This window comes from Sphingomonas sp. 77B (genome assembly GCF_056497825.1).
Window position 1 is genome coordinate 2,397,501 of the sequence record NZ_JBWMBY010000001.1, and the last position, 57,671, is coordinate 2,455,171.

At 67.4% G+C, this 57,671-nt stretch carries 46 protein-coding genes, 3 tRNA genes, 2 rRNA genes, 1 riboswitch and 1 other annotated feature (2 of these 53 cut by a window edge); of the genes, 35 read left to right on the forward strand and 16 right to left on the reverse strand.

Going from position 1 to position 57,671, the window contains the following annotated elements:
* The 3 genes from AC1GI4_RS11320 to AC1GI4_RS11330 all read left to right on the forward strand — a co-directional run.
* A 23S ribosomal RNA gene (locus AC1GI4_RS11320) occupies positions 1-879 on the forward strand; it begins 1,912 nt to the left of the window's first position.
* Between the two features lie 132 nt (positions 880-1,011).
* Positions 1,012-1,126: ribosomal RNA gene (rrf, locus tag AC1GI4_RS11325) — 5S ribosomal RNA — on the forward strand.
* A gap of 47 nt (positions 1,127-1,173) precedes the next feature.
* Positions 1,174-1,250: transfer RNA gene (locus AC1GI4_RS11330), tRNA-Met, on the forward strand.
* A gap of 259 nt (positions 1,251-1,509) precedes the next feature.
* Here the strand turns inward: AC1GI4_RS11330 and AC1GI4_RS11335 are convergent.
* Entirely contained in the window at positions 1,510-2,094 is a 585-nt protein-coding gene (locus AC1GI4_RS11335; RefSeq protein ID WP_479629562.1) for a DUF4142 domain-containing protein, read from the reverse strand.
* A gap of 159 nt (positions 2,095-2,253) precedes the next feature.
* On the opposite strand from AC1GI4_RS11335, the gene AC1GI4_RS11340 reads away from it, so the two are divergent.
* Entirely contained in the window at positions 2,254-2,676 is a 423-nt protein-coding gene (locus tag AC1GI4_RS11340) for a DUF3597 family protein (protein ID WP_479629563.1), read from the forward strand.
* Between the two features lie 50 nt (positions 2,677-2,726).
* On the opposite strand, the gene AC1GI4_RS11345 is transcribed toward AC1GI4_RS11340, so the two are convergent.
* Positions 2,727-2,912: a hypothetical protein gene (locus tag AC1GI4_RS11345; RefSeq protein WP_479629564.1), complete on the reverse strand. Its 186-nt coding sequence runs from the start codon at positions 2,910-2,912 to the stop codon at positions 2,727-2,729.
* A 562-nt stretch (positions 2,913-3,474) separates the two neighbouring features.
* Here AC1GI4_RS11345 and AC1GI4_RS11350 point away from each other — a divergent pair.
* From AC1GI4_RS11350 to AC1GI4_RS11380, 7 genes are all read left to right on the forward strand, one after another.
* Complete coding sequence (locus AC1GI4_RS11350) at positions 3,475-3,795, forward strand: hypothetical protein (protein ID WP_433909265.1); 321 nt, start codon at positions 3,475-3,477, stop codon at positions 3,793-3,795.
* A 37-nt stretch (positions 3,796-3,832) separates the two neighbouring features.
* A complete protein-coding gene (locus AC1GI4_RS11355; RefSeq protein WP_294273275.1) occupies positions 3,833-4,210 on the forward strand; it encodes a CsbD family protein in 378 nt (125 codons plus the stop codon).
* Between the two features lie 32 nt (positions 4,211-4,242).
* The gene (locus AC1GI4_RS11360; protein ID WP_294273278.1) at positions 4,243-5,730 is read left to right on the forward strand and encodes a PAS domain S-box protein; all 1,488 of its coding nucleotides are present in this window, start codon (positions 4,243-4,245) and stop codon (positions 5,728-5,730) included.
* The gene (locus AC1GI4_RS11365; RefSeq protein ID WP_294273281.1) at positions 5,727-5,909 is read left to right on the forward strand and encodes a hypothetical protein; all 183 of its coding nucleotides are present in this window, start codon (positions 5,727-5,729) and stop codon (positions 5,907-5,909) included. The genes AC1GI4_RS11360 and AC1GI4_RS11365 overlap by 4 nt, the downstream gene beginning before the upstream one ends.
* A gap of 2 nt (positions 5,910-5,911) precedes the next feature.
* Positions 5,912-6,793, forward strand: coding sequence for a hypothetical protein (locus tag AC1GI4_RS11370; RefSeq protein WP_294273285.1), 882 nt, complete (start codon positions 5,912-5,914; stop codon positions 6,791-6,793).
* A gap of 59 nt (positions 6,794-6,852) precedes the next feature.
* Positions 6,853-6,999, forward strand: coding sequence for an entericidin A/B family lipoprotein (locus AC1GI4_RS11375; protein ID WP_433909264.1), 147 nt, complete (start codon positions 6,853-6,855; stop codon positions 6,997-6,999).
* 260 nt (positions 7,000-7,259) lie between these two features.
* Positions 7,260-8,186, forward strand: a complete 927-nt coding sequence (locus AC1GI4_RS11380) for an IS110 family transposase (RefSeq protein ID WP_479628293.1) — start codon at positions 7,260-7,262, stop codon at positions 8,184-8,186.
* 3 nt (positions 8,187-8,189) lie between these two features.
* Here AC1GI4_RS11380 and AC1GI4_RS11385 read toward each other — a convergent pair whose 3' ends face one another.
* Entirely contained in the window at positions 8,190-8,516 is a 327-nt protein-coding gene (locus tag AC1GI4_RS11385; protein WP_479629565.1) for a hypothetical protein, read from the reverse strand.
* An 88-nt stretch (positions 8,517-8,604) separates the two neighbouring features.
* Positions 8,605-8,825: riboswitch (cobalamin riboswitch) on the forward strand.
* A 213-nt stretch (positions 8,826-9,038) separates the two neighbouring features.
* On the opposite strand from AC1GI4_RS11385, the gene AC1GI4_RS11390 reads away from it, so the two are divergent.
* The 5 genes from AC1GI4_RS11390 to AC1GI4_RS11410 all read left to right on the forward strand — a co-directional run bounded on the left by AC1GI4_RS11390 (position 9,039) and on the right by AC1GI4_RS11410 (position 14,806).
* Entirely contained in the window at positions 9,039-11,168 is a 2,130-nt protein-coding gene (locus tag AC1GI4_RS11390; protein ID WP_479629566.1) for a TonB-dependent receptor, read from the forward strand.
* A complete protein-coding gene (locus tag AC1GI4_RS11395; protein ID WP_479629567.1) occupies positions 11,104-12,582 on the forward strand; it encodes a PepSY domain-containing protein in 1,479 nt (492 codons plus the stop codon). Before AC1GI4_RS11390 ends, AC1GI4_RS11395 begins: the two co-directional genes overlap by 65 nt.
* A 53-nt stretch (positions 12,583-12,635) precedes the next feature.
* A complete protein-coding gene (locus tag AC1GI4_RS11400; protein WP_479629568.1) occupies positions 12,636-13,307 on the forward strand; it encodes a glutathione S-transferase family protein in 672 nt (223 codons plus the stop codon).
* Positions 13,294-13,653, forward strand: a complete 360-nt coding sequence (locus AC1GI4_RS11405) for a tRNA-binding protein (RefSeq protein WP_294268841.1) — start codon at positions 13,294-13,296, stop codon at positions 13,651-13,653. Before AC1GI4_RS11400 ends, AC1GI4_RS11405 begins: the two co-directional genes overlap by 14 nt.
* A 220-nt stretch (positions 13,654-13,873) precedes the next feature.
* The gene (locus AC1GI4_RS11410) at positions 13,874-14,806 is read left to right on the forward strand and encodes an alpha/beta hydrolase (RefSeq protein ID WP_479629569.1); all 933 of its coding nucleotides are present in this window, start codon (positions 13,874-13,876) and stop codon (positions 14,804-14,806) included.
* A 135-nt stretch (positions 14,807-14,941) separates the two neighbouring features.
* On the opposite strand, the gene pepN is transcribed toward AC1GI4_RS11410, so the two are convergent.
* A complete protein-coding gene (gene pepN, locus AC1GI4_RS11415; protein ID WP_479630394.1) occupies positions 14,942-17,545 on the reverse strand; it encodes an aminopeptidase N in 2,604 nt (867 codons plus the stop codon).
* A gap of 137 nt (positions 17,546-17,682) precedes the next feature.
* On the opposite strand from pepN, the gene AC1GI4_RS11420 reads away from it, so the two are divergent.
* Both AC1GI4_RS11420 and AC1GI4_RS11425 read left to right on the forward strand, forming a co-directional pair.
* Positions 17,683-19,389 carry a M28 family metallopeptidase gene (locus AC1GI4_RS11420; RefSeq protein WP_479629570.1) on the forward strand — a complete coding sequence of 569 codons (1,707 nt, stop codon included), beginning with the start codon at positions 17,683-17,685 and terminating at the stop codon, positions 19,387-19,389.
* A gap of 291 nt (positions 19,390-19,680) precedes the next feature.
* On the forward strand, positions 19,681-20,520 hold the full coding sequence (locus AC1GI4_RS11425) for a Rossmann-fold NAD(P)-binding domain-containing protein (protein ID WP_479629571.1): 840 nt from the start codon (positions 19,681-19,683) through the stop codon (positions 20,518-20,520).
* Here AC1GI4_RS11425 and AC1GI4_RS11430 read toward each other — a convergent pair.
* The 6 genes from AC1GI4_RS11430 to AC1GI4_RS11455 all read right to left on the reverse strand — a co-directional run bounded on the left by AC1GI4_RS11430 (position 20,430) and on the right by AC1GI4_RS11455 (position 27,862).
* Positions 20,430-21,350 (reverse strand): DMT family transporter, encoded by a 921-nt coding sequence (locus AC1GI4_RS11430; RefSeq protein ID WP_479629572.1) that lies wholly within the window; start codon positions 21,348-21,350, stop codon positions 20,430-20,432. The two genes, AC1GI4_RS11425 and AC1GI4_RS11430, sit on opposite strands and share 91 nt — an antisense overlap.
* Positions 21,347-22,363 (reverse strand): threonine aldolase family protein, encoded by a 1,017-nt coding sequence (locus tag AC1GI4_RS11435; RefSeq protein ID WP_479629573.1) that lies wholly within the window; start codon positions 22,361-22,363, stop codon positions 21,347-21,349. Before AC1GI4_RS11435 ends, AC1GI4_RS11430 begins: the two co-directional genes overlap by 4 nt.
* A gap of 59 nt (positions 22,364-22,422) precedes the next feature.
* On the reverse strand, positions 22,423-23,904 hold the full coding sequence (locus AC1GI4_RS11440) for a SulP family inorganic anion transporter (protein WP_479629574.1): 1,482 nt from the start codon (positions 23,902-23,904) through the stop codon (positions 22,423-22,425).
* 69 nt (positions 23,905-23,973) lie between these two features.
* Positions 23,974-24,029 (reverse strand) — a sequence feature (sul1 is cis-regulatory element that is thought to sense ions involved in sulfur or methionine metabolism; They are found in Alphaproteobacteria).
* A gap of 192 nt (positions 24,030-24,221) precedes the next feature.
* A complete protein-coding gene (locus AC1GI4_RS11445; protein ID WP_479629575.1) occupies positions 24,222-26,327 on the reverse strand; it encodes a transglycosylase domain-containing protein in 2,106 nt (701 codons plus the stop codon).
* 70 nt (positions 26,328-26,397) lie between these two features.
* Complete coding sequence (locus tag AC1GI4_RS11450; protein ID WP_294268858.1) at positions 26,398-27,690, reverse strand: dicarboxylate/amino acid:cation symporter; 1,293 nt, start codon at positions 27,688-27,690, stop codon at positions 26,398-26,400.
* 97 nt (positions 27,691-27,787) lie between these two features.
* A tRNA-Thr gene (locus tag AC1GI4_RS11455) sits at positions 27,788-27,862 on the reverse strand.
* A gap of 85 nt (positions 27,863-27,947) precedes the next feature.
* Here AC1GI4_RS11455 and AC1GI4_RS11460 point away from each other — a divergent pair.
* Entirely contained in the window at positions 27,948-28,079 is a 132-nt protein-coding gene (locus AC1GI4_RS11460; RefSeq protein ID WP_433909251.1) for a hypothetical protein, read from the forward strand.
* A 4-nt stretch (positions 28,080-28,083) separates the two neighbouring features.
* On the opposite strand, the gene AC1GI4_RS11465 is transcribed toward AC1GI4_RS11460, so the two are convergent.
* Together AC1GI4_RS11465 and AC1GI4_RS11470 are read right to left on the reverse strand one after the other, a co-directional pair.
* Positions 28,084-28,524, reverse strand: a complete 441-nt coding sequence (locus AC1GI4_RS11465; protein WP_479629576.1) for a DUF3429 domain-containing protein — start codon at positions 28,522-28,524, stop codon at positions 28,084-28,086.
* A 218-nt stretch (positions 28,525-28,742) separates the two neighbouring features.
* The gene (locus AC1GI4_RS11470; RefSeq protein WP_479629577.1) at positions 28,743-30,779 is read right to left on the reverse strand and encodes a TonB-dependent receptor; all 2,037 of its coding nucleotides are present in this window, start codon (positions 30,777-30,779) and stop codon (positions 28,743-28,745) included.
* Between the two features lie 211 nt (positions 30,780-30,990).
* Between AC1GI4_RS11470 and AC1GI4_RS11475 the strand changes: the two genes are divergently transcribed.
* The 7 genes from AC1GI4_RS11475 (at position 30,991) to cobA (ending at position 40,744) form a co-directional block, all read left to right on the forward strand.
* A complete protein-coding gene (locus AC1GI4_RS11475) occupies positions 30,991-31,572 on the forward strand; it encodes an ANTAR domain-containing response regulator (RefSeq protein WP_294271847.1) in 582 nt (193 codons plus the stop codon).
* Entirely contained in the window at positions 31,569-32,765 is a 1,197-nt protein-coding gene (locus AC1GI4_RS11480; RefSeq protein WP_479629578.1) for an ABC transporter substrate-binding protein, read from the forward strand. Before AC1GI4_RS11475 ends, AC1GI4_RS11480 begins: the two co-directional genes overlap by 4 nt.
* A gap of 381 nt (positions 32,766-33,146) precedes the next feature.
* A complete protein-coding gene (locus AC1GI4_RS11485; RefSeq protein ID WP_479629579.1) occupies positions 33,147-34,394 on the forward strand; it encodes a nitrate/nitrite transporter in 1,248 nt (415 codons plus the stop codon).
* A gap of 28 nt (positions 34,395-34,422) precedes the next feature.
* Positions 34,423-36,903: a nitrite reductase large subunit NirB gene (nirB, locus tag AC1GI4_RS11490; protein WP_479629580.1), complete on the forward strand. Its 2,481-nt coding sequence runs from the start codon at positions 34,423-34,425 to the stop codon at positions 36,901-36,903.
* Entirely contained in the window at positions 36,900-37,253 is a 354-nt protein-coding gene (nirD, locus tag AC1GI4_RS11495; RefSeq protein WP_479629581.1) for a nitrite reductase small subunit NirD, read from the forward strand. The genes nirB and nirD overlap by 4 nt, the downstream gene beginning before the upstream one ends.
* A gap of 118 nt (positions 37,254-37,371) precedes the next feature.
* Positions 37,372-39,963 (forward strand): molybdopterin-dependent oxidoreductase, encoded by a 2,592-nt coding sequence (locus AC1GI4_RS11500; RefSeq protein WP_479629582.1) that lies wholly within the window; start codon positions 37,372-37,374, stop codon positions 39,961-39,963.
* A complete protein-coding gene (gene cobA / locus AC1GI4_RS11505) occupies positions 39,953-40,744 on the forward strand; it encodes a uroporphyrinogen-III C-methyltransferase (RefSeq protein ID WP_479629583.1) in 792 nt (263 codons plus the stop codon). The genes AC1GI4_RS11500 and cobA overlap by 11 nt, the downstream gene beginning before the upstream one ends.
* Before the next feature lie 141 nt (positions 40,745-40,885).
* Here cobA and AC1GI4_RS11510 read toward each other — a convergent pair.
* Positions 40,886-40,961 (reverse strand) — tRNA-Thr (locus AC1GI4_RS11510).
* A gap of 148 nt (positions 40,962-41,109) precedes the next feature.
* Between AC1GI4_RS11510 and AC1GI4_RS11515 the strand changes: the two genes are divergently transcribed.
* Both AC1GI4_RS11515 and AC1GI4_RS11520 read left to right on the forward strand, forming a co-directional pair.
* Positions 41,110-41,925: a hypothetical protein gene (locus AC1GI4_RS11515; protein ID WP_433909182.1), complete on the forward strand. Its 816-nt coding sequence runs from the start codon at positions 41,110-41,112 to the stop codon at positions 41,923-41,925.
* Between the two features lie 80 nt (positions 41,926-42,005).
* Complete coding sequence (locus tag AC1GI4_RS11520; RefSeq protein ID WP_479629584.1) at positions 42,006-46,619, forward strand: NAD-glutamate dehydrogenase; 4,614 nt, start codon at positions 42,006-42,008, stop codon at positions 46,617-46,619.
* Positions 46,620-46,965: 346 nt separating this feature from the next.
* On the opposite strand, the gene AC1GI4_RS11525 is transcribed toward AC1GI4_RS11520, so the two are convergent.
* Entirely contained in the window at positions 46,966-48,756 is a 1,791-nt protein-coding gene (locus tag AC1GI4_RS11525) for an aminopeptidase P family protein (protein WP_479629585.1), read from the reverse strand.
* Positions 48,757-48,890: 134 nt separating this feature from the next.
* Between AC1GI4_RS11525 and AC1GI4_RS11530 the strand changes: the two genes are divergently transcribed.
* The 7 genes from AC1GI4_RS11530 to AC1GI4_RS11560 all read left to right on the forward strand — a co-directional run bounded on the left by AC1GI4_RS11530 (position 48,891) and on the right by AC1GI4_RS11560 (position 55,042).
* Entirely contained in the window at positions 48,891-49,997 is a 1,107-nt protein-coding gene (locus AC1GI4_RS11530) for a glycoside hydrolase family 43 protein (RefSeq protein ID WP_479629586.1), read from the forward strand.
* Positions 49,998-50,222: 225 nt separating this feature from the next.
* A complete protein-coding gene (locus AC1GI4_RS11535) occupies positions 50,223-52,292 on the forward strand; it encodes a S9 family peptidase (protein ID WP_479629587.1) in 2,070 nt (689 codons plus the stop codon).
* Positions 52,268-52,873 carry a DedA family protein gene (locus AC1GI4_RS11540; RefSeq protein ID WP_479629588.1) on the forward strand — a complete coding sequence of 202 codons (606 nt, stop codon included), beginning with the start codon at positions 52,268-52,270 and terminating at the stop codon, positions 52,871-52,873. The genes AC1GI4_RS11535 and AC1GI4_RS11540 overlap by 25 nt, the downstream gene beginning before the upstream one ends.
* Positions 52,870-53,265, forward strand: coding sequence for an acyl-CoA thioesterase (locus AC1GI4_RS11545; protein WP_479629589.1), 396 nt, complete (start codon positions 52,870-52,872; stop codon positions 53,263-53,265). The genes AC1GI4_RS11540 and AC1GI4_RS11545 overlap by 4 nt, the downstream gene beginning before the upstream one ends.
* Before the next feature lie 49 nt (positions 53,266-53,314).
* Positions 53,315-53,812, forward strand: a complete 498-nt coding sequence (locus tag AC1GI4_RS11550; protein ID WP_479629590.1) for a methylated-DNA--[protein]-cysteine S-methyltransferase — start codon at positions 53,315-53,317, stop codon at positions 53,810-53,812.
* A complete protein-coding gene (locus tag AC1GI4_RS11555; protein WP_479629591.1) occupies positions 53,809-54,456 on the forward strand; it encodes an FMN-binding negative transcriptional regulator in 648 nt (215 codons plus the stop codon). Before AC1GI4_RS11550 ends, AC1GI4_RS11555 begins: the two co-directional genes overlap by 4 nt.
* A gap of 232 nt (positions 54,457-54,688) precedes the next feature.
* Positions 54,689-55,042, forward strand: coding sequence for a chorismate mutase (locus tag AC1GI4_RS11560; protein ID WP_479629592.1), 354 nt, complete (start codon positions 54,689-54,691; stop codon positions 55,040-55,042).
* Between the two features lie 132 nt (positions 55,043-55,174).
* Here the strand turns inward: AC1GI4_RS11560 and AC1GI4_RS11565 are convergent, their stop codons facing one another.
* Both AC1GI4_RS11565 and ppc read right to left on the reverse strand, forming a co-directional pair.
* Positions 55,175-55,579, reverse strand: coding sequence for an OsmC family protein (locus AC1GI4_RS11565; RefSeq protein ID WP_479629593.1), 405 nt, complete (start codon positions 55,577-55,579; stop codon positions 55,175-55,177).
* Position 55,580: 1 nt separating this feature from the next.
* Positions 55,581-57,671 carry the 3' portion of a phosphoenolpyruvate carboxylase gene (gene ppc, locus AC1GI4_RS11570; protein WP_479629594.1) on the reverse strand. 585 nt of this gene lie beyond the right edge of the window, so only the last 2,091 of its 2,676 coding nucleotides appear in the window; the start codon falls outside the window, past its right edge — the gene reads right to left on this strand; it ends in the stop codon at positions 55,581-55,583.

A 57,671-nucleotide genomic window follows, 5' to 3' on the forward strand; every position in this document is an offset into this window, starting at 1 on the left:
CTCAGCGAAATTGAATTCTCCGTGAAGATGCGGAGTACCCGCGGTTAGACGGAAAGACCCCGTGCACCTTTACTGCAGCTTCAGAGTGGCATTGGACAAGAACTGTGTAGCATAGGTGGGAGGCTTTGAAGCATTGGCGCCAGCCGATGTGGAGCCATAGGTGAAATACCACCCTGTTGTTGTTTAATGTCTAACCTCGTACCGTGAAACCGGTACAGGGACCCTCTGTGGCGGGTAGTTTGACTGGGGCGGTCGCCTCCTAAAGAGTAACGGAGGCGCGCGAAGGTTGGCTCAGGACGGTTGGAAACCGTCTGTTAGAGTGCAATGGCATAAGCCAGCCTGACTGCGAGACTGACAAGTCGAGCAGAGACGAAAGTCGGTCATAGTGATCCGGTGGTCCCTCGTGGAAGGGCCATCGCTCAACGGATAAAAGGTACGCCGGGGATAACAGGCTGATAACCCCCAAGAGCTCATATCGACGGGGTTGTTTGGCACCTCGATGTCGGCTCATCACATCCTGGGGCTGGAGCAGGTCCCAAGGGTTTGGCTGTTCGCCAATTAAAGTGGTACGTGAGCTGGGTTCAGAACGTCGCGAGACAGTTTGGTCCCTATCTGCCGTGGGCGTCGAAATTTGAGAGGAGTTGACCCTAGTACGAGAGGACCGGGTTGAACGTACCTCTGGTGTACCTGTCGTCGTGCCAACGGCGCAGCAGGGTAGCTATGTACGGACGGGATAACCGCTGAAAGCATCTAAGCGGGAAGCCTCCCTCAAGATAAGATTTCTCAGGACGGTCGAAGACCACGACCTCGATAGATCGGATGTGGAAGTGCGGTAACGCATGGAGCTAACCGATACTAATTGTCCTATTCGCGCTTGAGAGCTCCACACCCCCACCATCAGCCCTGGGCTAGATGGCAGGGTGCGGTCATCAACACAGCCAGTGCACGCATCGATTTTATACCCAAACGCCCCATCCCAACAGATGGGGCCTGTATTCGCGGACTCTATTGCCTGGTGGCCATAGCGTCGGTGTCCCACCCGATCCCATCCCGAACTCGGCCGTGAAACCCGACTGCGCCAATGGTACTACTGCTCAAGCAGTGGAAGAGTAGGGCGTCGCCAGGCATTACAGCCCGCGAATACACAAAACCCATTCACAATTTCCCCCTTCTCGCGGGGTGGAGCAGCCCGGTAGCTCGTCAGGCTCATAACCTGAAGGCCGCAGGTTCAAATCCTGCCCCCGCAACCATACCTACTTTCAACCCCGTAGCCACCTGCTGCGGGGTTTTCTGCGTCCTTTTATACATAGCTTCGTAAGGGCGGCGCTGCTGAAGGGCCGCAAGCATCGACGATCGTGGATGGGGATAGCGACCCTGCAATCCAATGACGGATCGCTCACAGGCGTCACGACGTTCGAAATACAGGGAAAACGAAAAGGGCAGGCATGGCACATGCCATGTCCGCCCTTTTCCCGATAAGCGACCCGATGTGGCCGCAGGCGATCGGCTTTACGCCTTGAGACCTTTGGCCATGTTGAGATGCGCCGTCACGGTCGGGATGAGGTCGGTGGCGAAGCTCTTGAGCTGCGGCACGTCACCTGTCACAGAATAAGCCTTGAGCGCATCGAGCGTCTGCTGATGGCCAGAGGCCTGCGCGGCGATATAGGCTTCGTCAAACGCCTCGCCCTTTAGCGACTTCAACTGGTCCAGCGTCGCCTGCTGCTGCGCACTCAGCGTCGCATCGGGCGTCAAAGCCGGGTTCATTTCGGCGGTGAGCATCTTCAGCTTTGCGGTCGAGCCGCTATGCGCGTCGATCATCTTGCGGGCAAAGGACTTCACCGAAGCCGAGGCTCCGTTGGTCAGCGCGAGCTTCGAGGTCTCGATCTCGAAGGCATCGCTGGCCGCGGCCGTGTTGACGAAGCTCTGTGCGGCGCTCACGGCTGGCGTCTGCGTGGCATTGGGCATGGACGCATCGGTCTGATTGAACGTGTCGGCGCTGTTCGTCGCGACGGCCGAGGAACTATCCTGCTTCTGGCCGCATCCGGCCAGCGCGAGAAGCGCCGTGGTGGCGATGAGGGTCGAACGGATGGTCATGGCAAACCCCTGATAAGACGATACAGATAGGGTCTAAGCGCCTGTCGCGCCGTGACGTTCCCATGGACAGTGGCGCGGACGTTTCGGGAGCCACGGATCGGCCACGCGCTTGCGTCGTTGAAGCGGGCATCGCCATCCGATCAGCGAAGGAACCACCCGATGAGCATTTTCGGCAATATCCTGAACAAGATATTCCACCATGGCAGCAAGGACCAGGACGCCCCCGCTCCGTCTGCCGCACCCGCCCCGGCACCGTCGGCGCCCTCGGCGCCGGTTGCCACGCCTACGCCCGTTCCCGCCGCTGCGCCCGCGCCTGCGCCGCAGAATGTCGATGTCGGGGCGGTACTGTCGGAGATGGCGTCGATGAAGGGCGGCGGGGGCAATTATCAGAGCTCGATCGTCGACCTGCTGAAGCTACTCGACCTGGATTCGAGCCTCTCGGCCCGCAAGGAACTGGCGAACGAACTGGGCGTCCACGCCGCCGAAGACGGTTCCGCCGAGCAGAATATCGCCCTTCACAAGGCGGTGATGGCCAAGCTCGCCGAAAATGGCGGGATCGTGCCCGACAGCTTGCGCAACTGAATCTATACAAAGGGGGCGGTGGTCCGCACGACCGCCGCCCCCTTTTTTTGTCACTCTCGGAATAGCCAAGGCGCCATCGCCTGTGGGTTGCGCCGCCAGGTTTGAAATTCCTGCCCGGTATCCGTCGAGATATAGAAGGCATTCCTGATCCCCGCCGCGATCAGAACGGTCGCATTGGTGCGAGGATCGCTGCGAGGGGCACCGGGGCAAATATCGTTGGTCATACCATAGGTCATGACGATCAGAAGCGGCCGCAATCAGATTGTCTACGATGAGGTTGGCGTGGCTCTGGTTCGACCAGGCCGTCTCATCATCCCCAGACCGACCTTCACACCTTGGCATCGGGGGCGGTGACACGGAAACGGGCATAACCTTTGGGAAGGGGCCTGCGGATAGGACTGGCCCGGCTGGTTGAGTGCGGAGGGTGGGGATCCTCGACCACCGTCGCTTGGTAGGTCTGGGGCCCTGCGATGGGCGCGATCGTCATCGATCATCCTCCCGCGTCGCCCGCTGGTTCATATCGACCATGTCGGGGGTAGGATGGTGCCGGTTGCGGAAGGGCAAGACAAGCTGACGCGCTGAATTGCCTAGTAAATCCAGTGCTTTGTTGCCGCAATCCTTTGGCAGGCAATGGCCTGCGATGATCGACGACGGCGTCGATGAGAATGACTGACCAGCCAATTTTGGTAGAAGACTACCAACCATTGCCGCAAAAATACCAGGAACGGCTTAACCTATCATAAGTTGTACCCGGCCAGATCGGTCGTATTTCGCGGCCGGTCGCATGGGAGCAACCGGGTGACCAGGATCCTCGCAAGCATCGGCATCGCGCTCGTCGCGGTGGCCTGCACGCCGCCTTCGACGCGGATCGCCACCGGCCTGGAGCGTTATGGCCTCGACAGCCAGCGTTCGACCTGTGTCGGCCAGCGGCTGGAGCGCAACCTATCGCTGGGTCAGCTGCAGCAGCTGGGCAATGCCGCCGCAGCCTATCGCCGCGACGATCCCAATCCCGGCCAGCTGACCGTGGGCGATCTGATCCGCGTTGCGGGCGAGATCAAGGACCCGAAGATCGCGCTGGAGGTCGGCAAGGCCGCCGCCGGTTGCAACGTCGTCCTCTGACGCCCCCCGCCCCCCCAATTTCATTCGGAGACGAACGATGAACAAGCATGAACTTCACGGCAATGCGCGCCATTTCGGTGGCAAGGTCGAAAAGGCGATCGGTGATGCGGTCGATAGCCGCGACTGGAAGGTGGCGGGCGTCACCGATCAGGTCGCGGGCAGCGCCGAGCATCTGTTCGGCCGTGCCCAGTCGGTCGCGGGCGACGTCGCGGATGCGACTCCCAGCCTGATCGAGGAAGCACGTGAGCGGATCGGCGACGCCGCCGATCGTTCGGTCGCCGCCGCGCGTCGCGGGTCGGAAAAGGCCGTGGACGCGGTGCGCGCCAACAACGGCAATAACGGCGTGGTCTGGGCCGTCGTTGCGGCGCTGGGCGGCTATGCGCTCGCCGCGCTGATCCACGGGCGCCGGGACTAAGGACGGGCGCCTTGGCCCCCTCGCTCGCCACCATGCGGGACACCGTCGACCTCCGGCACCTGCGACAGATCGTCGCGGGGCTGGACGAGGGGGTGATCCTGGTCGATCCCGACCAGAGCCTGCTCTGGGCGAACGACGCCGCGCTGACGATGCACGGGGTCGAACGCCTGGAGCAGCTGGGCCGGACGGTGGACGAGTATCGCGGGCGTTTCCGCTTGCGCTACCGCAACAACCACCGGCTCGAGGCCGACGACTATCCGGTCGAGCGGGTCGCGGCGGGCGAGTCCTTTTCCGAGGTCGTGGTCGAGGTCACGGTCGAGGGCGAGGCGCAGCCGCGCTGGGTGCATCAGGTGCGCAGCCTGGTGCTCAACGACCGGGACGAGGGCGAGCCGACCTGCGTCGTCCTGATCCTTCAGGACGTCACCGCGCGCTATGAGGCGGAGGATCGGTTCGAACAGTCGTTCAACGCCAACCCCGCACCGGCGATCATCTGTCGCCTGGCCGATCTGCGCTTCGTCAAGGTCAACCAGGGCTTTGTCGAAATGACCGGCTATGCCCGCGACCAGATATTGTGCCGCACCGTCTATGACATCGACGTGCTGCGCGGGGCCGAGCGGCTGGAGCTGGCGAAGGAGCGGCTGGCCGAGGGGCGGACCATTCCGCAGATGGAGGCGGAACTGGCGCTGCCGGGCGGCGGGACCAAGCTGGTCATCGTCGCAGGCCAGCCGATCGACATGGGCGACCAGCCCTGCATGTTGTTCACCTTCGCCGATCTGGAGCCGCGCCGGAAGGCCGAGTCGGCGCTGCGCCATAGCGAGGAGCGCTTCACCCGCACCTTCCAGATGGCGCCGGTGCCGATGGCGATCGGCGCGCGCGATGGGCATGTGCTGTGCGAGGTCAATGCCAGCTTCGCCGAGCTGACGGGCTATGGCACGACCGAGATCATCGGGCGCTCGCTCGCCGATGTCGGCCTCTGGGCGAACGATGCCGCCCGGGCCGAGATCGAGGCGGCGATCGACGAGGGACGCGACCTGCGCGGCGTCGAGGCGCGGATCGTCGCCAAGGATGGCGGGCGCAGCGACTGCCTGGTGTCGACCGAGCTTATCACGCTGGGCGACGACACCTGCGTGCTGTGGGCGTTTCAGGACATTACCCGCCGCAAGGCGACCGAGCTGGAGCTGGTCGAGGCGATTGACGCGGTGATGAAGGATACCAGCTGGTTCAGCCGGTCGATCATGGACAAGCTGGCCCGGCTGCGCGCGCCGCAGGACGAGCCAGACGGCGTCGGGCTGGACGACCTGACCGCGCGGGAGCGTGAGGTGCTGGGCCTGATCTGTCGCGGGCTGGACGACAAGAGCATCGCCCGCGCGCTGGGCGTATCGGGTAATACGGTGCGCAACCATGTCGCGCGCATCTACGCCAAGATCGGCGTGAACCGGCGCACCGCCGCCGCCGCCTGGGCGCATGCGCGCGGCTTCGATGGCGAGGGTCCGCTGGGCCGCCGGGAGGTTCCCGCATGACCGACAAGAGTTTCAGGAATCCGGACGATCGCGTGCGTCATGCCAAGGGTGCGGCACGCGAGACGATCGGGAAGCTGATCGGCGACGATGTCGAGATCAGCAAGGGGCGCAAGGAACAGGCGGCAGCGACGCGTGCCGAACAGGCCGGTCCTGCCCAAGAATCGAAAGAACAGGAGTGAATATGGCTACGCATGTAACGCCCGGCTATGTCCCGGCGGAGGAGAACGCGATCCTGCGCGCAGGGCGCCGGATCTCGTGGGGGGCGATCTTCGCCGGTGTGGTGATCGCGGTCGCGGTCCAGCTGGTGATGGGGATCCTGGGCACCGGCATCGGCCTGTCGATGGTCGATCCGGTCCAGGGGTCGACGCCGGGCGCGGCGGGCTTCGGCATCGGGGCTGGCCTCTACTGGCTCATCACCACGGTCGTCGCGCTGGGCGCGGGCGGCTATGCCGCGGCGCGCATGTCGGGCGTGACCGAGAAGTTCGACGCGCTGGTCCACGGCCTGGTCGTGTGGGGCGTCACGCTGATCCTGACCCTGTATTTGCTGACCTCGGCGGTCGGCGGGATCATCGGTGGAGCGTTCCGTACCGTGGGTGCGGTGGCGGGTGCCGCCGGTTCGACCGTCGGGGCCGCTGCGCCGAAGGTCGCGCAGGTCGCCGGTGTCGATGAAACCGACGTCCAGAACGAGGCCGCCAAGTATCTGACCGAAACGCCTGCCGATCCGGCGCAGATGACCCCGGAACAGGCGCAAAAGGAAATCGCCAAGCAGCTGCCCGCCATGGCGCGTGGCGGTGCAGACGGCGTCCGGGCCGAGCAGCGCGTCGTCGACATCGTCGCGGCCCAGCGCAAGATCAGCCGTGACCAGGCCCAGGCGCAGGTGAACCAGGCCAAGGCCGAATTCGTCCAGACCAAGAACGAAGCGGTCGCCAAGGCCAAGCAGGCGGCCGACGCCGCTGCCGGGGCCGGTGCCAAGACCTCGTTCATCCTGGTGCTCGCGCTGCTGATCGGCGCCGGTGCCTCCGCCTTTGGCGCAACGGCGGCCAGCCGCCGTCGTCTGCGCTGAGTACCCGCGGCGGGCCGGCGTATCGGGCCCGCCGCACCCCCTTTTTCGAGGAGATCGTCATGACCAAGAAGATCGCTCTGGGTGCTACCCTGTTCGCCGTGCTGACGCTGTCGGCCTGCAACACCGTGAACGGCGCGGGCCGCGACCTGCGCTCGGCCGGGTCCGCAATTTCGGACGCTTCGGGCCAGGACAAGTCGAAGAAGTAAAGCCTGAATCTTCCTCCCCTGTAAGGGGAGGGGGACCATCCGCAGGATGGTGGAGGGGGCGTGCCGCCGGGTACGTCCCCTTATCGCATTCCCCCCCCATGTCTGATGCGACGGTGGTATGAAGATGTTGCGGAAGGGAGCCCGTCCCCCCCGAGGGTCTGGAGCCCGATAGGGAGCAAGGGTCCCTTCCGCGTTGGTCACAACCCTGAACAGTTGCTTGGGACTGCTGATCCCGCACGACATGGACAGGAGCCTATACCATGCCACAAGCCGTTATCGGCTGCGACCTTTCGCGTGCCGTCATCGACATCTGCGAGCTGCCATCGGGCCGGATCGGGCGGATCGCCAATACACCGGATGCCATCGCCGTCTGGCTCGACACGCTCGACCACGACATCCGCCTTGTCTTCGAGGCGACCAGTGGTTGCGACGGTGACCTGATCGCCGCGCTGGCGACACGCGGCCATCCCTTCTCGCGCGTCAATCCGCGTCAGGCCCGCGAGTTCGCCAGAGCCACCGGCACGCTGGCCAAGACTGACCGCGTCGATGCCCGCGTGCTCGCGCAGATGGGCGCAGCGCTGAACCTGCCCGCTACCATCCCGCTCAGCCCTGCCCGTTCACGCCTGGCCGATTTCCTGCGTCGCCGCAGACAGTTGGTCGACATGCGCAAAGCCGAAAAGCTGCATCGCCACAGCGCAGGCCAACCCGAAATCGCACAAGCCATCGAAGCCATGATCGACCTGCTCAGCCAGCAGATCGCCCAGCTCGACCGCCAGATCGCAGGCTTCATCGCCCAGGATCGGGCCCTGTCCGAACAGGCCCAGCTGCTGACGGCTGTTCCCGGCATCGGGCCCACCGTCCTGGCAACCCTGCTCGGTGAACTTCCCGAACTCGGCACGCTGTGCCGTCGAAAGATCGCCTCGCTCGCCGGCCTCGCTCCCCACGCCCGCGAAAGTGGCACATGGCGCGGCGCCAGGCGCATTTGGGGCGGGCGGCGCAAGGTCCGCGAAGCCCTCTACATCGCCGCCCTCAATGCCTCACGGCGCATCCCCGTCCTCACCGCTATGCGCGACAGGATGCGAGCCAAAGGCAAGGCGCCAAAGACCATCCTTATCGCCGTCGCACGCCAACTCCTCGTCATCCTCAACGCCATGATCCGAAAGCGACAGCCTATCGCTCTCTCATGAGCATCACAGTTGCCCCCCGCTTCGCGGCGGTCCCCCTCCCCGTGCCGGGGAGGATTTTGGTTTATCCGGCGCTTCATCCGCCTCGACAAGTTCGACCACCTCGAACTGGTACCCGACCCAACCCCGCTGTCGCACCGCCTCCGCCATGGCGGCATCGTTCGCCATCGCCCCCTTGCGCGATTTGGCGTGGCCCCAAAAGACTTCGGTCTTGCCGCCGCCCAGATCGGCGACGATCCGCCAATAATGGGTGAAGGGCTGCGATGTGGGGCCGATCGTCTTTACATAGCCATCGGGCATCGTCGCGATCAGATAGCGGTTCCTGCGTGCCATGCCGTTGCCATAGCGCAAGCCTGCCGCGACCTCATCCCGCTTGACGCAACCTCCTGCCACCGCCTAGCGATACGGGGCCGGAATGATCCGGCAGAATGATCGCGCCGGTTCCCCCGACAAGGGGGATTAAAAGGGAACACGGTGAGGGGGGCAGCCCCCGAATCCGCGGCTGTCCCTGCAACTGTAAGCGGTGAGCGGAAATGCACGGGTCGGCCATCGGGACGATCCAGCCACTGGGGCAACCTGGGAAGGCGCATCCATCCGCGACGACCCGTGAGCCAGGAGACCTGCCGGCGTCAGGTCGCTCATGCCCGGTCCAGGGGATGGTCGAGGCTAGGTCTTTTCCGACGAGCGACGCCATGAGTGGCGGAGGCAGGGTTGGGCCATGTCGAATGCGGGAAATAGCGTGCCGCACGCATGGCACCCGGCTGCCCGGAATCGGGCGGCAAGGCCTCGGCTTGTTTGCGACAAGACGCTATAGGCAATAAAATGATATATCATAACAGATTCGGACAGGTTCCTTTGGTCCTGTTGGGTGGCGCGGCGCTTCTGCTGGGGGCGACGGATGCCGGGGCGCAAAGGGTTGAGGAACAGGGGGGTGATCCCACCGTGGTGGTGGTCGGTGCGCGCGAGAAACCGGCGCTCGACACGGTCAATACGACCGGCAGTCGCCTCGGCCTGACCCCGCTGGAGACGCCCGCCAGCATCACCTCACTGGACGGGGATATGATCCGTGCGCGCGGCGACCTGTCGATCGTCGAGGCGGAGACGCGCGCACCCGGCCTGTCGAGCGTCGCCGATCCCGGCAATGGCGGCACCGCACTCGCCGCGCGCGGCTTTTCGGGGCAGGGGTCGGTGCTGCAACTGATCGACGGGGTGCGACTGTTCCCGGCGGCGGGGACGATCACCTTTCCGACCGACCCCTGGATGGTCGAGCGGATCGACATGCTGGGCGGACCTGCCTCGGTGCTTTACGGGCAGGGCGCGCTGGGCGGTGCGGTCAATGTTGTGATGCGCGCGCCCACCGCGCAGACCCATGGCCAGGCCGAGATCGGCTATGGCGGGCAGGACAGTTTCCGCGCCGCCGCCGGGCTGGGCGGGCCGCTGACCCCGACGCTCGGCTACCGCGTGGATGCCAGCTATCGCCGGTCGGACGGCTTTGTCGATCGGGGACATTCGGACAGCGTCGCGCTGTCGGGCACTTTGCGCTGGACGCCGTCGTCGACGCTGGCGGTGACGGTGCGCGGCGATCATGGCGACCAGCGGCCCATGGCCTATTTCGGCACCCCGCTGATCGACGGGCGGCTCGACCTACGGGTACGGGATCGCAACTATAATGTCGGCGATGGGCGGATGCGCTTCCGCGACGACCGTGCTTCGATCCGGGTGGACTGGACGCCGAGCGCTTCGCTCAGCCTGTCCAACATCGCCTATGTGCTGACAAGCGACCGCTTCTGGCGCAATCTGGAGAATTATTGCTGGGTGGGGGCGAGCGGCGCCTGCGCGGATGGTTCGACCGGCACGCCCGGTACGATCCGGCGGAGCAGCAATTATGGCATCCGCCACGACCTGACCCAATGGGGCGATCAGGCCAGCGCCACCTGGCGCACGGGGATCGCGCCGGGCATCGCCAATGCGCTGGTCGTCGGGGTGGACGCCAATCTGATTCGCTTTACGCACGAGAATGATTTCGGATCGGTGGAGCAGGTCGATGCGGTCGATCCCTTCGCCTTCGATCCCGGTCGTTTCCTGGATACGCAGGGAATCGCCCCGCGCTATCGCACCCGCACCACCGCGCTGGCGGTGTTCGCCGAAGACCGGGTGACGCTGGGGCCCAAATGGTCGGTGGTCGGCGGTGTCCGCTATGAAGTGGATACCATCCGCCGCTGGACCGTCGCCACGCCCGATCGCTTCGTGCTGGAAAAGACGTTCCGCAACGCGACGTGGCGCGCGGGGCTGGTCTATCAGCCGGTGGCGACCCTTTCGCTCTATGCGCAATATGCCACCGGCGTCGATCCGCTGGGTACGCTGACCACCGTGTCGACCGGGCAGGTGCAGTTCAGCAATGCCAAAGGCCATCAGGTCGAGGCGGGGGCCAAATGGCTGTTCGCGAACGGCCGCGGTACCGCCACGCTGGCCGCTTACCGCATCGTCAAGACCGGACTGCTAGCCCAGCGTACGCTGGCGAGCCCGGTCGAACAGGTCGGGCAGCGGTCGTCGCAAGGCGTCGAGGCGGCGGTGACGTTCGACCTGCCGCAGGGTTTCGGCATCGACGCCAACGGCACACTGCTGGATGCGCGGTTCGACGATTTCCGCTCGAGCGGCGTGGATTATAGCGGCCGCACCTCGCCGAACGTGCCCGAGACGCTGGCCAATCTCTGGCTGCGCTGGGATGCTTCGGCCAAAGTGCAGCTGCGTGCGGGCTTACGTTATGTCGGACGGCGCTTTTCCGACAATGGCGAGGCGTTCCGCATTCCGGGCTATGCGACGGTCGACACGACCTTGTCCTATGCCCTGACGCCGCGTCTGGCGGTCGATGTCCGCGTCTATAACCTGTTCGACAAGGCCTATGCGGTCACGGCCTATGGTGACCAGCAATGGATATTGGGCCGCCCGCGTGCGCTGGATGTGGCGTTTCGTGCCGGGTTCTGAGCGGCATTGGGGGAAGGCGGGCTTGCGGCTCGCCTTTCTCACCCATCGCTGGGTCGGCATCGTCACCTGCCTGTTGTTCGCCATGTGGTTCGCGAGCGGGCTGGTGATGCTCTACGTGCCCTATCCGTCGCTCAAACCGGCGCAGCGCTGGGCGGGCGCGCAGCCGATCGACTGGGCGCGGGTCGGGCAGCCCCCGGCGGTGCGGGATGCCCGGCGGATCACGCTGGAGATGCGCGACGGAGCGCCGGTCTGGCGGATCGAAAGCCGCGAGGGGGATACCCGCATCCTGTCTGCGGAGGGTGGATCGATCGCCCCGGTCGATGCTGCAATGGCCCTGCGCGTGGCGAACCGCTTTGCCGGGCCGGTTCGCCAAGTCGAGCGGATGGTCGACGATCAGTGGACGGTGGCGGGCGGGTTCGACCGGCATCGTCCCCTGTGGAAGGTCGCGCTGGACGATGCGGCGGGGACCGAACTCTATATCTCCAGCCTGACCGGCCAGCCGGTGCAGCGGACGACGCGCGGCCAGCGTATCTGGAACTGGCTGGGCTCGGTGCCGCACTGGATTTACCCCACCATCCTGCGCCGCGATCGCCAGGCTTGGCGGCAGGCGGTGATGTGGGTGGCGGGGCCATGCATCGCGGTCGCGCTGACCGGCCTGTGGATCGGCATATTGCGGCTCCGCGCTGGACGGCGGCGCTATCGGGGCGGGCGGATGACCCCTTATCGCGGCTGGATGCTCTGGCATCATGTCAGCGGACTGGCGGGTGGCGTGATGCTGACGACCTGGATCGTCAGTGGCTGGCTATCGGTCGATCCGGGGCATGCTTTTGCCGGAGGCGAGGCTCCGGCGACGGTGATGCGGGAGTATGCGGGGAGGGCGGGGGAGCCGCGCGATCTCGACCGGCTGGCCCGGATCACGCCCTATGCCCGCAGCATCGAATGGAGCGGGGACGCCGGGTTCGCGCGGATCGCGGTCGACCGCGCCTCGCCGCACCCGCGCTGGCTGGACCAGGCGACATTGGCCCCCGCCCAGGCGGCTTATCCGCTGCGCGCCGCGATGCTGGTGCCCGGCGGACGACGGGTGGCGCGCGAATGGCTGGCGTGGCCCGACTTCTACTGGACCGATGCGACCCGTCTGCCGCTCTGGCGGATGCGGTTCGACGATGCGGCGGCGACCTGGCTCTATGTCGATCCGATCAGCGGGGAACTGGTCGAGCGGCAGGATGGCACGCGCCGTGCCTATCGCTGGGTCTATACGCTGCTCCACACCTGGGACTGGCCGTGGCTGACCGCGCATTCTTGGGTCTGGACCGGCTGGATGTGGCTCTGGTCGCTGGCCGGGCTGGTCCTGTCGATCAGCGGTTTCGTGCTTGGGCAGCGACGGTTGCGCCGCCCCGTACGCGGGAAGGGGTGAAAACATTGTCGGCGGGGTTGGCGTCGCGCGTCCCGCCCGCTTAAGTGGGCGGCATGTGGCAACTCTACCAATTCCCGCTCTGTCCCTTTTCGCGCAAGGTCCGGCTGCTGCTGGGCGAGAAGGGCGTCGGTTATGAGTTGGTCCGCGAGTCGCCCTGGCAGCGGCGCGACGAGTTCCTCGACATGAACCCCGCCGGGCAGACCCCGGTGATGGTCGACGAGGAGCGCGGCATGCTGCTGGTCGACTCGATGGCGATCAGCGAGTTTTTCGAGGAAACGGTCGAAAAGTCGGCAATGATAAACGGCACCGCCGTCGGCCGCGCCGAGATCCGGCGGCTGGTGACGTGGTTCGACACGCATTTCTATCAGGACGTGACCGGCCCCTTGCTCCACGAACGCATGGTCAAGCGCGTCGCCCGCACCGGCAGCCCCGATGCCAAGGGCCTGCGCGAGGCGATGAAGGCCGCCGTCGGCCATCTCGACTATACCGATTATCTGCTCGACCATCGTAACTGGCTGGGCGGGGCGACGATGAGTCTCGCCGACCTTGCGGCGGCGGCGCAGATTTCGGTCGCCGATTATCTGGGCGGTATCGACTGGAAGGGGCATGAACAGACCGCGCGCTGGTATCGCGGGCTGAAGAGCCGCCCATCGTTCCGCCCGCTGCTGTCCGAGCGGATGGAGATGGTCACGCCGCCGTCGCATTACGACAATGTCGACTTCTGATGCGCCCGCCGCGCAGATCGGGATCGCGGATTTCCTGGCGGTCGACATCCGCGTCGGCACGGTCATCGCCGCCGAACCCTTTCCCGAGGCGCGTAAGCCCGCGATCAAGCTGACCATCGATTTCGGGGAAGCGATTGGGGTGAAGCGCTCCTCGGCGCAGATCACGCGGCATTACACGCCCGAGACTCTGGTCGGGCGGCAGGTGGCGGCGGTCATCAATTTCCCGCCGCGCCAGATCGGGCCGATGATGTCGGAGGTGCTGACCCTGGGCTTTCCCGATGCCGACGGGGACGTGGTGCTGGTCGCGCCGGATTTGGCGGTGCCCAATGGGGGGCGGTTGTTCTGAGGGATTCGGGGTGAGGGATTCCCTTGGCCTTCGACTTCGCTCAGGCTGAACGGGGTTTTGTATCCGGCCCCGACCCCCAATCTCCGTTCAGGCTGAGCGAAGTCGAAGCCCACGCCCCGCCGTCCTGTTAGCCTTAACATTACCCCTTGCACCCCACGCCGCGAAGCGTACCATCCCCGTCCGACCGTAGGGACATAACCCACGGAGGACAGGAGGGGATATGAAGTCCAAACGCTGGGCCGGCCATGCGCTGGCCGCTTTGCTAACGCTCTCGGTGGCGGCACCCGCGATGGCGCAGGCCGACAGGATGGCGCCGATCGCCACACCCGCACAGCCGACCGCCATTCCGCTGAACACAGGGCCGCTGCCCGGCGCGAAGAACAAGGAAAGCTGGCACAGCCAGTATAACAGTGTCTTCGCGCGCAACGTGACCGAAGCGACGCTCACTCCCTTCCTGCCCGACCCCGCCAAGGCGACGGGCGCCGCCGTCATCGTCGCACCCGGCGGTGGTTTCCGTACGCTGTCGATGCAGAATGAGGGCTGGGACGTGGCCAGGGCGCTGGCCGATCGCGGCATCGCCGCCTTCGTCCTGAAGTACCGGCTGAACCAGACGCCCGCCGATATGGGGGATTTCGAAAAGTCGATGGCGGCGATGTTCTCCAGCGTGGCCCGCCCCGCCGCGCGGCCGAACCCGGAGGAAGCGCTGAAGGGCCTCGCGCCGCAAATCGCCGATTCCCGCGCCGCCTTCGCGCTGGTCCGCCAGCGGGCGGGCGAGTGGAAGGTCGATCCCAACCGCATCGGCATGGTCGGCTTTTCGGCGGGCGCGATGCTGACTGTCGCGACGGTGCTCGACGGTCAGGCCAAGCCCGCCTTTATCGGCGACATCTATGGCCCGCTCCAGCCGATGACGGTGCCCGCCGACGCGCCGCCGATGTTCGCCGCGATCGCCGCCGACGATCCGCTGTTCGCGGGCAAAGGCTTCGGGCTGATCGACCAGTGGATGGCGGCGAAGAAGCCGGTCGAGTTCCACCTTTACGGCCAGGGCGGCCACGGCTTCGGCATGTATCCGAAGAAGACGACCAGCACCGGCTGGTTCGACGCCTTTTATCGCTGGATCGTGATGGAAGGGTTTTTGCAGCCGAAGGCGCAGTAACATTCCTCCCCTGTAAGGGGAGGTGGCAGGCCGAAGGCCTGACGGAGGGGTGTCCCGGCCAGCGAGAATGCCCCTCCACCACCCGGCTCCGCCGGGCGGTCCCCCTCCCCAAGCAGAGCTTGGGGAGGAATGGCTTTAATCCAGGCTCTTCGAAGCCTGTTCGAACAGATCCTTGGACAGGCCCGGCGTCTCGACGATCCGCACCAGCTCGGCGCGCATCAGGGCGGAACGCTTGGCGTCGAACCGGCGCCAGCGGCCGAGCGGCGGCAGCAGCTTGGCGGCGGTCTGCGGGTTGAGCCGGTCGAGTGCGATCAGCTGGTCGGCCAGGAAGCGATAGCCCGAGCCGTCGGCGGCGTTGAACGCGCGCTGGTTCACCCCGAACGCCCCCAGCACCGCCCGTGCCCGATTGGGATTGGCCAGCGTGAAGTCGGGATGCCGGACCAGCTGCTCGACCACCGTGCCGGTATCGGCGCGCGACGACAGCGCCTGGGTCTGGAACCACTTGTCGAGCACCAGCCCGTTATCCGCATAACGCGCATGGAAATGCGCCAGCGCCTCTTCCCGTTCGGGGGCGTCGGAATGGACCAGCGTGGTCAGCGCCGCCTGCCGGTCGGTCATGTTGTCCGCCGCCTCGAACTGCGCAAAGGCCAGCGCGGCGGCGTCTTCCGCACCGCTGGCCGCGATATAGCCGAGCGCGACGTTGCGCAGGCGGCGGCGGCCCTTGGCCTCGGGCGAATAAACGTAAGAGCCCTGCGCCAGCTCGGCATAGAGCCGCCGCCATGTCGGCAGCAACGCCTGCCCCAGCTGCGTGCGCAGTTCCTCACGCGCGGCATGGATCGCGTCCGGGTCGACGGTGGCGAGCTGGTCGCCGATGAAATTCTCCGACGGCAGCAGCACGGCTTCGGCCAGGAAGGCCAGTTCCAGCCCCTCGGCCTCCAGCGTGCGGGTGACGGCATCGATCACCGCCTGCCCCTTCACCGCGCCATGGATCGTGCCCGCGACCAGCGTGTCGAGCATCAGCTGCTGCATCGCCTCGTACCGGGCGAAGGGATCGTCGTCATGCGCCGACAGGAAGGCGAGGTCCTCCGCCGTCCGGTCGCTCTCGATCACGATGGGCGCCGAAAAGCCGCGATTGATCGACAGGACGGGGCGCTCGGTGATCGCCTCGAAGGTCACGGTTTCGGCCACCTGGTCGAGCAGGATCAGCTTCTCATCGGTCAGCGGGCGGCCCGTCTCCGCGCCGAACAGCCTGATCTTGAGCGGCAGGACCATGGGCTGCTTGACGGTCTGCCCCGGCGTGGCGGGGACATGCTGGGCCAGGCGCAACTCGGCGCGACCACCGCCGGGTTCCTGGGACAGCCCGGCCGAGACGCGCGGCGTGCCCGCCTGGGAATACCAGAGGCGGAATTGCGACAGGTCGACGCCGCCCGCCTCCTCCATGCAGGCGACGAAATCCTCGCAGGTCGCGGCCGTGCCGTCGAAGCGGTCGAAATACAGGTCGGTCGCGGCGCGGAACTTCACCGGCCCCAGCATGGTCGCCATCATGCGGATCAACTCGGCGCCCTTGTTGTAGATGGTCGCGGTGTAGAAGTTGCTGATCTCGATATAGCTTTCCGGGCGCACCGGATGCGCGAGCGGCCCCGAATCCTCCGGGAACTGGCTGGCGCGCAGGCCCCGTACATCCTCGATCCGCTTGACCGCGGCCGATCCCTGGTCGGCGGAGAAGCACTGGTCGCGATAGACGGTGAAGCCTTCCTTCAGCGACAGCTGGAACCAGTCGCGGCAGGTGATCCGGTTGCCCGACCAGTTGTGGAAGTATTCATGCGCGACGACGGCGGCGATCGCGTCATAATCATAATCGGTCGCGGTGTCGGGGTCGGCCAGGATGTAGCGGCTGTTGAAGATGTTCAGCCCCTTATTCTCCATCGCGCCGAAGTTGAAATCGTCGACCGCTACGATATTGAACACATCCAGATCATATTCGCGGCCATAGACCCGCTCGTCCCACGCCATGGAGAGCTTGAGCGCATGGAGCGCATGGTCGGTCTTGGCGATGTCGGCGGCGCGCACCCAGATGCCGAGTTGCACCTCGCGCCCGCTCATCGTGGTGAAGGTCCCTGCATTGACCGCCAGATCGCCCGCGACCAGCGCGAACAGATAGGACGGCTTGGGGAAGGGGTCGTGCCACTCGGCCCAATGCGTGCCGTCGTCATTCTCGCCCTTAGCCACCGGATCGCCATTGGCGAGCAGCACGGGGTAACGCGCCTTGTCCGCCGTCATCCGCACCCGGTAGACGCTCAGCACATCGGGCCGGTCGGGGAACCAGGTGATGCGGCGAAATCCTTCCGCCTCGCATTGGGTGCACAGATTCCCGCCCGAGGCATAGAGGCCCATAAGCTGGGTGTTGCTCTCCGGCGCGATCGACACCTCGGTCTCGACGACATGGGAATCGCCGGTCAGCGGCACGACCAGCTGCTCGCCCTCGATCCGCCAGTCGTTGACGGCCACCCCGTCGACCTTGACCGATAGCGGCGTCTGGCCTGCGCCGTCCAGTCGCAGAGGCTCGTCATGCGGGCCGCTGCGCGTGACGGTCAGCGCGGCGCGAACGCGGGTGTCGGCAGGGTCCAGCGCGAAGTCGAGCGCGATCTGCGGCACCTCCCAGGCGGGGGGGCTGTAATCCTCGCGCCGGATCGCGGCGGGGGTGATGCTGGGCTGGGCGGCGCTGCGCTGAATGTCCATGACGGGAATATAGCCGGGCGGCATCCTCGCGACCACCGGGCGCGTCAGGAAAAACCGGGACGGCGCGGCATGGGCGGGGTTGATCGGCCAAGATGGCGTGATACGCCTATGGCACACCATTTCCCGAAAGGTCCTGCATGTCGCGTTCGACGGCCCTGCTGCCGCTGCTTCTCCTGTCCACCGCCGCGATCGCGCACGATCACGATCACCTGCATTATCAAGCGACTAATACCGCGCCAGTCGAGACGAAGGCGCAGCGCAGCCCGGCCGAACGCAATGCCGTCATCACCGCCGCCCTGCCCGAGGATCAGGCCGCGATGAAGGCGCATGTGATGTTCCTGGCGTCGGACGCGATGGCGGGGCGCGAGGCGGGGACCCGCGACTATGACATCGCCGCGCAATATGTCGCGGCGCAATTCTATGCGGCGGGCTTGCGGCCCGGCGGCGACAATGGCGGCTATCTGCAGAAGGTGCCGCTGGTCGCGTACAACGTCGCCGACAAGGGCAGCGCGCTGTGGGCCCCGGCGGGCGGCCAGCCGCAGGAGCTGGTCTTCGGCGAGGACTTCGTGCCGTCGCCCGTGCCCGACAAGCGCGAGACCAGCGTCAGTGCGCCGGTCGTCTTCGTCGGTTACGGCATCGACGCCGCGCAATATGGTCTGACCGACTATAAGGGTGTCGATGTCCGTGGCAAGATCGTCGCCTTCGTCCCCGGCACGCCAGAGGGGCTGGACGGCGAGGCGCGGGCATTCTTCGGCTCGGCGGGCAACAAGGCCTCGCTGGCGGCGGCGCGCGGTGCGGTCGGCGCGATCCAGATCGACATGCCCCGCGCAGGCGGGCGGCAGCGGCCCTTCGCCGCGCTCGCCCGCTATTACAATGCGCCGCGCGTCACCTGGGCGAACCCGGCCGGCACCGCGCATGCGATGACGCCGACGACCCCGGTATTGGGCACGCTGTCGCAGACGGGTGCCGCCAAGCTGTTCGGCAAGGGCTGGGAGGCAGTCATGAAGGCCGCCGCCGCGCCCCTGCCCGCCTATAAGCCGCTGGCCGCCAAGGGGCAGCTGACCGTCGCGTCCAAGACCAGCTTCAAGCCGATGGACAGCAGCAACGTCATCGGGCTGATCCCCGGCAGCGACCCCAAGCTGAAGGACGAGGTCGTCGTCCTCTCGGCGCATCTCGACCATATCGGCACCAATGAGGGCGGCGAGGGCGACCGGATCAACAATGGCGCGCTCGACAATGCGATCGGCATCGCCAGCCTGATCGAGGAGGCCAAGCGCTTCAAGGCCGCGACCCCGCCGAAGCGCACCGTCCTGTTCCTGGCGGTGACGGCGGAGGAAAAGGGGCTGGTCGGCTCCGACTATTTCGCCAACCATCCGACCGTGCCGCTCAAGTCGATCGTCGCCGATGTCAATCTCGACATGCCGATCCTGACCTACAAGTTCGAGGATATGGTGGTGTTCGGCGCGGATCGTTCGACGCTCGGGCCGATCGTGCGCAAGGCGGTGGGGGCGATGGACCTGCCGGTTTCACCCGATCCGATGCCGGAGGAAGGCATCTTCGTGCGCTCCGACCATTTCCGCTTCGTGCAGAAGGGCATCCCCTCGGTCTTCCTGTGGCCGGGCCAGAAGGGGCCGGGCAAGGCGGCGGTCGAGGATTTCATGAGCCACCGCTATCATCGCCCCGGCGACGAGATCGACCAGGGCATCGACTGGAGCCAAGGCCCGCGCTTCGTCAGCGTGAACTACGCCATCGCCCGCGAGATCGCCGACGCGCCCGAGCGGCCGGTGTGGAACAAGGGGGATTATTTCGGCACGCTCTACAAGGGGCCGATGGCGGCGAAGTGATGCGTGCTGCCCTCGATAGCAGCCGAATCTCCCTCCGTCCGTTCAGCCTGAGCGAAGTCGAAGGCCATGCGGAACCAGCGGTACGTGTGCTTCGACTTCGCTCAGCACGAACGGGGGGCGGGTCCGTGGTAACGAAGTGAAGCGCGGTCAGGCGTTTTGCAGCCAAGCCGCCCCCCATCCGTTCAGCCTGAGCGTAGTCGAAGGCCAAGGGATGACCTTTGCCAAGCGGCCTGTCCGGGGCGTGCACTTCGACTTCGCTCAGTGCGAACGGAGGCTATGCGGGTGGCAAGTATGAATCGTCTCTTCGTCTTCGGCATGGGCTATGCCGCCGGTCATCTGGCGGCGTTGCTCGAAGGGCGCGGCTGGTCCGTGGCGGGGACGACGCGTGACGGACGCGGCGGCACGATGCGTTTCGATGACTGGGCGCGCGTGGAGGCGGAGATCGCCGCCGCCACGCATATCCTGTCCTCGGTCCCCCCCGAAGGAGAGGCCGACCCGGTGCTGGCCGCGTACGGCGCGCAACTGGCTAGGTCGAACGCGTGGCTCGGCTATCTGTCCTCGACCGGCGTCTACGGCGATACCGGCGGCGCCTGGGTGGACGAGACCGCGCCCATCGGCTCGGGGCGGCGCGCGGCGCGGGCGGCGGCGGATGCCGACTGGCAGGGCCTGGGAGCGCGGGTGTTCCGTTTGCCCGGCATCTACGGCCCCGGTCGCTCGCCGATCGACCGGGTGCGCGGCGGGCGCGCGCACCGCGTCGGCCTGCCCGGCCAGGTGTTCAGCCGGGTCCATATTGCCGACATCGCCTCAGGGATCATCGCCGGGTTCGACGGCCCGGCGGGGGCGTATAACCTGTCGGACGATTTTCCGTGCGATCAGGACGCGGTGGTGTCCTACGCCGCCACGCTCGCCGGAGTCGAACCACCGCCTCTCGTACCGTTGGAGAGCCTGTCGGAGGCGGCGCGCGGTTTCTATGCCGAGAACCGGCGGGTGGCGAACGGCAAGGCCAAGCGGGTGCTGAACTGGCGCCCCCGCTATCCCGATTACCGATTGGGCCTGCGCGCCTTGAGCGCGATGACCAGCCCGGCGGCCGTCACCGCCGCACCCGCCCCCGCCAGCAACGACCAGCGATAGCCCTCGAACACCGTCGACAGGCTCATCGCGATGACCGGCACGATGACGCTGGAATAGGCCGCCTTGGCCGGGCCGATGGCGCGCAGCACCCGGTAATAGAGCGGAAAGGCCAGTGCCGAGGCGAACAGCCCGAGATAGAGGATGCCCAGCACATAGCCGACGCGCATCTCGAACACCGGCGGGCCGTTCAGCGTATAGGCGATGATCGCGTCCAGTGCCGAGCCGACCAGCATCGCGACGCTCAGGGTCGCGTGCATCGGGAATCGCTTGGCGGTGTTGGTCGCCTGCATGACGTTCGCCGTGGAGGCGGACAGGATCGCGACGAGGGTCAGCGCGATGCCGGTCAGCGCGCGGGCTGGCCCGGCCGGATCGACCCGCGCCTCATGCACGAACAGCAGCGCCGCGCCCGCCATCGCGATGGCGGAGCCGACCAGCAACTGGCGCCCCATGCGCTGGCCCAGGAACAGGCGCGCGAACCCGGCATTGGGGATCAGCAGCATCGCAAAGACGACCGCCACCAGCCCGGAGGTGATATACGCCTCCGCCCGATAGACGAAGTTGAAGTTCAGGACGAACTGGAACAGCCCGATCCCGGCGGCGAACAGCCAGCCGGTGGTGCCGAGCCGGAAACTCTCGCGTCGGGCCAGCGCGAACGCGCCCATGGCGAGCCCGCCGACCAGGAAGCGATAGCTGACCGACCAGGTGGCGGGGACGACCGAAATCTGGTCGCGGATGACCAGCCAGGTCGATCCCCAGATCAGCGTGACGATCGCAAAGGGGATCAGGACGGCGGCGCGGGCCGAGCGGGGGCCGGTGTCGAACTCGCTCATGTCGTGATCGTACCCAGGGCGGCGATCGCGTCGGCGAGGCGCGCGACATGGTGTCCGTTGGTGTCCCAGGCGGTGACGAGGCGGATTTCCCCCTCCGCCCAGTCGTAGAAATCGAAGCCCTGCGCGCGCAAGCGGGCGGCCTCCTCGGGCGTGGCGCGCAAGAAGACCTCGTTCGCCTCGACCGGATAGACCAGCCGCTCGCCCGCCGCGCCCGCCAGCCGCTCGGCACAGGCATTCGCCAGCGCACCATTGGCGATCCATAGGTCGTTCTCGACCATCGCCAGCACCTGCGCGGCGAGATAGCGGCCCTTGGACATCAGCAGCCCGGCACGCTTGCGGCGGCGGCGGGTGGCGTCAGCCAGGCCGGGCTTGAAGAAGACCAGCGCCTCGGCACTCATCGCGCCGTTCTTGACGAAGCCGAAGGACAGCGCGTCCACCCCCGACTGCCAGGTCAGCGCGGCGGGCGTGCAGCCCAGCCGCGCGACCGCATTGGCGAAGCGCGCGCCGTCCATGTGGAAGCCAAGGCCACGCTCGCGCGCGAGCTGGCCGATCGCCGCGACCTCATCGGGGTTGTAGACCCGGCCATATTCGGTGGCATTGGTGATCGAGACGGCGTGCGGCTGCACCCGGTGGACGTCGTTGGCGATGGCGTCGATGACGCTTCGGATCGTGTCGGGGGTCAGCTTCGCCCCCTCGCCATCGGCCAGCATCAGCTTGGCGCCGTGGGTGTAGAATTCGGGCGCGCCGCCCTCGTCATTCTGGATATGCGAGTCGCGGTGGCAGACCACGCCGCCATAGGGCGGGCACAGTGCCGCCAGCGCCAGGCAGTTGGCGGCGGTGCCGGTGGGCACCCACAGCACCTCTACCTCGGTGCCGAACAGCTCGGACAGCCGCCCGTCCAGCGCTTTCGACCAGCGGTCACCGTCATAGGCGGTGTCCATCTGGTCGGCGGCGGCGATGGCCTCCATCACCTTGGGGTGAATACGGGCGGCGTTGTCCGAGAAAAAGCGCATGGCTCAGGCGTTTGGGGGAGGCGGCCGAACAGGTCAACACCGCTCCCCCATGTCGCGCGTCAGTGCGGCGCGAGGCCCAGCTCGACGCCCGTCTTGTCGTGCAACGCGAAGCGGTCGACCAGGTCGGCGCTCGCCTGATTATAGCCGATCACCTCGACGCCCGCGCCATCACGGCGCAGTCGCGCGACGATCTTGTCGAGTGCCCCCACGCCCGAAATATCCCAGAAATGCGCCGCCGAGACGTCGATCACGACATCGCGGCCCGGCTCTGCCTGGAAGGCACGGGTGAAGCGGTCGACCGAAGCGAAGAAGATCTGCCCCGTGACCCGGTAGCGCACTCGACCTGCATCCTCGATCCGCTCGACCGCGAACAGGCGGCGAACCTTTCCGGCAAAGAAGATGCCCGACAGCAGCACACCGGCCGCGACGCCCTTGGCGAGGTCATGGGTCAGGACGACCACCGCGACCGTGACCAGCATGACGACCGAGGAGGTCGGCGGGTGGCGGCGCAGGTTCGGGATCGAGTTCCAACTGAACGTCCCGATCGACACCATCACCATGACGGCGACCAGCGCGGGCATCGGGATACGACCCACAAAGGGGCCAAGCCCGGCGAGCAGGACCAGCAGCACGACCCCGGCGGTCAGCGTCGACAGCCGCTTGCGTCCTCCGGACGTGACGTTGATGACCGACTGGCCGATCATCGCGCAGCCGCCCATGCCGCCGACCAGCGCGGCGGCGATGTTGGCGCCGCCCTGTCCCATGCACTCGCGGCGCTTGTCGCTGTCGGTGTCGGTCATGTCGTCGACGATCTGCGCGGTCAGCAGCGATTCGAGCAGGCCGACCGCGGCCATGGTCAGCGAATAGGGCAGGATGATGCGCAGCGTCTCGAAGGTCAGCGGCACGTTGGGCAGGACCAGGCTGGGCAGCCCCTCAGGCAGGCGGCCCATGTCGCCGACCGTGCGCACCGGCAGGCCCATCGCGATGCTGATGCCCGCGAGGACGAGGATCGCGACGAGCGGCGAGGGTACGGCTTTTGTCACGCGCGGCAGGAGGTAGATGATGGCGAGCCCGGCGGCGACCATCGCATAGCTGTGCCACGTCACGCCGGTCAGCTGCGGCAACTGCGCCATGAAGATCAGGATGGCGAGCGCGTTGACGAAGCCGGTGATGACCGAGCGCGATACGAACTGCATCACCAGATCAAGGCGCAGCAGTCCCGCAGCGATCTGGATCACGCCCATCAGGATGGTCGCGGCGAACAGGTAATCGACGCCATGCTCGCGGACCAGCGGCGTGACGACGACCGCGACGGCGGCGGTGGCGGCGGAGATCATCGCGGGCCGCCCGCCGGTAAAGGAAATGACGATCGCGATCGCGACCGAGGCATAGAGCCCGACGCGCGGATCGACGCCCGAGATGATCGAAAAGCCGATCGCCTCGGGGATCAGCGCCAGCGCTACTACCAGTCCGGCGAGTATATCGCGGCCAGCCTCAGCCGGACTCGTGAACCATTGGGTTCGATAGGTTTGAGAAGTCATGAAATACCAGAATTTCGCGCATGGCGACGCGCGTCCTGACGGCAGGAGCGGGGATAGGGCCATGCATTCTGTTGTCCGGCGGATCGGCGGCCGGAATAGCCACCCGGAATTTCACCGGGTCCTTGCGAATGACAGCGCGTTTAATCGGGATGCGGGGTGAAGGGCAAGTCCCGATCCTATTCCTCCCCGGCACGGGGAGGTGGCAGGGCGCAGCCCTGACGGAGGGGGGCTTCGGCAAGGACCTCCCTCGCGGCGATCCCCCTCCACCATGCTGCGCATGGTCCCCCTCTCCGTACCGGGGAGGATAGTTGCTTCGCCTATTCCTCTTCGTCACGCTCGTCGGGCGGGCGGCGATCCTCCGGCGGTGGCCCTGCGCGGTCGGGGCGGCGGCGGCCGGGGCCGACGGTGATCGAACCGTCATCGCCCGTGCGCACGTCCAGGCCCAGGCCCTGGATGATCTCTCCGACCGGGTCGCTTTCGGTCGGGATCATCTCCTCGTCCGTGCCGTTCGCCATCGCATCGGGATCGACCTCTTCCTGCACGACGGGGGCGGCGACCGGCGGGATGTCGAGTGCCGACTGCATGAAGGCGCGCCAGATGCGCGCGGGCACGCCGCCGCCCGACAGGCCGGGATTGGGCGTGTTGTCGTCATTGCCGACCCATACGCCGACGACCAGATCGCGCGCGAAGCCCATGAACAGCGCGTCACGCGAATCCTGCGTCGTCCCGGTCTTGCCGTAAGCATCGACGGTCAGCAGCGCCTGCCGCCCGGTCCCCGTCTTGATCGACGAGGACAGCAGGTCGAGCATCCCGTCATGCACCGCCGAGGAGAAGCCGGTCTTGCGGTCGGTCAGCGACTGGTACCAGCCCTTTTCCTTCACGTCGTTCAGCCCGCGCGCCGCGACCGGATAGCTTTCATTGGCGACCGCGGCGTAGGCGGCGGTCAGCTCCAGCAGGCTGACGGTCGAGGTGCCCAGCGCGATGGTCGCCTCGTTCGGGATGGGCGTGGTGATGCCCAGGTCGCGCGCCGCCTTGATGACCGACTTGACGCCGACCGCCTGGGTCAGCCGCGCCGCCGCCACGTTGGACGAGCGCGCGAACGCCTGGCGCAGGGTGATCTTGCCCAGATAGCGCCCGTCGCTGTTGCGCGGCTTCCACCCGGCGATGTCGACTGGCTCGTCCTCGATGGTCGAATCCGGCGTCATGCCCGAGCGCAAGGCCGCGAGGTACACGAACAGCTTGAAGGCGGAGCCCGGCTGGCGGCGCGCCTGGGTGGCGCGGTTGAACGGGCTCTTGGAATAATCCTTGCCGCCGACCATCGCGACGACGCGGCCATCGGGGCGCATCGCGACCAGCGCGACCTGCGCCTGGTTCAGCCCGGCGCTGCGCACCGTGCGCTCGGCGATGCGTTGCAGCCGGGGATTGAGCGTCGTCTGGACGGTCGCCTCGGTCTTGATCTCGCCCGCCTGGTCGCGCGCCTCGGGCAGCACCCAGTCGGCGAAATAGGTGCCGCTGGGCAAGGTCTCGGGCCGTGAGGCGAGCACGCGCTGCGGCTGGACGGCATCGGCCTCCGCCTTGGTCAGAAAACCCGCATCCTCCATCGCCGCGACGACGACCGCCTGCCGCGCACGCGCGCCCTTCAGATTGGTGGTGGGGGCGAGGCGCGAGGGCGCCTTGACCAGCCCGGCCAGCATCGCCGCCTGGCCGATGTTCAGCTTGTCCGGCGTGCGGCCGAAATAATGCTTCGACGCGGCGGTGATGCCGTACACATTGTCGCCGAAATAGACATTGGAGAGGTAGCGCGACAGGATCTCGTCCTTGGTCAGCCACGCCTCCAGCCAGAAGGCGATCATCGCCTCGCGGATCTTGCGGCCCGCCGTCCGGTCGGAATCGAGAAATGCGTTCTTCGCCAGCTGCTGGGTGATGGTCGATCCGCCCTCACGCACGCCGCCCGATCCGAAATTGTGCCAGGCGGCGCGCAAGATGCCGCGCGGGTCGATGCCCCAATGCGAATAGAAACGCCGGTCCTCGATCGCCATGAAGGCTTCACGCACATGGGCGGGCAGCTTGGCGGCATCGACCGGCGCGCCGATGATCGCCCCGCGCCGGGCAATGGGTGTGCCGTCATCGGCGGTCAGCGTGATCGAGGGCGGCGTCGGCGGCTGGAGCGAGCGCGACAGCGGCGCGGTGACGGCCAGCCACGCGATGGCGATGACCAGCAGAATGATGCCCGCCCCCAGGCCACGCGCGGTCCAGCGGCCCCAGCGGATTTTACGGCGCGGCCGATCGGGCGCGGCATCGTCTTCGTCGGGGCCGAAGCTCCAGCTCTGCGTCTCCGCATCGTAGAGCGGATAATGCGGGCCGACCGGCTCGTAAGGGCGGTCCAGGGGTGTACGGTCGGGATTAAATGGGTCGGGGCGCATCTGGGGTTCCGGCGATCGGCCTCGCGTGTATTACTTTACCAGAACACCGCGCGCAAGCTCATGCACGCGTTTACCCTGTTTGCGGCACCTCCGGCAAGCGCTCCGCCGGGGGCGTGTCGGTGATGAGGCCCGCACGGTGCGCGACGATGGTCGGCACCAGCGCCTGACCCGCCACATTGATCGCGGTGCGGCCCATGTCGAGGATCGGGTCGATGGCGAGCAGCAGCCCCGCGCCCTCCAGCGGCAGGCCCAGCGTCGACAGGGTTAGCGTCAGCATGACGACCGCGCCGGTCAGGCCAGCGGTCGCGGCGGACCCCAGCACCGACACCAGCACGATCAGCACATAATCGCCGACATGCAGCGGCAGGCCATAATATTGCGCGACGAACAGCGCCGAGATGGCGGGATAGATGGCGGCGCACCCATCCATCTTGGTCGTGGCGGCAAAGGGCACCGCAAAGGCCGAATAGGCGCGCGGCACGCCCAGTCGCCGCTCGACCGCATCCTCGGTCACCGGCAGGGTGGCGATCGACGAGCGCGAGACAAAGCCTAGCTGGATGGCGGGCCAGGCGGCGGCATAGAAGCGCTTCGGCGACAGGCCGTTGGCCAGCAGCAGCAGCGGATAGACGACGAACAGCACCAGGCCGAGGCCGATATAGACCGCCAGCGCGAAGCTGCCGAGCGCGGACAGCGACTGCCACCCATAGCGGACGATCGCATTGCCCAGCAGCGCGCCCGAGCCGAGCGGGGTCAGCCGGATGACCCAGGACAGGATGCGCCGGAAGATGGCGAGCGCCGAGGCGTTGAACGACAGGAAGCTTTCGCCCTTGTCGCCGACCCGTACGGCGGCGACGCCGATCGCGACCGCCATGACGATGATCTGCAGGATGTTGAACGACAGCCCGGTCTTCAGCGCGCCGCCGTCCCCCGCGCTCGTCGAGGCGGAGAGGCCCAGGATATTGGACGGGATCAGCCCGCGCAGGAAGTCGAGCCACGAGCCCGCCGTGTCGGGCCGCACCGCGCTGCCCGCCGCGACGCCCGCATGCAGGCCCGGTTGCAACACGGTACCCAGCGTCAGGCCGATGGTGACGGCGATCAGCGCGGTGATCGCGAACCAGATGAAGGTGGCGGCGACCAGCCGCGCGGCATTGTTCAGGTCGCGCAAAGCGGCAATCGAGGCAACGATGGCGGTGAACACCAGCGGCACCACCAGCACCTTGAGCAGCTGGACGAAACTCTCTCCGACGATGCGCAACGCCTCGGCGAGGCCAGCCAGTCCTTGCGACCGGGCGAGCAGGCCGAGCAGCAGGCCCACGGCCATGCCGACGAAAACCTGTGCGCCGAAAGAAAAACGGAATCTCATCCGACCATAGCTAGCAAGCCGGCGAAACGATCCCAACCAAGTTTTACGAGGGGAGAAGAAAGCTCCCCATTACGGCCTCTTACAGGCTAGGGGAGAATGGTGCTGCCGGTGAGGATTGAACTCACGACCTCAGCCTTACCAAGGATGCGCTCTACCACTGAGCTACGGCAGCACTCGCGTTTCACCGCGGGAAGCGCGCCTAGAGACGATTGGGCGGGCATTGTCAAGCGCCCTTTGTGCGGATTATGCGAAATGCCATGGCAAAGGACGAACGCGCGGAGCGGCTGGCGGCGGCGCTCCGGGAAAATCTGAAGCGGCGCAAGGCGCAGGCGCGTGAGCAGGACGACGGGCGTGTGCCCGATGCCGCCCCCCGCGACGAAACCGCCTGAGGCGTCAGCGCGGCGCGACCAGCCCCAGAATGAGGGTCAGGCCGCCCAGCCCCAGCGACAAGGCCCAGCGCAGCCTTGCCCAGCCGATGATGGTGCGCATCGCCGTGCCGATACGGGCATCGACAAGCGGTGTGACCATGATGACCAGGCCCAGCAGGATCAGCGCGAGCCGGATCGACCCACCCGCCAGCAGCGGCGGCACCAGCAGCGCCCATCCGATCAGGCTGGGCAGCACCGCGACCAGATAGGGCCAGCCTCGCGCATCGCGGCGGCACAGCGCCTCCATCCACCACATACCGCCCAGGAAGGACAGGATGAGCGCGGCGTAGAGCCCGCCGCCGATCGTCGCGGGCAGGATCAGCGCCGGGTCGACCAGCGCCAGCCCGACACAGGCGACAGGCGGCAGCACACCCGCCGCGCCCAGGATCAGCGGGGGTCGTGGCATATGGTCGTGATTCATCGCGGCATTCCCGGAACATGACGTTGCGGGGTGGCTACGCAGAGGCCGCGTGTTGGTTCATTCGGGACAACGCCCATTCCTCCCCTGCAAGGGGAGGGGGACCATGCGCAGCATGGTGGAGGGGTGTCCCGCTATCGAGAGGGTGACACCCCTCCGTCAGGGCTTCGCCCTGCCACCTCCCCTGCAAGGGGAGGAATGGGATGTCAGATCTCCAGCCGCAGCGACGCACGTACCGTCCTCGGCGCGCCGGGATAGATCCACAACCGGCTGTACGAACTCGCGGCATAGCGTGCGTCGAACAGATTGTCGGCCTCCAGCCGGAAGCGCAGGCGGTCGGCGACGGGCATTTCGACCGCCGCCTTGGCCTTCACATAGGAGGGCAGGACCAGCGGCGTCGCGTCGAGCGAGCCTGCCCGGTCGCCGACATAGGCGATGCCGCCGCTCAGCTGCCAGTCACGCCCGGCGACGGGCAGTTGGTGGACGACCAGCACCGTGCCCGAATGCGCGGGCACGCCCAGCACCGCGGGGGTCGCGAAGCTCTTGTCGTCGTTGCGGGCATGGACCCAGGCATAGTTGGCGATCACCTGCCACCGGCGGTCGAGGCGCAGCGAGGCGTCGGCCTCGATCCCCCGGCTGTTCATCCGGCCGACCGGCGCGTTGAAGCCGGGGTCGACCGGGTCGGTGGTCAGGATGTTGCTCTTGGCGATGTCGAACCAGGTCATGCCCAGGTCCAGCCCCGCCCAGCGGCCCGCGACGCCGATTTCGTAGCCGCGCGCCTCCTCTGGCTGAAATCCCTCGCCGGTGCGGCCGGTGCCGGAGTTGAGCAGGAAGGACTGGCCCCAATTGGCGTGGACCGAGATATGGTCGTCCACCGCATAACGGGCACCGGCCCGGAATTTCATTGGCTCGTCGACGATCTGTCCGACGCCGCCGGTTCGGTTGTTGACGATCTTCTGCCGATAGGGATCGATCCGCGCGCCGCCGACCAGGGTCAGCCGGTCGGTCACTGCCCACATATCCTGGACATAGATCGTGCCCGCCCAGCGATTTTCGTCATTGTTGGTGAAGGGCAGGAGTGGCGCAGCGCTGCCGCCGTAAGTGGATGCCGGATCGTAGAGATCGACCGCATAGGGCGCCGCCGCCGACGGATTGCGCCGCATCCAGCGCTCGCCATAGGTCATGCGATAGCCCTTGAGGCCGACGCTCAGCTGGTGCCGTCCGACCGTCCCGGCCAGCTCCAGCCGCGCGGCCAGGTCGTCGATCACGAAGTCGCGCGAGCGGCGCTGGCGCCAGACCTGATTGCCGACGATGCGCGACTGGTCCGCCGAAAAGCCTTTGAGCGAACCCGTCCGCCAGACGATTCCGCCGTTCAGCGTCCAGCCGCTGCCCAGCTGCGCCAGGCCGGTCAGCTGGTGCCGCTCGTTGCGGAAGCGGGTGAGGCCGTTGGAAGGCTCGCCATAATAGTTGGAGCGGGGCAGGGCGTTGGCATCGTCGCCGATCGCCGGGATGCCGCGGTCGAACGGCGTATCGAACTGCATGAACTCGGCCAGATAGGTCAGGCGCAGCGAGTCGCTGGGGCGCCAGGTCAGCGAGGGCGAAACCACCCGCCGCTTCAGCGACACCGTATCGCGCCAGCCGTCGCTGTCCTCTGCCGCGACGACGATCCGCGCGGCGAAGGTGTCGGAGAGCGGCCCGGTGACATCCGCCTCGACCCGGCGCGTGTCGAACGAGCCATAGGTCGCGGTCAGCCGCGCAGAGGGGGTGAAGCGCGGCATTTTCGAAACGATGTTTACCCGCCCACCCGGATCGACATCACCGAAGATCGCGCCCGCCGGGCCTTTCAGCACCTCGATCCGTTCGACGGTGGCCGGATCGCGCGGCGGCACCATGCCGCGATTGGCGATGAAGCCGTCGACATAGAATTCCGCGCCGCCGTCCGGCGTGCCGAGGAAGCCGCGAATCGCGAAATTGTCGAGCACGCCGCCGCGATTATTCTGCTGGCTGAACCCGCTGACCAGCTCCAGCGCGTCGTTCAGGCGATAGGTGCCCGCCGCCTGCAACACGTCCTGTTCCAGCGAGCGACTGGACTGCGACATGCGCGCGGTGGCGGGGTCGGAGGACAGGGTGCGGTCGACCGACCGGCGCGTGCCCAGGACCACGATGTCCGACCGCTTCGCCGCCGTTTCCTCTTCCCCGATTTCCTGCGCGGTGGCGCAAAGGGGCGTAGCGCAGGAGGCCATGGCCAACCCGAGGGCAGCGAAGCGGAAACGGCGAGGGGAACGGTCGGTGACGGCCATCGGGAAAATCCGGTGATGTGGTATGTTGCAACGTCTCATACGGGGCGGAAGCGACAAGGCAACAGGTGGGCCGGATGATTCTGAAAAAATCGTCATGGCAGTCGTCTTCGTCCGGGCTGGATGACGCGCGGCTTTCGGGCTAGTCCATCCGCCCGTGAGGATCGCGATCATCGACACCAGCACGACGCGCGCGGCCATTATTGCCGAGGGACTGCGCGAGGCCGGATTGGACGATCAGGTGCTGATCGACCCCGCCGGGCCGATCGTCCGCCAGATCGAGGCATGCGCGCCCGAGGTGGTGCTCATCAATCTGGAAAATCCCGGCCGCGACCTGCTCGAGGATTTCTTCGCCATGTCGCGCGCGCTCGATCGGCCGATCGCGATGTTCGTCGACCAGTCGGATGCCGAAAGCGCGCTCGCGGCGGTCGATGCGGGGGTATCGGCCTATGTCGTCGATGGCCTAGCCAAGCAGCGGATCAAGCCGGTGCTCGACGTCGCGATCCGCCGCTTCCAGGCCTTTTCGCGGCTCCAGGCCGAATTGGCCGAGGCCAGGACCGCGCTGGCCGATCGCCAGGTCATCGACCGGGCGAAAGCGATCCTGATGCGGCGGCGCGGGATCGACGAGCCCGCCGCCTATGCGCTGCTGCGCGGCCATGCGATGCAGTCCAACCGGCGCATCGCCGAGGTGGCCGAGGCGATCGTGACCAGCGAGGCCTTGATGGGAGATGTGCCGTGAGTGTCGATCGGTTCCGCATCGGCTTCGTGCCGCTGGTCGACGCCGCGCTGCCCATATTGGCGCATGAACTGGGCTTTGCCGAGGAACAGGGTGTCGCGATCGAGATGGTCCGCGACGTCACCTGGGCGGCGGTGCGCGACCGGCTGCTCTATGGGCATACCGACGCCGCGCACATGGTCGCGCCGCTCGCCATCGCCACCGCGCTGGGCCGCGACCGCCCGGCGGTGCCGATGGCGGTGCCCTTCGTGCTGGGGCTGAACGGCAATGCGATCACCGTCTCGACCGCGCTGGGCGAGGCGTGTGGCTTGAGCGAAGAACTGGGCGATCCGGTGGCGGTCGGGGCGGCCTTGCGCGCGGTGGCGGCGCGGCAGCGGTTGCGCTTCGGCGTGGTGCATCGTCATTCCAGCCACAATTACATGCTGCGCTACTGGTTGGCGGGGGTCGGCATCCGGCCGGACGTGGATGTGGATATCGTCGTGACCAGCCCGCCCTTCGCCGCCGATGCGCTGGCGGCAGGCGAGGTCGACGGTATCTGCGTCGGCGAGCCGTGGAACTCGATCGCGGTCGATCGCGGCGTGGGGCGGATCGCGCTGGCCACCGCGCAGATCTGGCGGCGCGGCGTCGAAAAGGTGCTGGCGATGCGCGGCGATCAGGCCGACGAGCGGCGCGATGCGGTGCTGCGGCTGATCCGTGCGCTGCACGCGGCGGCAGCGCATTTCATCGATCCCGGGACGGTCGAGCAGAGCGCCGAAATCCTGTCGCAGCCCCATTATCTCGACGCGCCGATGGGTGCGATCCTGCGCGCGATCACCGACCGAATCCGCGTGGTGCCGGGCGGCGAGCCGGTCCATTATCCCGACTTCATGTTCCAGTATCGCGAGGCGGCGAACTTCCCGTGGCGCAGCCAGGCGGGCTGGCTCTATGCCCAGATGGTCCGGTGGGAGGGACAGTCCTTTTCGACCGCCGACGCCGCGACCGCGCAAGGCGTGTTCCGCCCCGACCTGTACCGCGCCGCGCTGGCCGGATCGGGCGCGCCGCTGCCCGGCGCCAGTTCCAAGCTGGAAGGCGCGCTGGTCGAGCCGATCGGGGCGGGCTCGACGCAAGGGCGACTGGTGCTGGGGAGCGATCGGTTCTTCGACGGGCGGGCGTTCGATCCGGACGATATTGCGGGGTATCTGGCGGAATTGCCGTAAAGATCCTTCCCAGCATGGGGAGGGGGACCGCCGCGTAGCGGTGGTGGAGGGGGGCTTCCACCAAGGTCATCCCATGGGGTGATCCCCCTCCACCAGCTTTCGCTGGTCCCCCTCCCCGTGCCGGGGAGGGCGTTTTTGCTGCGTTTGCGAAAGCCTCTTGCGCGCCGCTTGCGAATCAGGCAATTTTCGATTCGCCCGGCAATGGCGTCGGGCACGAGATAGCAGCGGATGCCGCTCCAATGACGGGGTAGCGCGCTGGCGGAAGCGGGGTCATTCCCGCGTTCCGTTTGGAGGCAACGAAGCCGCCAGGATGTGACCCACGGGTCCCACGTCCTGGCGGCTTTTTTCGTTTTGGGCCCTGGGCCCCACGGAGGCGGCACGATGGCGACGGCATTCTGGGACGACACCGAAAAGGCGAAAGCGGGCGATGACGGCGGCTTCTGGTCGAGCGGTCATACGCCGACCTTGATCGCGGCGTTCCTGTATTTCGATCTGGCCTTCATGGTCTGGGTGCTGCTGGGCCCGTTGGCGCCGCAGATTTCCGCCACGCTGGGCCTCACGCCTGCGCAAAAGGGCGTGATGGTCGCGGTGCCGACGCTGGCGGGCGCGGTGCTGCGCGTGGTCAACGGTCTGCTGGTCGATCGGATCGGGCCGAAGCGGGCGGGCGCGATCAGCCAGTTGATCGTGATCGGCGGGTTGTTTTCGGTTTGGGCACTGGGGGTGAACAGCTTCGGCGGCACGCTGGCGCTGGGCGTCATTCTGGGCTTTGCGGGGGCGAGCTTCGCCATCGCGCTGCCGCTCGCGAGCCGCTGGTATCCGCCCGAGCATCAGGGCAAGGCGATGGGGCTCGCCGGTATGGGCAATTCGGGCACGGTGTTGGCCGCCCTGTTCGCCCCCGCGCTGGCCAAGCTGTTCGGCTGGAATGCCGTGCTGGGGTTGGCCTGTCTGCCGCTGACCCTGGTCTTCTTCGCCTATATGGTGATGGCCAAGGACGCACCGGGCGCGCCGAGCCCGCGCCGTCTGGTCGAGTATCTCGCACCGCTGAAGCAGACCGACGCCTGGTGGCTGATGGGCTTCTATGCCGTCACCTTCGGCGGGTTCGTTGGTCTCGCCGCCAGCCTGCCCATCTATTTCACCGACCGCTTCGGGCTGACCCCGGTGCAGGCGGGTTACGCCACGGCGGCCTGCGTTTTTGCCGGGTCGCTGGTGCGACCGATGGGGGGAGCGCTGGCCGATGCCATCGGCGGCGTGAAGGCGCTGATCGCCGTATTCGCCGCCGCCGCCGTCACGCTGACCGGCGTGGCGATGGTCGACGGGTTCGCCGCCTCGCTGGCGCTGTTCGTGCTGTCGATGCTGGCGCTGGGGGTCGGTAACGGCTCGGTGTTCCAGCTGGTGCCGCAGCGTTTCGCCGCCGAGATCGGCGTGATGACCGGCCTGGTCGGCATGGCGGGCGGGATTGGCGGCTTCTACCTCGCCTCGTCGCTGGGCTTCGCCAAGCAGTGGACGGGCAGCTTTTCGGGCGGGTTCCTGATCTTCGCAGCCCTCGCCCTGGTCGCACTGGCGGGCCTGATGCTGGTCAAGAGCCGCTGGCGCCGCAGCTGGGGCGCGGCCGAGGGCGTGCGGATCTGATGCTTTTCCTCTTCGACGGATCGAACCGATGAAACACGAAGTGCTGACCCCCGCGAAGGTCGATACCCGCGAGCACCTGATCGTGATCGGCAACGGCATGGCCGGTTGCCGCGCGGTCGAGGAATTGCTCGCCCGCGATCCTGCCCGCTACCGCATCACCATCTTCGGTGCCGAGCCGCTGGTGAACTATAACCGGATCATGCTGTCGCCGGTGCTGGCGGGTGAGAAGACGTTCGACGAGATCGTCATCAACGGGCTCGACTGGTATGAAGATAACGGCATCACGCTGGTCAGTGGCGATCCCGTCACCGGGATCGATCGGGACGCGCGCACCGTCACCGCCAAGAGCGGCATGGTGCTGGACTATGACCGGCTGCTGATCGCGACCGGCTCCGACCCGTTCATCATCCCGGTCCCCGGCCACGACCTGCCCGGCGTCATCAGCTTCCGCGACATGAAGGATGTCGAGCACATGCTCGCCGCTGCCGAGCGGGGTGGCAGCGCGGTGGTGATCGGCGGCGGCCTGCTGGGGTTGGAGGCGGCGCATGGCCTGTCGCTTCGCGGCATGACCGTCACCGTCCTCCACCTGATGCCGACGCTGATGGAGCGGCAGTTGGACGAGGCGGCGGGCTGGCTGCTGAAGCAGGCGCTGGAGGCGCGCGGCCAGACCGTGCTGACCGGCGCCGACACCGCCGCGATCCTGGGCGACGGCAAGGTGGAGGCGATCCGCCTGAAGGACGGGCGCGAGATTCCTGCCGACTTAGTCGTCATGGCGGTCGGCATCCGACCCTCGGTCGCGCTGGCGCGTGCGGCGGGGCTGGAGGTCGGACGCGGGATCAAGGTCGACGACCACATGGTCACCTCCGACCCGCGCATCCTGGCGGTCGGCGAGTGTGTCGAGCATGACGGACAGGTCTACGGCCTGGTCGCGCCGCTCTGGGACATGTGCCGCAGCCTCGCCGATGCGCTGACCGGCAGTCCATCTGGCTATCGCCCCACCGCCACCGCGACCAAGCTGAAGGTCGCCGGGCTCGACGTCTTTTCGGCGGGCGATTTCGGCGGCGGTGACGGCGCCGAGGACATCGTGCTGCGCGACGCCGCCCGCGGCATCTACAAGCGCGTGGTGGTCAAGGACGACCGCATCGTCGGCGCGGTGCTGTACGGCGATACCGCCGATGGCAACTGGTATTTCGACCTGCTGAAAAAGGGCGAGAGCGTCGGCGACATTCGCGACGCGCTGATCTTCGGCCAGGCCTTTGCCTCGGGAGGGGGGCAGGCGGACCCTAAGGCGGCCGTTGCGGCGCTTTCCGACGATGCGGAAATCTGCGGCTGCAACGGCGTGACCAAGGGCAAGGTCTTCGCCTGCATCGACGGCGGCGCGCACAGCCTGGATGCGGTACGGAGCGGCTGCAAGGCCTCGGCAAGCTGCGGCTCTTGCACCAACATCGTCGAGAGCCTGTTGTCGATCCGCCTGGGCGGAGAGGTCGAGGCCGGGCCAAGGAGCATGTGCAAATGCACCAGCTTCGGCCATGACGATGTCCGCCGCGAGATCGTGGCACAGGGGATGAAGTCGATCCCCGAGGTGATGCAGAAGCTGCACTGGTCGACCCCGGACGGCTGTTCGTCCTGCCGCCCGGCGCTCAATTACTATCTGCTCTGCGCGCTGCCCGGCGAATATGTCGACGACCAGCAGAGCCGCTTCGTCAACGAACGCATGCACGCCAACATCCAGAAGGACGGCACCTATTCGGTCGTGCCGCGCATGTGGGGCGGGATCACGTCGCCGAAGGAGCTGCGCGCGATCGCGGACGTGGTCGAGAAGTTCAATGCGCCGATGGTCAAGGTGACGGGCGGCCAGCGGCTCGACATCTTCGGCATCAGGAAGGAGGATTTGCCCGCCGTCTGGGCCGATCTGAACGCCGCCGGGATGGTCTCGGGCCATGCCTATGGCAAGTCGCTGCGCACCGTGAAGACCTGTGTCGGCTCCGAATGGTGCCGCTTCGGCACGCAGGATTCGACCGGGCTGGGCGTCAAGCTGGAGCGGGCGACTTGGGGCTCGTGGATGCCGCACAAGTTCAAGATCGCGGTGTCGGGTTGCCCGCGCAACTGTGCCGAGGCGACGATCAAGGACTTCGGCGTGGTCTGCGTCGATTCGGGCTACGAACTCCATGTCGGCGGCAATGGCGGGATCAAGGTCCGCGCCACCGACCTGCTCTGCAAGGTGGCGACCGAAGCCGAGGCGATGGAGATGTGCGCCGCTTTCGTCCAGCTCTACCGCGAGGAGGCGCGTTATCTGGAGCGAACCGCGCCGTGGATCGAGCGGGTGGGTCTTGCCTATATCCAGTCGCGCCTGTTGCCCGATGAAGAGGAGCGCGCCGAGCTGGCGCACCGTTTCTTCTACTCGCAGCAATTCTCGCAAGACGACCCCTGGGCCGCGCGCGTGGCGGGCGAGGAACGCCGAATGCATGCGCCGATGGCGCGCTTCACGCCGCAGGAGGAAATGGCATGACCTCTGGTTCTTTGGCAGGCGACTGGCTTGATATCGGCTGGGTCAACGAAATCCCGGTGCGCGGTGCCCGCACCGTGCAGGTCGAGGGCGGTCACGACATCGCCGTCTTCCGTACCGGCGAGAACAAGGTCTTCGCGCTGCTCGACCGCTGCCCGCACAAACATGGGCGGCTGAGCCAGGGCATCGTCCATGGCGGCGCGGTGGCGTGTCCGCTGCACAATTGGCGGATCAGCCTGTCGACTGGCGAGGCGCTGGGCGAGGACAGGGGCTGTACGCCGACCGTGCCGGTGAAGATCAGCGGCGGCCGCGTCCTGATCTGCCGCGCCAGCACCCTGAAGGCGGTGGCGTGATGAGCGAAGCCGTTTTCTCCCCTCCCCTTCAGGGGAGGGGCTGGGGGTGGGGCCTCGCCACAAGCGTTGCGCCTGCTGAACCGCCCCACCCCAACCCCTCCCCTGAAGGGGAGGGGCTTTGACTCCGATCCGCACCACCTGCGCCTATTGCGGCGTCGGCTGCGGCATCCGCGCAACCGTGACCGGCGACCGCACGGTCCAAATCGAGGGCGACCCCGACCACCCCGCCAATCGCGGCAGGCTCTGTTCCAAGGGCACGCACCTCGGCGAAACGGTCGGCCTCGAAGGTCGCCTGCTTACCCCGATGATCGGCAAGCGCCGCGCGTCGTGGGACAAGGCGCTCGACCTCGTGGCGAAACGCTTTCGCGACACCATCGCCCAGTATGGCCCCGACAGCGTCGCCTTCTACGTCTCCGGCCAGTTGCTGACCGAGGACTATTATGTCGCCAACAAGCTGATGAAGGGGTTCATCGGCTCGGCGAACATCGACACCAATTCGCGCCTGTGCATGTCGAGCGCGGTGGCGGGCCACACCCGCGCGTTCGGCGAGGACGTGGTGCCCGCCTCGTATGACGACATCGACGCCGCCGATCTGATCGTGCTGGTCGGCAGCAACACCGCTTGGTGCCACCCCATCGTCTATCAGCGCATCCGCGCCCGGTGCGATGCGGGTGCCAAGCTGGTGGTGATCGATCCGCGTCGCACCGAGACGGCGGAGGAAGCCGACCTGCATCTGCCGCTGCGCCCCGGCAGCGACGTGGCGCTGATGAACGGCCTGCTCGCCTGGTGCCGCGAGGCGGGGGTGCTCGATACCGCTTTTCTTGCCGATCACCTGTCCATCCCCGCCGATTTCTGGGAAGCGTTGGGCGAGGGGAGCGATCTCTGGTCGGTCGCCAAGACCTGCGACCTGCCCCCCGCCGACCTCCGCCGCTTCTACGAACTGTTCGCCGCCACCCCGCGCACCGTCACCCTGTTCAGCCAGGGCGTGAACCAGTCGCTGACCGGCACCGATCAGGTCAATGCGATCCTGAACGTCCATCTCGCCACGGGCCGCATCGGCAAGCCCGGCGCACAGCCCTTTTCGATCACCGGGCAGCCCAATGCGATGGGCGGGCGCGAAGTGGGCGGGCTGGCCTCCACGCTGGCCGCGCACATGGATTTCGCCCCCGAAAACCGCGCCCGTGTCCAGCGTTTCTGGGCCGCGCCGACCATCGCCGACAAGCCCGGCCTGAAGGCCGTCGATCTGTTCCGCAGCATCGGAGAGGGCCGGATCAAGGCGCTGTGGGTGATGGCGACCAACCCCGCCGTGTCGATGCCCGATGCGGGCAAGGTACGCGAAGCGCTGGCCGCCTGTCCCTTCGTGGTGGTCAGCGACGTGATCGCCGACACCGATACGTCCGCCTTTGCCCATGTCCGCCTGCCCGCCGCCGCCTGGGGCGAGAAGGACGGGACCGTCACCAATTCCGACCGCACGATCAGCCGCCAGCGCGCGCTCTTCCCGCTGCCCGGCGAGGCGAAGCCCGACTGGTGGATCGTCAAGGAGGTCAGCCGCCGCATGGGCTGGAAGACCGCCTTCGCCTATGACCGCCCCGCCGAGATCTGGCGCGAGCATTGCCGTTTGTCGGCCTATGAGAATGACGGCGCGCGCCTCTTCGCGCTGCCCGGCCGATCAAGCGCGGGCAATGCCAATTATGACGCGATGACGCCGTTCCGCTGGGGCGGCACCCCCTTCGCCGATGGCCGCTTCCCGACCCCCGATGGCCGCGCGCGGCTGGTGACGGTCAGGCAAAAGGCGATTTCCGGCCCGCTCGCCGCCTGGCCGCTGACGCTGAACACCGGGCGGTATCGCGACCAGTGGCATAGCATGACCCGCACCGGCCTGGCGCCCAAACTGGCCCGTCACCGCGAGGAGCCACTGGTCGAGGTGCATCCCGACGATGCCGCGCAGCTGGGCGTCACCGATGGCGGACTGGCGCGAGTGGCGACGCCGCAGGGGGATAGCCTCTACCGCGTACGCGTGACGCCTGCGCAGCGGCGGGGGGAGATCTTCACCCCGATCCACTGGACGGATCGCACGTCGAGCGGCGGGCGAACCGGCCTGTTGCCGCGTCCGCTGGTCGATCCGGTGTCGGGCCAGCCGGGCTTCAAGCAGACCCCAGCGCGGCTGGCGGCGGTCGCGGCGCGCTGGCGCGGCTTCCTGATCGTCGCGGGCGAGCCGGTTCGCACGCCCCAATGTCTCTGGGCGACGCGCGTCGCGGTTCCGGCGGGCAGCCTTTGGGAACTTGCGGGCGATGGCGATCCGGCGAAGCTGGAGGCGAGCCTTCCCGCTGGCGAGCGGATCGAGGCGATCGACGCCGCCCGCGGCACCAGGCGAGTCGCGATTCTGTCGGGCGGACGGCTGGTCGCCGCGCTGTTCGTGACCGAGCGCGGCGAATTGCCCAGCCGCGACTGGCTGATCGCACAGCTGGGCGAGGCGGAGGCCGCGCCAACTTTGCTCGCCGGACGGGCGCCGGGAGTGCAGGCGGATCGCGGTGCGATCGTCTGCGCCTGTTTCGATATCGGGATGCGCACCATCGTCGCGGCGATCCGCGACCAGCGGCTGGCCGATGTCGCCGCGATCGGGACCGCCTTGGGCGCGGGCACCAATTGCGGATCGTGCCGCCCCGCGCTCGCCCGCCTGCTCGCCGAGGAGAAGAACCATGCCGCATGACGATTTTCCCGCCGGCTCGGTCTGGCTGGTCGGCGCAGGACCGGGCGATCCCGACCTCCTCACGCGCAAGGCCGCGCGGCTGATCGCGGCGGCGGACATCGTCTTCTACGACGCGCTGGTCGGCCCCGGCATCCTCGACCTGATCGCCCCCCATGCCGAGCGGATCAGCGTCGGCAAGCGCTCGGGCCGTCATTCCAGGGACCAGCGGACGATCGACGCGCTGATCGTCGCCGCGGCGCTGAAGGGCAAGCGCGTCGTCCGGCTGAAGGGCGGCGACCCGGCGATCTTCGGGCGCACGGCGGAGGAAGTCACCGCCTGCCGCGCGGCGGGCATATCGGTGCGGATCTGCCCCGGCATCACCGCCGCCAGCGCCGCCGTCGCCTCTGCGGGGACCAGCCTGACGCTGCGCGGCGTGGCGCGCCGCCTGACCCTGGTCACGGCCCATGCCCAGGCGGGCGCGACGCTCGACCTCGACTGGCAGGGGCTGGCCGCGAACGATTCCACGCTCGCCATCTATATGGGCCGCGCGGCGGCGGCGACCGTGGCCCGGCAACTGGTCGCCGCCGGGCGCGGCCCCGACACGCCGGTTTTGGTCGTGGTCAACGCCTCGCTGCCGAACGAGCGGATCATCCGCGGGCGGCTGTCATCGCTCGCCTTTCTGGTCGAGGCGATCAGCGCCCAAGATCCCGCCATGCTGATCGTCGGCGAAGCGGTCGAACCCGATCCGTCCTTCGCCTGCGCACCATCGAGCCGGACTTGCGATGCGATGATCGCATCCTGATCTGAAAGATCGGCGCTTGGGAACTGTAAGGGGGCAGGGCGCACCACGACGCCCGGAGAGGCCAAGACTTCGTCATCGCGCTGTCGACGACAGAAAGTCCTGGCTTTCCGCCGGACTTAAGATTCGGAGAATTTGGAAGGATGGTGCCGCTTACAGGACTCGAACCTGTGACCCCCGCATTACGAATGCGATGCTCTACCAGCTGAGCTAAAGCGGCCCGTCTCGTGAACCGGCTGGTGTCCGGTCAGGTGGGCGCGCTTAACAGGTCGGTTGGGGGCTGGCAAGCGGCTTGTGAGCGTCGGGGCGATCTTTACGAGTGGTTAACTATGCGGGGGCATGATGGGAGCATGGCCAGGAAGACCGTCATGAACCGTGAACCCCAGCATTCCGCGGAGCCTGTTCCGGAGCGTCCGGCGGACTATCCGTTGACGGACGGGCCGGAGGATGCACTCCAGCGGCTGGGTGGAGTGGAGCGGCGGCTTCATGCGCGGGCCTATCACCACTGGGTTTCGCTGTCGGGGGAGGCGCGCTTTCCGTCGATCCGGGCGCTGGATACCGAGGCGATCGGGGATTTTGCCGCCAATTCGGTGCTGCTGGATTTTCGCGGCGATCGGATCGACCCGGCGATCGCCTATATCGGCCAGGCGCTGCGCGACGAGTGCGGCACGACGGCGCGGCCGACGCGGATCGGCGAGCTGCCCGAGGCGTCGCTGCTGGCGCGGTTGACCCGGCATTTCGACCATGTGCTGGCCGACCAGGTGCCGACGGGGTTCGAGGCCGAGTTCGTCAACGCCCGCGGACGGATGACGTTGTACCGTGGTATCCTGCTGCCCTATTCGTCCGACGGGCTGATGATCGACTTCATCCACGGCGTCCTGAGCTGGAAGGAACTGGCCGATCCGTTGTTGCAGGCGTCGCTAGATTCGGAATTGCTCGATTCGGCCGCCGCGGTGACGCAGGCGCCGCCGCCGGGCTCGGCTGCGGCCTTGTGGAATCGGCCGGCGTCGACGTCGGGTGAAGATCCTCGCTCGCTTGGGCGTGTCGAGTGGCCGCTGGACGCGCCGCCGGGGACGCCGGTCGTGCTGGTCGGGCGCGTTGCCGAGGATGGTAGCGTTGCCATCACCGGATCGGTGGTCGGGGACGCGCGTCTTGTCGACAGGGTATTGCGCGCCTCGCAATGAAAGTTGCGCTGCGGCGCAACATCTTTTCTCAGCTTGCAAAGGGTTGAGCGGCGCGAAAGCCGGGCCTAGGACTTGGCGCCATGGCACCGAATATGTCGCATCCGATGGCCGACGCGATTGCCGCGCGGCTGACCCAGGGCGCCCTTCCGGCGGAGTTGCAGGGGTTCGGCCCCGCGGAGGTGGCTGCTGCGGCGGCCTTCGTCGCGGGCGTGGCACAACAGCGCTCGCCGGGAGAGCCGTCGATCGCGCTGGAGCCGATGTCGGGCGACGACACGCATCGCCGGATGCGCCTGGCCATCGTCAATGACGACATGCCCTTCCTGGTCGATTCGATCGCTGCGATGGTCGGGGCGGACGGGATCGCGATCGACCGCGTGATCCACCCCGTGCTGCCCGTTACCCGCGATGCGGAGGGACAGCTTCAGGGAATCGGTACGGGCGGAAAGTCCGAATCCTTCATCTATCTGGAAATGGAGCGCGCGGATGCGCGCGACCGGCGCGGTCTGGTCGATGATCTGCGTGGCGTTCTGGCCGATGTCCGCGCCGCCGTGGCCGACTGGTCGGGGTTGCAGGATGCGCTGGCCGCCGACGCGACCACGCTGGGCGAGAAGAATGGCGAGGGCGCCGCGCTCCTGCTGTGGTTCCTGAACGGCAAGCTGACGCTGCTCGGCCATGAAAAATGGTACGAGGACGGCCGCGAGGCCCCGGCGCTGGGCGTGGCGCGCACACCGCACAAGGTGCCGCTGCTTGCCGATACCTCGCGCCAGCGTGCGCTGGACTATTTCGTCGAGGGCGGCGCGGCGCCGCTGCTGCTCAAGTCCAATGCGATCTCGACCGTCCACCGCTCGGTGCCGCTCGACCTCGTGCTGGTGCCGGTGATCGAGGGCGGGCGTATCGTCGGCCTGTCCATCCATGCCGGGCTGTGGACCAGTGCCGCGCTCGCCAGCCCGCCGCATGAGGTGCCGGTGCTTCGCACGCGTCTGGCGGCGCTCCAGGCCAAGTTCGGTTTCGACCCGCGCGGCCATACCGGCAAGGCGCTGACCCATGCGCTGACCGCGCTGCCGCATGATCTGGTGACGGCCTTCCCGGCCGAGGCGCTGGAGCAGCTGGCGCTGACCGCCATGTCGCTGGCCGACCGGCCGCGGCCCGAGCTGGTGCTGATCCGCTCGGTCTTGCAGCGGCATCTGTTCGCCTTCGTCTGGCTGCCGCGCGACGAGCTGACCACCGCGCGCCGCGTCGCGATCGGCGATATGCTGGGCGAGGCCGCCAATGGCTCGCTGCTCAACTGGTCGATCGCGCTGGAGGACGGCGTCGTCGCGCTGATCCGCTACACCATCGATCTGCGCCAGGACGGCCGCCTGCCCGATACGGCGGCACTGTCCGAGCGGTTGCGCAAGATGGTGCGCGGCTGGATGCCCGATGTCGAGGCGGCGCTGGCCGAGCAGGTGCCAGCCCCCCGTGCCGCGCGTCTGGCGCTGCGCTGGGCCAATGGCTTCCCGACCAATTACCGCAATGTCAGCGACGCGGCCGAAGCCGCTGCCGATATCCTGCGGCTGGCCGCGCTGGAGGACGAGAACAGCCGCTCGGTTCGCCTGTTCCCGGTCCAGCCGGGGCAGGACCGCCAGCTGAAGATCTACAAGCTGAACGGCGCGCTGCCCTTGTCGGACGCGGTGCCGGTGCTGGAGAATTTCGGCTTCCGCGTGATCGGCGAGCTTCCGACGCGGCTGCGCGACGATGCTGATCCCTTCGTTCACGACTTCATCGTCGAGACCGAGGCGACCACCGAGCCCAAGGGCGCGGCGGTGCTGGAGGGCGCGATCGCGGCGGTGCTGGAAGGCGCGGCGGAGAATGACGCGTTCAACCGCCTGATCGTCGATGTCGGGCTCAGCCCGCAGGCGGTGGTGCTGTTCCGCGCCTGGTTCCGCTATCTGCGCCAGGCCGGGCTGCCTTACGGCCTGACCACGGTGGTCGATGCGCTGCGCCGCGCGCCCAAGCTGGCGACCGCGCTGATCGAGCGGTTCACCGCCGCGCATGATCCGATGGCGAAGGGCGATATCGCGGCGGCCGATGCGGCCATCGCGGCTGGCCTCGATGCGGTGTCGGCGATCGACGACGACCGTATCCTGCGCAGCTTCCGCGACATGATCGCCGCCACGCTGCGCACCAACGCCTTTGCCGAGGCGGGCAAGGAGGCGCTGGCGTTCAAGCTGGACAGCCACCAGATTCCGGGCCTGCCTGCGCCGCTGCCGTGGCGCGAGGTGTGGGTCTATTCCCCGCGCGTCGAGGGCATCCACCTGCGCGCCGGACCCGTCGCGCGTGGCGGCCTGCGCTGGTCGGATCGTCGCGATGACTTCCGCACCGAAATCCTGGGCCTGATGAAGGCGCAGCGGGTGAAGAACGCCGTCATCGTGCCGACCGGCGCCAAGGGCGGCTTCTATCCCAAGCAGCTGCCCTCGCCCGTCACCGACCGTGACGGCTGGGCCGCCGAGGGCAAGGAAAGCTACCGCGTGTTCATCCGCGCGCTGCTGTCGATCACCGACAATATCGTCGAGGGTGCGGTGGTGCACCCGGACGGCGTGCGCGTGCTGGACGGCGAGGACCCCTATTTCGTGGTCGCCGCCGACAAGGGCACCGCGACCTTTTCCGACGTCGCCAATGCGCTGGCGCTGGAGCGCGGCTTCTGGCTGGGCGACGCCTTCGCCTCCGGGGGCAGCCAGGGTTACGATCACAAGGCGATGGGCATCACCGCCAAGGGCGCCTGGGTCTCGGTGCAGCGTCACTTTGCCGAGCGCGGCGTGGACGTGCAGACGCAGTCCATCCGCGTCGTCGGCTGCGGCGATATGTCGGGCGACGTGTTCGGCAACGGGATGCTCCTGTCGAAGGCGATCAAGCTGGTCGCCGCGTTCGACCATCGCCACATCTTCCTCGATCCCAATCCCGATCCCGCGACGAGCTGGGACGAGCGGGCGCGCATGTTCGCGCTCCCCCGGTCGAGCTGGGCGGATTACGACACCAGCCTGATCTCGCCCGGTGGCGGCGTCTTCCCGCGCTCGGCCAAGACCATCCCGCTGTCGGACGAAATCCGCGAGGCGCTGGGCATCACCGCCACCTCGCTGGAACCGACCGCGCTGATCTCGGCGATCGTGAAGGCCCCGGCCGATCTGCTCTGGTTCGGTGGCATCGGCACCTACATCAAGGCGGCGGCGGAGAATAACGTCCAGGTCGGCGATCCGGCCAATGACCGCTTGCGCGTCGATGCCGAGGATCTGCGCGTCACGGCGATCGGCGAAGGCGCGAATCTGGGCGTGACCCAGGCCGCGCGCATCGCCTTTGCCGAGCGGGGCGGACGGATCAACACCGACTTCATCGACAATTCGGCGGGCGTCGACTGCTCGGATAACGAGGTCAACATCAAGATCGCGCTCAACCGCGAGATGATCGAGGGCCGTCTGGCGGAGGGCGACCGCAACACGCTGCTCGCCGCGATGACCGATGACGTGGCGCATATCGTGCTGGAGGATAACCGGCTCCAGACGCTGGGCCTGTCGATCGCCGAGGCCGACGGGGCGGGCGCGATGCCGAGCTATGTCCGCGTCATCGAAATCTTCGAGAGCGCCGGGCGGCTCGACCGCGTGGTCGAGGGGCTGGGCAGCAACGACGTGCTGCTGCGGCGCGGGCAGGACGGCATCGCGCTGACCCGGCCTGAACTCGCCGTGCTGCTGGCGACGGCCAAGCTGACGCTGCAGGACGCGATCGAGAACAGCCCGCTCGCGCTCGACGATGAACTGCTTCCCGATCTGCGCGCGGCCTTCCCGCCCGCAATGCAGGAGCAGTTCGGCGAGGCGATCGACCAGCATCGCTTGCGCGGTGAGATCGTCGCCACCAAGCTCGCCAACCGAATCGTCAACCGGATGGGCATCCTCCACCCGTTCGAACTGGCGGAGGAAGAGGGGGCGGCGATGGCCGATATCGCGGCGATGTTCGTCGTGGTCGAGCGGCTGTTCGACCTGCCTGCGCTGTGGACCGCGATCGAGACGGCGGCGATGCCCGAAGCTGCGCGGATCGCGCTGTTCGACGAGGTGGCGCGCGCCACGCGGTCGCAGATCGCCGACCTGTTGCGCTCCATGCCTGCGGGCACCTCGCCGGGCGCGGCGCTGGAGCGGCTGCAGCCCGGAATCGCACGGCTGGCGGCGGAAACGCCCGCGCTGCTGCGTGACGAGGCCAAGGCGCAGAGTGCGCGCGTCGTCGCGGCGCTGGAGGAAGCCGGGGCTCCGGCCGATCTCGCGGCGCGGGTGGTGCGCGTGTCCGAACTCGACGGCGCGGTGGGTCTGGCCGATCTGGGCCAGCGTCTGTCGCTCGACGAGACACGGCTGACCCACGCCTTCACCCGTCTGGGTCAGGCGCTAGGCCTCGACTGGGCGCAGGGCCAGGCGGCGCGGATCAGCCCCAGCGATCCGTGGGAGCGTTTGCTGATCGCGGGCCTCGCGCGCGATTTCCAGCAGCAGCGGCTCGACTTCCTCGGCCGTGCGGGGACGACCGACCCCGAAGCGGCGGTCGAGGCCTGGCTGGAGCGCAATGCCGCGCGGGTGGGCCAGTTCAAGGCGGTGATCGACCGCGCCCGCCTGGCCGCCCAGCCCAACGCCGCGATGCTGGCCCAGATCGCAGGGCAGGCACGGGTGCTGTTGGGGCGCTGATCTGTTCCCCGGCGAAGGCCGGGGTCCAGTTCCTGTGGCGCGGGAGGTGCGCCAAACGCCGCGTGGGAGGCCCTCCCGCGCGGCGTTTTTGTTCACGCGAAGCCGCGATGACGCGAAGAGCTTTGATTCGCGCGGAGACGCGGAGGCGCGGAGAAGAAGATGGGTTCGCGCAGAGGCGCGGAGGACGCAGAGAAATTAGGCCGCGCGCAGCGCCCTCTATTCGTCAACGCCCGAGATAGAAGGGCCGCTGGCGCGGCAAGCGAGACACCTCCGCGCCTCCGCGTCTCCGCGTCTCCGCGCGAACAATCTTCTTTCTCTTCGCGCCCTCGCGGCTTCGCGTGAAAAATCAGATCGCCGCGCACTTCTCCAGCAGCCAGTCGCGATCCGCGCCCTCCAGCTCCGGCGCCAGAATCTCCGCCACCCGCGCATGATAGGCGTTGAGCCAGTCCCGCTCTCCCGCCGTCAGCAGGTCCGCCACGATCAGCGTCCGCTCGATCGGGCACAGGGTCAGCGTCTCGAAGCCCAGCATGTCGCGATCCGCCCCCGCGATGGTGCGCGGTTCGACCAGCACCAGATTCTCGATGCGGATGCCGTACTCGCCCGCCTTGTAATAACCCGGCTCGTTGGACAACATCATGCCCGCGCGCAGCGGCTCCATCGCCGCGCCGCCGGGATAGTTGGGCGCGGCGATACGCTGCGGCCCCTCATGCACCGACAGATAGGCGCCGACGCCGTGGCCGGTGCCATGCGCATAGTCCAGCCCGACCTCCCAAAGCGGTCGCCGCGCCAGCGAATCCAGATGTCCGCCCAGCGTACCGTCCGGGAACACCGCCGTCGCCAGCCCGATATGCCCCTTCAGCACGCGGGTGAAGCGGTCGCGCATTTCCGCCGTCGGCTCGCCGATCGGCATGACGCGGGTAATGTCGGTGGTGCCGTCCTGATATTGCCCGCCGGAGTCGATCAGGAACAGCTGCCCCAATTCGATTGCCGCATTCGACTCCTCGGTGACGTGGTAATGCGGGCTCGCGCCATGCGCCCCGGTCGCCGAGATGGTCGAGAAGCTGGTGTCCTTGAGCAACCCCGTCGCCTCACGGCACGCGAGCAACCGTGCGGCGGCGGAGAGTTCGGTCTGCCCGCCCTTGGGGCATTCCTCTTCCACCCAGCGCAGGAAGCGTACCATCGCCGCGCCGTCGCGAATCGAGGCGGCGCGGTGCCCGGCGACCTCGGCGGGGTTCTTGATCGCCTTGGTCAGCACCACCGGATCGCGAAGCGCCAGCACCTTGGCCCCGCCCGCCTCCAGCGCTTGCGCGATCGCCGCCACCGCGCGTTCGGGATCGGCGACCACGCGCTTGCCCGCAAAGCCGGTCAGATACCCCTCGAATGCCGCGCGGTCGTGCAGCCGCACCGCATTGCCCAGATGCGCGCGTACCTCGGGCGTGATCTTCTGAGGGGACACGAACAGGTCGGTCTCGCCGTCCGCATGGACGATGGCATAGGACAAAGCGACCGGCGTATGCGCGACATCGGTGCCGCGCACGTTGAGCGCCCAGGCGATCGAGTCGAGCGCCGACAGCACCACCGCATCGGCGCGCTGTTCGGCCAGCCATTCGCCGATCCGCGCACGCTTGGCGGCCGAACTCTCGCCCGCCACCGCATCGTCCTGGACCGTCAGCACGGCGGGCGAGGGGGCGGGGCGGTCGGTCCACACCGCGTCGATCGGGTTGGACGCGACCGCGACCAGTTCGGCATCGCGATCGGCCAGCGCGGCGGTCATGTCCGCGACCTGCTGGCGGGTGTGCAGCCACGGGTCGTAGCCGATCCGCTGCCCCGCCGCCGTCTCGCGACCCAGCCAGCCCGCCACGCTGTCCTGCGGCACGGGGATATAGGCATAGTCCTCCCCCGACACCTGCTCGCGCACCTGCAGCGTATAACGCCCGTCGGTGAAGATCGCCGCCTTGTCCGCCAGCACCACCGCCGACCCCGCCGAGCCGCCGAACCCGGTCAGCCAGCCCAGCCGTTGCGCATAGTCGCCGACATATTCGCTCATGTGCTCGTCGGTCAGCGGCACGACGAAGCCGTCGAGCCGCTGGGCGGCCAACTGGGTGCGAAGGGCGGAAAGGCGGGCGGAATGAGACATGGTACGGCCTGACAGCAATGGGAAACGCGGCCGGTCTAGCCCTATGCTCGAACAGCGTCGAGCCTGTCACCGGGGGCTTGATCCATTTGTCAGACGATATACGATCCTGCGCGAGCCATGTGGGAGGGTTTTGCATGACGATCGATCGGCGGAGCATCTTGGTGGGGGCGGGCGCGGCGGCGTTGGTCGGCGGCGGCATGGCGCGGGCGGCACGGCCCGAGGCGTTTCGCCCCGGCGAGGTGTGGAACGACACCAGCGGCGTCGCGATCAACGCGCATGGCGGCGGGATGCTGCGCCATGGCGGGCGCTGGTGGTGGCATGGCGAGCACAAGACGGCGGGCGAGGGGGGCAATAGCGCGCTGGTCGGCGTCCATGCCTATAGCTCGACCGATCTGGTGCACTGGCGCGACGAGGGGATCGCGCTCCCCGTATCTGACGATCCGGCCAGCCCGATCACGCGCGGCTGCATCCTGGAGCGGCCCAAGGTCGTCTACAACCCGCGCACCCGAAAGTTCGTGATGTGGTTCCACCTGGAGCTGAAGGGGCGCGGCTACGGTGCGGCGCAGGCGGGCGTCGCGGTCGCCGACCGGCCGCAGGGGCCGTTCCGCTTCCTGCGCGCAGGGAGGGTCAATCCGGGTATTTGGCCCGCCAATGCGACGCCGGAGGACAAGGCGCCCGGCACGACATTGGCGCGCGACTTTGCCGGTGGCCAGATGGCGCGCGACATGACGGTCTTCGTCGATGGCGATACGGCCTGGCATGTCTATGCGTCGGAAGAAAATGACACGCTCCAGATCGCACGGCTGGCCGCCGACTGGACCCGCCATGACGGCTATTATGTCCGCGCGCTGCCCGATGGCGGCAACGAGGCACCCGCGCTCTTCAAGGCCAAGGGGCGCTATTACATGTTCGCCTCCGGCCTGACCGGCTGGCGACCCAATCCGGGGCGGGTCTATGTCGCGGACAAGGTGACGGGGCCGTGGCGTTCGCTGGGCAATCCGGTGCGCGGCAGCGAGGAGGACCGCAAGACGACCTTCCACTCGCAATCCACCTTCGTCCTGCCGCTGCCGCCCGAACGGCCGGGGGGCGAGCCGCGCTTCATCTTCATGGCCGATCGCTGGCGGCCCGAAAATGCGATCGACGGGCGCTATGTCTGGTTGCCGGTGGACTGGGAGGGCGAGACGCCCGTCCTGCACTGGCGGGATCGCTGGACGCTGGCGGACGGGTGGAAGGCGAAGTAGCCCAACGGCCGTTCACGCAACCCCACCCTCCGTTCAGCCTGCCCAACAGCCGTTCACGCTGAGCGAAGTCGAAGCGCACGTTCCACGCTCTGCCACAAAGGGCATCCCTTGGCCTTCGACTTCGCTCAGGCTGAACGGGGGTAGGTCCACGCGAACGGAGGGTGGCGTGGGAGAAACCATGGGCCACCCCTTCCGGCGGGGCCCAAGCCTAGCTACATCCGGGCGATGACCGAACCCGCCGCGCCGACGCCGCCCATTGCCGAAACCCGTCCCCACAGCTTCACCGCGCACGGGATCACGATCACCGACCCCTATGCCTGGCTGAAGGACCCCGCCTATCCGGAGGTCGAGGACAAGGACGTCCTCGCCTATGTCGAGGCGGAGAATGCCTATTTCGAAGCGGTTATGGCCCCGCGCCAGCCGCTGATCGACCGGCTGTACGAAGAGATGAAGGGGCGGATCAAGGAGGATGAGTCCTCGGTTCCGCAAAAGGACGGCGACTGGATCTACTGGACCGGGTTCGAGACGGGCGGCCAGTATCGCAAATGGTGGCGCAAGCCGGTGACGGGCGGCGCGGACGAACTGCTGCTCGACGAACCGGCGCTGGCCGAGGGCAAGGAATATTTCCGGCTGGGCGCCTTCTCGATCAGCAACAATGGCCGTTATCTGGCCTATGCGATCGACGACAACGGTTCCGAACGCTTCGAGGTGCGGGTCAAAGACCTGACCACCGGCGACCACCTGCCCGACGTCATCCCCGGCATGTTGTCCGAGATCGTCTGGATCGCCGACGATAGCGGCTTTCTCTACGGCGTGGCGAATGCGCAGTGGCGCACCGACAATGCGCGGTTCCACCGGCTGGGCACGCCGGTCGCCGAGGATGTCGAGCTGTTCCACGAGGATGACGAGGGTTACCGCGTCGCCATCGCCGAGACCTCGGCGCGCAACTGGATCGTGATCGCGACCGGCGACCATGTCACCAGCGAGGTGCGGCTGCTGCCTGCCGACAATGTCTTCGCCGAACCGATCCTGGTCGCGCCTCGTCAGGAAGGCCGCGAATATGACGTGGACGAGCATGACGGCACGCTGTTCATCCACACCAACGACGTCGACCCGCAATTCCGCCTGTGCACCGCCTCGATCGACAATCCCGGCGAGTGGCACGAACTGATCGCACCCAACCCGCATTTCTACATGACCGGGGTGGAGTGCTATAAGGACTTCTTCGTCGTCGAGGGGCGTGAGGACGGTTTGGATCGCATCGCCATCCACCGCTACGACACGCCGACCGTAGCGCAGCGGATCGACTTTCCCGAGGCGAGCTATACGGCGGGTTTGGGCGACAATCCCGAATATGACGTGTCGACCTTGCGCCTGGGTTACGAATCGATGGTCACGCCGGGCACCGTCTATGACTATGACGTGGCGACCGGCGGGCTGACCGTGCTGAAGGTGCAGGAAATCCCGTCGGGCTATGATGGCGACATGTACCGCACCGAGCGGCTGAAGATTCCTGCCCGCGACGGAACGCTGGTGCCGGTGTCGATCGTCTACCCGAAGGACTTTCCGCGCGACGGATCGGGCAAGCTGTTCCTCTATGCGTACGGCGCCTACGGCTATGCCATTCCGCCGGGTTTCTCGACGGGGCGGATGAGCCTGCTCGACCGCGGTTTCGCCTATGCCATCGCGCATATCCGCGGCGGCGACGATCTGGGCCAGCAATGGTATCTGGACGGCAAGCTGGAAAAGCGCACCAACACCTTCCACGATTTCGTCGACGTGGCGAAGGGCCTGATCGAGGGAGGCTGGACGAGCAAGGGCCAGATCGCGATTGCGGGCCGCTCGGCGGGGGGCGAGCTGATGGGCGCGGTGGTCAATTCGGACCCGGAGCTGTGGGGCGCGGTCATCGCCGACGTGCCGTTCGTCGACGTGCTCAACACGATGATGGATGCCGAACTGCCGCTGACGCCGGGTGAGTGGCCCGAATGGGGCAACCCGATCGAGGACAAGGCGGCGTTCGAGCTGATCCGCAGCTACAGCCCCTATGACAATGTGAAGCCCCAGGCCTATCCGCCGATGTTCATCTCGGGCGGGCTGAACGATCCGCGCGTCACCTATTGGGAGCCCGCCAAATGGGCGGCCCGCCTGCGCAGCGTCAAGACCGATGACAACCTGCTGCTGCTCAAGACCAATATGGGCGCCGGGCATGGCGGCAAGTCCGGCCGGTTCGAGTCCTTGCGCGAAGGCGCGGAGGAGCACGCCTTCATCCTGTGGCAGATGGGAGTCGAATCCTGAGCATAGAGGCGATCGTCGCGCGCTACGGCGTGGCGGCCATCGCACTCGGCGCCGGGCTGGAGGGTGAGACGGCGGTGGTGACGGGCGGCATCCTGTCGCATCAGGGGCTGGTCGCCTGGCCCGCCGCCTTCTTCGCTGCCGCGATCGGGTCGTTCCTGGCGGACCAGATCTTCTTCACCATCGGCCGCCGCGCGCGCGACGGGCGCTGGGTGGCCAAGTTGCGCAAGCGGCGGGTCTATGCGCGCGTCACGAAGCTGATGGAGCGTTACCCGGTCGGCTTCATCTTCGCCTTCCGCTTTCTCTATGGCCTGCGCACGATCAGCCCCGTGGCACTGGGCACCAGCCATGTGTCGACCCGGCTGTTCGTCGCGGTCAATGCCGCGTCCGCCGTGTGCTGGGCAGCGATCTTCACCGGCATCGGTTATCTGTTCGGCGAGGCGTTTCACGAACTCGCCGCGCGCTATCGCCCGACACTGCCGCACATATTGATGGCGGCCGGGCTGGTCATGGTCGCCGCCGCGATCGGCTGGGGCGTGCGCGCCTTGTGGCTGCGATACAGGGAATCGGACGAACAGGCATGAGCCGTTTCAGCATGAGCTTCACCGCCCAGCCCGAGCATATCGACGAGCTGGGCCATGTGAACAACGCCGTCTGGGTCCAGTGGATTCAGGCGATTGCGGGCGCACATTGGGAGTCGGTCGTGCCCCCCGAACATGCCGCGGCCCATGTCTGGGTCGTGACGCGGCACGAGATCGACTATCGCGGCAATGTCGTGGCGGGTGAGACGGTGACGGCGGAGACCTGGGTGCCCGACCCGCCCAAGGGCGCGCGTTTCGACCGGCATGTCCGTTTTCTGGATGCGGACGGCCGGGTGAAGGTGCAGGCGGTGACGACCTGGGCACTGATCGACCGCGCCACCGGCCGCCTGCTGCGTGTCACGCCTGAGATCGCGGCACCCTTCTTTCAGGTTTGACCGCAAGAAGCGGGACGCATCGCCCCGCGTGATCGGTTAGGGTGGCGCCATGTTGAGCGAATGCACCATGGCCTCGCCGGTGGGCGAACTGACCCTCGTGGCGAGCGAGCAGGGCCTGCGCGCGATCCTGTGGGCCGAGGAGAGGGCGGGGCGGGTGACGCTGCCCGAACGGCGCGACGATCCGGCGCATGATGTGCTGGCCGAGGCGGTGCGTCAGCTGGCCGAATATTTCGCGGGGGAGCGCCGCGCGTTCGACCTGCCGCTCGATCCTGTCGGCACCGATTTCCAACGGGCGGTGTGGACCGGCCTGAACGCCATTCCTTACGGCGAGACGCGCAGCTACGCCGCACTCGCCGCCGCGATCGGGCGGCCCGGTGCATCGCGCGCGGTGGGGGGGGCGAACGGACGCAACCCCCTGTCGATCGTGACGCCGTGCCACCGTGTCATCGGCGCGAACGGCACGCTGACCGGCTTTGCGGGCGGGCTGGCGGTGAAGCAGTGGCTGCTCGCGCACGAACGCGGCGAGCGGGCCTTGGCGCTGACATGAGTTATCCGCCGCGTGCTTTTCGTGAAACGCGCGAGGATGTGCTGCTCGAGGCGGTGGCGGAGATCGGCCTCGCCTCGCTGGTCGTGGTGCGCGACGGCGTGCCCGAGGCGGTGTCATTGCCGATGATCGCGACGCATGACGAAGAGGCACTGGTCCTGGAAGGACATGTCGCGCTCGCCAAAACGCTGTGGCGGCTGGCCGAGAACGGCACGGCGGCGCTGGCGATCTTTCAGGGGCCGCACGCCTATGTCCATCCCGGTTGGTATCCGACCAAGCGCGAGCACGGAAAGGTGGTGCCGACCTGGAATTACGTGGTGGTGCAGGCACAGGGGAGATTGTCTGTAACGCGCGATCCCGACTGGCGGTCGGCGCATCTGACGCGACTGACGCAAGGAAAGGAAGCGGGGCAGGCCGAACCCTGGTCGATGGACGATGCGCCTGCGGACTTTATCGCGGGGCTGCAGCGCGGCATCGTCGGCCTGATCCTCCATGTCACGCGGCTGGAGGGCGTATGGAAGATCGCTCAGCACCATCCCGAGCCCAACCGGCGCGGCGTGATCGCCGGACTGGCTGCGTCGGATGTGCCGGGGGACCGTGCGATGGCGGCGTTCATGGAACAGGCCGAGCGCAACCGGGCGGGGTAGGCCGATCGTCCAACCCACTCCTCCCCTGGAAGGGGAGGTGGCAGGCCACAGGCCTGACGGAGGGGTGTCCCGCTCTCGATAGGAGTGACACCCCTCCACCAGCTTCGCTGGTCCCCCTCCCCTTGCAGGGGAGGAATCGGATCACTCCCCGAGCGTGACGGCGATGTCACTGGCCGGGTCAAAAATGTGGCCGTATCGGTCCAGATATCTGCCCTATGCCGGAGATGCTCTGATGCGTCTGCTCGCCTGCACCACGCTTCTCGCCGTCCTGCTGCCCACGCCCCTTTCCGCGCAGGAGCAAACTACGCCTTGCTGCCGAACGCTGGGCGAGGTTCGTACCAACATCGACCGAATCGACGACCAGATTCTGCGCCTGATGGCCGAGCGGTCGCGCTATGTCGCGCAGGCGGGACGGTTCAAGACCTCCGCCGCGACCGTGCGGGACGAGGCACGCATCCGCCAGATTCTGACGCGAATCCGGGCCAAGGCGACGCTGGCGGGGGTAAGCCCCGACGTGGCCGAGGCGACCTTCCGCGCGATGGTCGAGGGGTTCACGGCGGAGGAGGCGCGGGACAAGAGGCCGTAAAATCCATTCCTCCCCTGTAAGGGGAGGTGGCAGTCCGAAGGACTGACGGAGGGGTGTCACGGCAGGCGGTGACACCCCTCCACCATGCTGCGCATGGTCCCCCTCCCCTTGCAGGGGAGGAATGGAACAGCGTCAGTCTTCGTCCCACACGATCGTGATCGGCGCGTCGATGCCCAGCACGGCATGAACCGGGCAGGCCGCCGCCGCTGCTTCCAGCCTTTTGCGTTGCGCGGTATCGTACCGCCCCGGCACCCGCACCGTCACGGCCAGTGTCGTGATCCGGCGCGGGGCGTGGCCCATCTCCTTGGCCACGGTCGCCGTCGCGCCCGCCAGCTCCAGCCCGGCGACGCGCCCCGCCATCGCCATGATGCTCAGCACGCAGCCGCCCAGCGACACCGATAACAGGTCGCTGGGCGAGAAATTCTCACCGCGCCCGCCCAGTTCCTGCGAGGCATCCAGGACCAGCACCGCGCCGTTACCGGGATGCGTCACATGGCAGCGCAGCCCGCCTTCGTAGTGAACGACGACGTCGGCCATCTTACCCGCTGTTCCGAAGCGCCGTGGCGATGCCGTTGATCGAGAGGAGGATGCCCTCGCCGATGCGCGGATCGTCCTCGCCTGCGCGGTGGCGCTTCATCAGCTCGATCTGGAGCAGGTTGAGCGGCTCGATATAGGGCAGGCGCAGGCGGATCGACGCCTCCAGCGCGGGATTGTCGGACAGCAGCCGCGTCTGCCCGGTCACGGTCAGCAGTCCGTCGCGCGCGCGGTGCCAGCCGTCATGGATGCGCCCGAAGATCGCGTCGCGCATCCCCGCATCTTCGACCAGCCCGGCATAGCGCCGCGCGATGCCGATGTCGGACTTGGCGAGCACCATCTCCATATTGGCCAGGGTGGCGGCGAAGAACGGCCATTCCTTCGCCATCTCGGCGAGCAGCGCCTTGTCCTCGAATTGTGCGATGGCGGTGCCGACGCCGAACCAGCCGGGCAGCATGACGCGCGCCTGTGCCCAGCTGAACACCCAGGGAATGGCGCGCAGATCCTCGATCGCGTCGGACTTCTTGCGACTGGCCGGGCGGCTGCCGATCTTCAGGCCCGCAATCTCCGCGATCGGCGTCATCTGGCGGAAGAAGGTGCGGAAACCCTCGGTGCCGTAGACCAGATCGCGATAGGTGGTGAAGGCGGTGGCCGACAGCTGCTCCATCGCGGCGGTAAAGCGCGCGGTGTCCGCCGCCGACAGCCGATCCGGCTCCAGGCTGGCAAGCAAGGTGGCGGAGGCCATCGCTTCGAGGTTGGTCAGCGCCGAGTCGCGGGTTCCATATTTGCCCGCGATCACCTCGCCCTGTTCGGTGATGCGGATGCGGCCCTGCACCGTGCCGTGCGGCTGGGCGCGGATCGCGGCAAAGGCGCTGCCGCCGCCGCGCCCGACCGCACCGCCACGGCCGTGGAACAGCTGCATCCGGACGCCCGCTTCCTCGAAGACCGGGCGGAAGGCGCTCGACGCCTTGGACAGCGACCAGGTGGAGGTCAGGTACCCACCGTCCTTGTTCGAGTCCGAATAGCCGATCATCACCTCCTGATGCCCCCGAGCGCGGACGATGGCGGCGATCTCGGGCAGCGCGAAATAGGCGCGCATGATCTCGGGGCCTGCCTCGAGATCCTCGATCGTCTCGAACAAGGGCACCGCCATGATCGCGGCGGTGGCGGGCTCGCCGGGGCGGTAGAGGCCGAATTCCTTCAGCATCAGGTTGATTTCGAGCAGGTCGGACACCGACTTGCCCATCGAGACGATGTAATTGGTGATGCACTTCGGGCCATATTTGGCATGCGCATCGGCGGCGGCCTGGACGATGGCGAGCTCGGATCGGGTCTCGTCCGAATAGTCGGCATAGTGGCTGAACAGCGGCCGGGCATTGGCCAGCTCGCGGCGAAGCAGCGCCACGCGCGCCTCCTCGTCCAGCGCCAGATAGTCCGGCTCGACCCCTGCGACCTTCAGCAGTTCGGCGACGACGCGCTCATGCACCGCCGAATTCTGCCGCAGGTCGAGCGTGGCGAGATGGAAGCCGAAGGTCTCGACCGCGCGGATCAGCCGCCCGAGCGCGCCGCCGCCGGCCAGCGCACCGTCGCCCTGCGCCGCCAGCCCGCGCGCGATCGCAACCAGATCGGTGCGTAGGGCCTTAGGATCGGGATAGGGCTCGCCGGTCAGGCGGCCGGGGCGGGGCGGGGTCTTGCCCGTGAGCTTTTGGTGAGTGGCGGAGAGGCGCGCATAGATGCCCGACAGGGCACGGCGATAGGGCTCGTCCGAGCGGCTGAGCGCCTCGTCGCCGCTGGCATCGGCCAGCGCCAGCACCGCCTCGTCCACCTGGGCATGGCCGGTCGAGATGGACAGCTCGGCGCCCAGCCCGTGGACGCCCTCGCAATAATGGGTCAACACCGCGTCCGCCGCTTGCGCGAGCGCGGTGGTCAGCGACTCGGCGGTAACGAAGGGATTGCCGTCGCGGTCGCCGCCGATCCACGAACCGGGACGCAGGAAAGCGGGCACGCGCGTGCCGAACGCCTTGTCCCAGCGCTGGTAGAGCGCGGGCAGCACCGGCAGGAACACGTCGCGCAAATAGGACAGCGCCGTCTCCAC

Coding starts and splice junctions, on each gene's coding strand:
- AC1GI4_RS11445 (WP_479629575.1), bottom strand. CDS start 26,327: ATGCGCCCCGACCCATTTAATCCCGACCGTACACCCCTGGACCGCCCT.
- AC1GI4_RS11550 (WP_479629590.1), top strand. CDS start 53,315: ATGTTGAGCGAATGCACCATGGCCTCGCCGGTGGGCGAACTGACCCTC.
- AC1GI4_RS11360 (WP_294273278.1), top strand. CDS start 4,243: ATGCGGGACACCGTCGACCTCCGGCACCTGCGACAGATCGTCGCGGGG.
- AC1GI4_RS11460 (WP_433909251.1), top strand. CDS start 27,948: ATGGCAAAGGACGAACGCGCGGAGCGGCTGGCGGCGGCGCTCCGGGAA.
- AC1GI4_RS11435 (WP_479629573.1), bottom strand. CDS start 22,363: ATGCGCTTTTTCTCGGACAACGCCGCCCGTATTCACCCCAAGGTGATG.
- AC1GI4_RS11400 (WP_479629568.1), top strand. CDS start 12,636: ATGTGGCAACTCTACCAATTCCCGCTCTGTCCCTTTTCGCGCAAGGTC.
- AC1GI4_RS11335 (WP_479629562.1), bottom strand. CDS start 2,094: ATGACCATCCGTTCGACCCTCATCGCCACCACGGCGCTTCTCGCGCTG.
- AC1GI4_RS11470 (WP_479629577.1), bottom strand. CDS start 30,779: ATGGCCTCCTGCGCTACGCCCCTTTGCGCCACCGCGCAGGAAATCGGG.
- AC1GI4_RS11545 (WP_479629589.1), top strand. CDS start 52,870: ATGAGCCGTTTCAGCATGAGCTTCACCGCCCAGCCCGAGCATATCGAC.
- AC1GI4_RS11430 (WP_479629572.1), bottom strand. CDS start 21,350: ATGAGCGAGTTCGACACCGGCCCCCGCTCGGCCCGCGCCGCCGTCCTG.
- AC1GI4_RS11405 (WP_294268841.1), top strand. CDS start 13,294: ATGTCGACTTCTGATGCGCCCGCCGCGCAGATCGGGATCGCGGATTTC.
- AC1GI4_RS11535 (WP_479629587.1), top strand. CDS start 50,223: ATGACCGAACCCGCCGCGCCGACGCCGCCCATTGCCGAAACCCGTCCC.
- AC1GI4_RS11345 (WP_479629564.1), bottom strand. CDS start 2,912: ATGACCTATGGTATGACCAACGATATTTGCCCCGGTGCCCCTCGCAGC.
- AC1GI4_RS11560 (WP_479629592.1), top strand. CDS start 54,689: ATGCGTCTGCTCGCCTGCACCACGCTTCTCGCCGTCCTGCTGCCCACG.
- AC1GI4_RS11385 (WP_479629565.1), bottom strand. CDS start 8,516: ATGGCACGCAGGAACCGCTATCTGATCGCGACGATGCCCGATGGCTAT.
- nirB (WP_479629580.1), top strand. CDS start 34,423: ATGAAACACGAAGTGCTGACCCCCGCGAAGGTCGATACCCGCGAGCAC.
- AC1GI4_RS11525 (WP_479629585.1), bottom strand. CDS start 48,756: ATGTCTCATTCCGCCCGCCTTTCCGCCCTTCGCACCCAGTTGGCCGCC.
- AC1GI4_RS11355 (WP_294273275.1), top strand. CDS start 3,833: ATGAACAAGCATGAACTTCACGGCAATGCGCGCCATTTCGGTGGCAAG.
- AC1GI4_RS11555 (WP_479629591.1), top strand. CDS start 53,809: ATGAGTTATCCGCCGCGTGCTTTTCGTGAAACGCGCGAGGATGTGCTG.
- AC1GI4_RS11420 (WP_479629570.1), top strand. CDS start 17,683: ATGTCGCGTTCGACGGCCCTGCTGCCGCTGCTTCTCCTGTCCACCGCC.
- AC1GI4_RS11365 (WP_294273281.1), top strand. CDS start 5,727: ATGACCGACAAGAGTTTCAGGAATCCGGACGATCGCGTGCGTCATGCC.
- AC1GI4_RS11380 (WP_479628293.1), top strand. CDS start 7,260: ATGCCACAAGCCGTTATCGGCTGCGACCTTTCGCGTGCCGTCATCGAC.
- AC1GI4_RS11440 (WP_479629574.1), bottom strand. CDS start 23,904: ATGACTTCTCAAACCTATCGAACCCAATGGTTCACGAGTCCGGCTGAG.
- AC1GI4_RS11485 (WP_479629579.1), top strand. CDS start 33,147: ATGGCGACGGCATTCTGGGACGACACCGAAAAGGCGAAAGCGGGCGAT.
- cobA (WP_479629583.1), top strand. CDS start 39,953: ATGCCGCATGACGATTTTCCCGCCGGCTCGGTCTGGCTGGTCGGCGCA.
- AC1GI4_RS11515 (WP_433909182.1), top strand. CDS start 41,110: ATGAACCGTGAACCCCAGCATTCCGCGGAGCCTGTTCCGGAGCGTCCG.
- AC1GI4_RS11520 (WP_479629584.1), top strand. CDS start 42,006: ATGGCACCGAATATGTCGCATCCGATGGCCGACGCGATTGCCGCGCGG.
- AC1GI4_RS11375 (WP_433909264.1), top strand. CDS start 6,853: ATGACCAAGAAGATCGCTCTGGGTGCTACCCTGTTCGCCGTGCTGACG.
- AC1GI4_RS11425 (WP_479629571.1), top strand. CDS start 19,681: ATGAATCGTCTCTTCGTCTTCGGCATGGGCTATGCCGCCGGTCATCTG.
- AC1GI4_RS11340 (WP_479629563.1), top strand. CDS start 2,254: ATGAGCATTTTCGGCAATATCCTGAACAAGATATTCCACCATGGCAGC.
- AC1GI4_RS11565 (WP_479629593.1), bottom strand. CDS start 55,579: ATGGCCGACGTCGTCGTTCACTACGAAGGCGGGCTGCGCTGCCATGTG.
- AC1GI4_RS11530 (WP_479629586.1), top strand. CDS start 48,891: ATGACGATCGATCGGCGGAGCATCTTGGTGGGGGCGGGCGCGGCGGCG.
- AC1GI4_RS11450 (WP_294268858.1), bottom strand. CDS start 27,690: ATGAGATTCCGTTTTTCTTTCGGCGCACAGGTTTTCGTCGGCATGGCC.
- AC1GI4_RS11465 (WP_479629576.1), bottom strand. CDS start 28,524: ATGCCACGACCCCCGCTGATCCTGGGCGCGGCGGGTGTGCTGCCGCCT.
- AC1GI4_RS11410 (WP_479629569.1), top strand. CDS start 13,874: ATGAAGTCCAAACGCTGGGCCGGCCATGCGCTGGCCGCTTTGCTAACG.
- pepN (WP_479630394.1), bottom strand. CDS start 17,545: ATGGACATTCAGCGCAGCGCCGCCCAGCCCAGCATCACCCCCGCCGCG.
- AC1GI4_RS11370 (WP_294273285.1), top strand. CDS start 5,912: ATGGCTACGCATGTAACGCCCGGCTATGTCCCGGCGGAGGAGAACGCG.
- nirD (WP_479629581.1), top strand. CDS start 36,900: ATGACCTCTGGTTCTTTGGCAGGCGACTGGCTTGATATCGGCTGGGTC.